The sequence below is a fragment of the Mycobacterium intracellulare ATCC 13950 genome (assembly GCF_000277125.1).
Classification (GTDB): Bacteria; Actinomycetota; Actinomycetes; order Mycobacteriales; family Mycobacteriaceae; genus Mycobacterium; species Mycobacterium intracellulare.
Genome location: NC_016946.1, coordinates 4,622,793 through 4,680,241, shown reverse-complemented (window position 1 = coordinate 4,680,241; position 57,449 = coordinate 4,622,793). Strand labels below are relative to the sequence as shown.

General features: G+C 69.3%; 47 protein-coding genes, 3 tRNA genes and 1 pseudogene (2 of these 51 cut by a window edge). 23 read left to right on the top strand and 28 right to left on the bottom strand.

Translation table 11 applies throughout. The features are described from left to right. Positions 1-113, top strand: the 3' portion of a protein-coding gene (locus tag OCU_RS46610; RefSeq protein ID WP_009951858.1) for a glycosyltransferase family 4 protein. The gene continues 1,042 nt to the left of window position 1, outside the view; only the last 113 of its 1,155 coding nucleotides appear in the window; its start codon lies beyond the left edge, outside the window; its stop codon occupies positions 111-113. Positions 114-121: 8 nt separating this feature from the next. Here OCU_RS46610 and OCU_RS46605 read toward each other — a convergent pair whose 3' ends face one another. After that, entirely contained in the window at positions 122-946 is an 825-nt protein-coding gene (locus tag OCU_RS46605; RefSeq protein ID WP_009951857.1) for an SDR family oxidoreductase, read from the bottom strand. A gap of 55 nt (positions 947-1,001) precedes the next feature. On the opposite strand from OCU_RS46605, the gene OCU_RS46600 reads away from it, so the two are divergent. Then, on the top strand, positions 1,002-1,694 hold the full coding sequence (locus tag OCU_RS46600; protein ID WP_009951856.1) for a demethylmenaquinone methyltransferase: 693 nt from the start codon (positions 1,002-1,004) through the stop codon (positions 1,692-1,694). A gap of 7 nt (positions 1,695-1,701) precedes the next feature. Here the strand turns inward: OCU_RS46600 and OCU_RS46595 are convergent, their stop codons facing one another. Next, a complete protein-coding gene (locus tag OCU_RS46595; RefSeq protein WP_008261015.1) occupies positions 1,702-2,115 on the bottom strand; it encodes a DUF732 domain-containing protein in 414 nt (137 codons plus the stop codon). 110 nt (positions 2,116-2,225) lie between these two features. Further along, a complete protein-coding gene (gene menJ, locus OCU_RS46590) occupies positions 2,226-3,464 on the bottom strand; it encodes a menaquinone reductase (RefSeq protein ID WP_036389760.1) in 1,239 nt (412 codons plus the stop codon). 22 nt (positions 3,465-3,486) lie between these two features. Here menJ and grcC1 point away from each other — a divergent pair, with 22 nt between their 5' ends. The 3 genes from grcC1 (at position 3,487) to OCU_RS46575 (ending at position 5,806) form a co-directional block, all read left to right on the top strand. Beyond that, positions 3,487-4,503 carry a nonaprenyl/(2E,6E)-farnesyl/geranylgeranyl diphosphat synthase gene (gene grcC1, locus OCU_RS46585; RefSeq protein ID WP_008261013.1) on the top strand — a complete coding sequence of 339 codons (1,017 nt, stop codon included), beginning with the start codon at positions 3,487-3,489 and terminating at the stop codon, positions 4,501-4,503. A 96-nt stretch (positions 4,504-4,599) separates the two neighbouring features. Then, positions 4,600-5,463, top strand: coding sequence for a zinc metalloprotease HtpX (htpX, locus tag OCU_RS46580; protein ID WP_008261012.1), 864 nt, complete (start codon positions 4,600-4,602; stop codon positions 5,461-5,463). Between the two features lie 82 nt (positions 5,464-5,545). Beyond that, positions 5,546-5,806 carry a helix-turn-helix transcriptional regulator gene (locus OCU_RS46575; protein ID WP_008261010.1) on the top strand — a complete coding sequence of 87 codons (261 nt, stop codon included), beginning with the start codon at positions 5,546-5,548 and terminating at the stop codon, positions 5,804-5,806. A gap of 33 nt (positions 5,807-5,839) precedes the next feature. On the opposite strand, the gene OCU_RS46570 is transcribed toward OCU_RS46575, so the two are convergent. The 4 genes from OCU_RS46570 to OCU_RS46555 form a co-directional block, all read right to left on the bottom strand. Then, positions 5,840-7,378, bottom strand: coding sequence for a SulP family inorganic anion transporter (locus OCU_RS46570; protein WP_009951853.1), 1,539 nt, complete (start codon positions 7,376-7,378; stop codon positions 5,840-5,842). 244 nt (positions 7,379-7,622) lie between these two features. Next, the gene (locus tag OCU_RS46565; RefSeq protein WP_008261006.1) at positions 7,623-8,648 is read right to left on the bottom strand and encodes an NAD(P)H-dependent glycerol-3-phosphate dehydrogenase; all 1,026 of its coding nucleotides are present in this window, start codon (positions 8,646-8,648) and stop codon (positions 7,623-7,625) included. A gap of 61 nt (positions 8,649-8,709) precedes the next feature. Further along, positions 8,710-10,221: a flavin-containing monooxygenase gene (locus OCU_RS46560; protein ID WP_014381179.1), complete on the bottom strand. Its 1,512-nt coding sequence runs from the start codon at positions 10,219-10,221 to the stop codon at positions 8,710-8,712. A gap of 113 nt (positions 10,222-10,334) precedes the next feature. Beyond that, positions 10,335-10,826 carry a YajQ family cyclic di-GMP-binding protein gene (locus OCU_RS46555; protein WP_008261003.1) on the bottom strand — a complete coding sequence of 164 codons (492 nt, stop codon included), beginning with the start codon at positions 10,824-10,826 and terminating at the stop codon, positions 10,335-10,337. A 69-nt stretch (positions 10,827-10,895) separates the two neighbouring features. On the opposite strand from OCU_RS46555, the gene OCU_RS46550 reads away from it, so the two are divergent. Together OCU_RS46550 and OCU_RS46545 are read left to right on the top strand one after the other, a co-directional pair. After that, a tRNA-Tyr gene (locus OCU_RS46550) sits at positions 10,896-10,979 on the top strand. A gap of 252 nt (positions 10,980-11,231) precedes the next feature. Further along, a complete protein-coding gene (locus OCU_RS46545) occupies positions 11,232-11,441 on the top strand; it encodes a hypothetical protein (protein ID WP_009951849.1) in 210 nt (69 codons plus the stop codon). A gap of 97 nt (positions 11,442-11,538) precedes the next feature. On the opposite strand, the gene OCU_RS46540 is transcribed toward OCU_RS46545, so the two are convergent. Beyond that, on the bottom strand, positions 11,539-13,524 hold the full coding sequence (locus tag OCU_RS46540) for a molybdopterin-containing oxidoreductase family protein (RefSeq protein ID WP_014381178.1): 1,986 nt from the start codon (positions 13,522-13,524) through the stop codon (positions 11,539-11,541). A gap of 127 nt (positions 13,525-13,651) precedes the next feature. Here OCU_RS46540 and OCU_RS46535 point away from each other — a divergent pair, with 127 nt between their 5' ends. Then, entirely contained in the window at positions 13,652-14,959 is a 1,308-nt protein-coding gene (locus tag OCU_RS46535; RefSeq protein ID WP_014381177.1) for an NRAMP family divalent metal transporter, read from the top strand. A 13-nt stretch (positions 14,960-14,972) separates the two neighbouring features. On the opposite strand, the gene OCU_RS46530 is transcribed toward OCU_RS46535, so the two are convergent. Beyond that, on the bottom strand, positions 14,973-16,292 hold the full coding sequence (locus OCU_RS46530; RefSeq protein WP_014381176.1) for a hypothetical protein: 1,320 nt from the start codon (positions 16,290-16,292) through the stop codon (positions 14,973-14,975). Positions 16,293-16,477: 185 nt separating this feature from the next. On the opposite strand from OCU_RS46530, the pseudogene OCU_RS50715 reads away from it, so the two are divergent. After that, positions 16,478-17,701: pseudogene (locus tag OCU_RS50715) on the top strand (IS30 family transposase); the annotation flags it as partial. Positions 17,702-17,836: 135 nt separating this feature from the next. On the opposite strand, the gene OCU_RS46520 reads toward OCU_RS50715, so the two are convergent. Further along, a complete protein-coding gene (locus OCU_RS46520; protein ID WP_036459813.1) occupies positions 17,837-19,066 on the bottom strand; it encodes a cytochrome P450 in 1,230 nt (409 codons plus the stop codon). A 153-nt stretch (positions 19,067-19,219) separates the two neighbouring features. Next, complete coding sequence (locus OCU_RS46515; RefSeq protein WP_014381174.1) at positions 19,220-20,119, bottom strand: NYN domain-containing protein; 900 nt, start codon at positions 20,117-20,119, stop codon at positions 19,220-19,222. 66 nt (positions 20,120-20,185) lie between these two features. Here OCU_RS46515 and OCU_RS46510 point away from each other — a divergent pair, with 66 nt between their 5' ends. Then, a complete protein-coding gene (locus OCU_RS46510; protein ID WP_014381173.1) occupies positions 20,186-21,058 on the top strand; it encodes an alpha/beta fold hydrolase in 873 nt (290 codons plus the stop codon). A 7-nt stretch (positions 21,059-21,065) separates the two neighbouring features. On the opposite strand, the gene OCU_RS46505 is transcribed toward OCU_RS46510, so the two are convergent. The 3 genes from OCU_RS46505 to OCU_RS46495 form a co-directional block, all read right to left on the bottom strand. Further along, positions 21,066-22,232 carry an FAD-binding domain gene (locus OCU_RS46505; RefSeq protein WP_014381172.1) on the bottom strand — a complete coding sequence of 389 codons (1,167 nt, stop codon included), beginning with the start codon at positions 22,230-22,232 and terminating at the stop codon, positions 21,066-21,068. Next, on the bottom strand, positions 22,229-23,479 hold the full coding sequence (locus OCU_RS46500; protein WP_014381171.1) for a cytochrome P450: 1,251 nt from the start codon (positions 23,477-23,479) through the stop codon (positions 22,229-22,231). The genes OCU_RS46505 and OCU_RS46500 overlap by 4 nt, the downstream gene beginning before the upstream one ends. Positions 23,480-23,563: 84 nt before the next feature. Beyond that, complete coding sequence (locus OCU_RS46495) at positions 23,564-25,786, bottom strand: FUSC family protein (protein WP_008260987.1); 2,223 nt, start codon at positions 25,784-25,786, stop codon at positions 23,564-23,566. A gap of 81 nt (positions 25,787-25,867) precedes the next feature. Here OCU_RS46495 and galT point away from each other — a divergent pair, with 81 nt between their 5' ends. From galT to OCU_RS46480, 3 genes are all read left to right on the top strand, one after another. Continuing rightward, complete coding sequence (gene galT / locus OCU_RS46490; RefSeq protein WP_014381169.1) at positions 25,868-26,983, top strand: galactose-1-phosphate uridylyltransferase; 1,116 nt, start codon at positions 25,868-25,870, stop codon at positions 26,981-26,983. Beyond that, on the top strand, positions 26,980-28,071 hold the full coding sequence (locus OCU_RS46485) for a galactokinase (RefSeq protein WP_014381168.1): 1,092 nt from the start codon (positions 26,980-26,982) through the stop codon (positions 28,069-28,071). The genes galT and OCU_RS46485 overlap by 4 nt, the downstream gene beginning before the upstream one ends. A gap of 200 nt (positions 28,072-28,271) precedes the next feature. Further along, a complete protein-coding gene (locus OCU_RS46480) occupies positions 28,272-28,955 on the top strand; it encodes a PAS and ANTAR domain-containing protein (RefSeq protein ID WP_014381167.1) in 684 nt (227 codons plus the stop codon). A gap of 4 nt (positions 28,956-28,959) precedes the next feature. On the opposite strand, the gene OCU_RS46475 is transcribed toward OCU_RS46480, so the two are convergent. Together OCU_RS46475 and lpqN are read right to left on the bottom strand one after the other, a co-directional pair. Further along, a complete protein-coding gene (locus OCU_RS46475; protein WP_014381166.1) occupies positions 28,960-29,445 on the bottom strand; it encodes a hypothetical protein in 486 nt (161 codons plus the stop codon). A gap of 37 nt (positions 29,446-29,482) precedes the next feature. Continuing rightward, the gene (gene lpqN, locus OCU_RS46470; protein WP_041787106.1) at positions 29,483-30,163 is read right to left on the bottom strand and encodes an envelope biogenesis lipoprotein LpqN; all 681 of its coding nucleotides are present in this window, start codon (positions 30,161-30,163) and stop codon (positions 29,483-29,485) included. 199 nt (positions 30,164-30,362) lie between these two features. Here lpqN and OCU_RS46465 point away from each other — a divergent pair, with 199 nt between their 5' ends. Then, the gene (locus OCU_RS46465) at positions 30,363-33,008 is read left to right on the top strand and encodes a GH92 family glycosyl hydrolase (RefSeq protein ID WP_014381164.1); all 2,646 of its coding nucleotides are present in this window, start codon (positions 30,363-30,365) and stop codon (positions 33,006-33,008) included. A 10-nt stretch (positions 33,009-33,018) separates the two neighbouring features. Here OCU_RS46465 and OCU_RS46460 read toward each other — a convergent pair whose 3' ends face one another. After that, the gene (locus OCU_RS46460; protein WP_014381163.1) at positions 33,019-35,397 is read right to left on the bottom strand and encodes a lysylphosphatidylglycerol synthase transmembrane domain-containing protein; all 2,379 of its coding nucleotides are present in this window, start codon (positions 35,395-35,397) and stop codon (positions 33,019-33,021) included. Positions 35,398-35,542: 145 nt separating this feature from the next. Between OCU_RS46460 and OCU_RS46455 the strand changes: the two genes are divergently transcribed. After that, on the top strand, positions 35,543-36,490 hold the full coding sequence (locus OCU_RS46455; protein WP_014381162.1) for a class I SAM-dependent methyltransferase: 948 nt from the start codon (positions 35,543-35,545) through the stop codon (positions 36,488-36,490). A gap of 539 nt (positions 36,491-37,029) precedes the next feature. Here OCU_RS46455 and OCU_RS46450 read toward each other — a convergent pair. The 6 genes from OCU_RS46450 to OCU_RS46425 form a co-directional block, all read right to left on the bottom strand. Further along, complete coding sequence (locus tag OCU_RS46450) at positions 37,030-38,286, bottom strand: HNH endonuclease signature motif containing protein (RefSeq protein WP_036459812.1); 1,257 nt, start codon at positions 38,284-38,286, stop codon at positions 37,030-37,032. 130 nt (positions 38,287-38,416) lie between these two features. Next, entirely contained in the window at positions 38,417-39,172 is a 756-nt protein-coding gene (locus OCU_RS46445) for a TVP38/TMEM64 family protein (protein ID WP_036459711.1), read from the bottom strand. Next, positions 39,169-40,890, bottom strand: a complete 1,722-nt coding sequence (gene recD, locus OCU_RS46440) for an exodeoxyribonuclease V subunit alpha (protein WP_014381159.1) — start codon at positions 40,888-40,890, stop codon at positions 39,169-39,171. Before recD ends, OCU_RS46445 begins: the two co-directional genes overlap by 4 nt. Beyond that, positions 40,887-44,189, bottom strand: a complete 3,303-nt coding sequence (recB, locus tag OCU_RS46435) for an exodeoxyribonuclease V subunit beta (RefSeq protein ID WP_014381158.1) — start codon at positions 44,187-44,189, stop codon at positions 40,887-40,889. Before recB ends, recD begins: the two co-directional genes overlap by 4 nt. Further along, positions 44,189-47,491 carry an exodeoxyribonuclease V subunit gamma gene (gene recC / locus OCU_RS46430; RefSeq protein WP_014381157.1) on the bottom strand — a complete coding sequence of 1,101 codons (3,303 nt, stop codon included), beginning with the start codon at positions 47,489-47,491 and terminating at the stop codon, positions 44,189-44,191. Before recC ends, recB begins: the two co-directional genes overlap by 1 nt. Before the next feature lie 40 nt (positions 47,492-47,531). Then, positions 47,532-48,398 carry a cyclopropane mycolic acid synthase family methyltransferase gene (locus OCU_RS46425; protein WP_008260968.1) on the bottom strand — a complete coding sequence of 289 codons (867 nt, stop codon included), beginning with the start codon at positions 48,396-48,398 and terminating at the stop codon, positions 47,532-47,534. Between the two features lie 157 nt (positions 48,399-48,555). On the opposite strand from OCU_RS46425, the gene OCU_RS46420 reads away from it, so the two are divergent. The 4 genes from OCU_RS46420 to OCU_RS46405 are packed head-to-tail and all read left to right on the top strand — an operon-like array spanning position 48,556 to position 51,363. Then, entirely contained in the window at positions 48,556-49,071 is a 516-nt protein-coding gene (locus OCU_RS46420; protein ID WP_009957403.1) for a nitroreductase family protein, read from the top strand. 48 nt (positions 49,072-49,119) lie between these two features. After that, complete coding sequence (locus tag OCU_RS46415) at positions 49,120-49,869, top strand: class I SAM-dependent methyltransferase (protein ID WP_014381155.1); 750 nt, start codon at positions 49,120-49,122, stop codon at positions 49,867-49,869. Between the two features lie 33 nt (positions 49,870-49,902). Next, positions 49,903-50,358 (top strand): cyanase, encoded by a 456-nt coding sequence (cynS, locus tag OCU_RS46410; RefSeq protein ID WP_442587018.1) that lies wholly within the window; start codon positions 49,903-49,905, stop codon positions 50,356-50,358. Then, the gene (locus OCU_RS46405) at positions 50,359-51,363 is read left to right on the top strand and encodes a patatin-like phospholipase family protein (protein ID WP_014381154.1); all 1,005 of its coding nucleotides are present in this window, start codon (positions 50,359-50,361) and stop codon (positions 51,361-51,363) included. A 111-nt stretch (positions 51,364-51,474) separates the two neighbouring features. On the opposite strand, the gene OCU_RS46400 is transcribed toward OCU_RS46405, so the two are convergent. From OCU_RS46400 to OCU_RS46380, 5 genes are all read right to left on the bottom strand, one after another. Beyond that, a complete protein-coding gene (locus OCU_RS46400; RefSeq protein ID WP_014381153.1) occupies positions 51,475-51,954 on the bottom strand; it encodes a hypothetical protein in 480 nt (159 codons plus the stop codon). Continuing rightward, positions 51,951-54,341, bottom strand: a complete 2,391-nt coding sequence (locus OCU_RS46395) for a molybdopterin oxidoreductase family protein (protein ID WP_014381152.1) — start codon at positions 54,339-54,341, stop codon at positions 51,951-51,953. The genes OCU_RS46400 and OCU_RS46395 overlap by 4 nt, the downstream gene beginning before the upstream one ends. Before the next feature lie 61 nt (positions 54,342-54,402). Next, positions 54,403-55,098 (bottom strand): crotonase/enoyl-CoA hydratase family protein, encoded by a 696-nt coding sequence (locus OCU_RS46390; RefSeq protein ID WP_014381151.1) that lies wholly within the window; start codon positions 55,096-55,098, stop codon positions 54,403-54,405. 21 nt (positions 55,099-55,119) lie between these two features. Continuing rightward, positions 55,120-55,953, bottom strand: coding sequence for a hypothetical protein (locus tag OCU_RS46385; protein ID WP_036459709.1), 834 nt, complete (start codon positions 55,951-55,953; stop codon positions 55,120-55,122). Between the two features lie 57 nt (positions 55,954-56,010). After that, positions 56,011-56,724, bottom strand: a complete 714-nt coding sequence (locus OCU_RS46380) for an MBL fold metallo-hydrolase (protein ID WP_008260952.1) — start codon at positions 56,722-56,724, stop codon at positions 56,011-56,013. Between the two features lie 134 nt (positions 56,725-56,858). Between OCU_RS46380 and OCU_RS46375 the strand changes: the two genes are divergently transcribed. From OCU_RS46375 to rpmG, 4 genes are all read left to right on the top strand, one after another. Further along, positions 56,859-57,065: a type II toxin-antitoxin system VapB family antitoxin gene (locus OCU_RS46375; RefSeq protein ID WP_009957392.1), complete on the top strand. Its 207-nt coding sequence runs from the start codon at positions 56,859-56,861 to the stop codon at positions 57,063-57,065. Between the two features lie 119 nt (positions 57,066-57,184). Beyond that, positions 57,185-57,257: transfer RNA gene (locus OCU_RS46370), tRNA-Thr, on the top strand. Positions 57,258-57,309: 52 nt separating this feature from the next. Continuing rightward, positions 57,310-57,383 (top strand) — tRNA-Met (locus tag OCU_RS46365). Between the two features lie 45 nt (positions 57,384-57,428). Further along, positions 57,429-57,449 carry the 5' portion of a 50S ribosomal protein L33 gene (gene rpmG / locus OCU_RS46360; protein ID WP_003898538.1) on the top strand. It continues 147 nt past the right edge of the window, so only the first 21 of its 168 coding nucleotides appear in the window; the start codon lies at positions 57,429-57,431; its stop codon lies beyond the right edge, outside the window.

Genomic DNA, 57,449 nt, shown 5'->3' with positions numbered 1-57,449 from the left:
TCGGCCGCAGCTGGTCGGTGATCTGCGACGAGCTGCTCGGCCACTACGAGGCGGTGCTGTCGCCGTTCGAGCGGCGCCGGCTGTCCGCCAGGCGGTACGCGCAGGGGGAGTGACGGCGCGATCAGCCCTGCGCCAGCTCGGCGACGGGCTGCCATTCCTCCCAGGTGCGGAGCCGGTTCTCGTAGTCGGCCTTGGCGGTCTCCAGCGGGGACGAGCCGAAGAAGACTCGCAGCGGCGGCTTTTCGGCGTCGACCACCTTCAGTAGCGCGGCCGCCGAGGCGGACGGGTCGCCCGGGCTGGCCCACCGCCGGCTGCGTTCGGCCTCGACGGCCGCGCGGAGGTCGTCGTAGGCCGGCAGCGGCTCGGCGTGCCTGGCCGAGGCGCCGGCCCAGTCGGTGTCGAAGCCGCCTGGCTCGATCAGCGTGACGTGCACACCGAACGGGGCGACCTCCTGGGCCAGCGCCTGGGAAAAGCCTTCCAGCGCCCATTTCGACGCGTGGTAGATGCCGACCAACGGGAACGCGGTGATGCCCCCGATCGAGGAAACCTGGATGATGTGGCCGCTGCGCTGCTCGCGCAGGTACGGCAGCGCGGCCTGGGTGATCCACAGTGCGCCAAAGACATTGGTCTCGATCTGGTCGCGGGCGTCTCGCTCGGAGAGTTCCTCGACGAACCCGAACTGCCCGTAGCCGGCGTTGTTCACCACGATGTCGAGACGGCCGAAGTGGTCGTGCGCCCGCTTGACGGCCGCGAAGTCCGCGGCGCGGTCGGTCACGTCCAATTGGATCGGCAACAGCGCGTCGCCGTGCTTGCGCACCAGATCGTCCAGCGACGCCGTATCGCGCGCGGTGGCGGCGACCCTGTCGCCCCGCTCGAGCGCCGCGCTCGCCCACGCCCGTCCGAAACCGCGCGATGTACCGGTGATGAACCACACTTTGTCAGTCACGCAGAGTTGCAACGCTGCTGTCGCCGCGGAATTCCCTGGGGGTACCGTCCGTGTGGTGAGCCGCGCCGAGTTGGACAAGGATCCCCGCGACGTCGCGTCGATGTTCGACGGCGTCGCCCGGCGCTATGACCTGACCAACACCGTGCTCTCGATGGGCCAGGACCGCCACTGGCGCAAGGCCACCCGGGCGGCGCTGGAGATCGGGCCGGGCCAGCGGGTGCTGGACCTCGCCGCGGGCACCGCGGTATCGACCGTCGAGCTGAAGAAATCCGGGGCGTGGTGTGTGGCCGCCGATTTCTCGGTGGGCATGCTGGCGGCGGGGGCGGCGCGCCACGTGCCGAAGGTCGCCGGCGACGCAACCAGGCTGCCGTTCGCCGACGACGTATTCGATGCCGTCACAATCAGTTTCGGGCTACGCAACGTCGTCGACACCCAGGCCGCGCTGCGCGAGATGGCGCGCGTCACCCGCCCGGGCGGCCGATTGGTGGTGTGCGAGTTCTCCACCCCCACCAACGGCCTGTTCGCCACCGTCTACAAGGAGTACCTGATGCGCGCGCTGCCGCGGGTGGCGCGCGCGGTGTCCAGCAACCCCGAGGCCTACGTGTACCTGGCGGAGTCGATCCGGGCGTGGCGCGATCAGGAGGGGTTGGCGCAGCAGCTCACCCAGGCCGGCTGGGTGGGAGTGCGGTGGCGCAACCTGACGGGTGGCATCGTCGCCCTACACGCCGGGCACCTGCCCCCGCGCTGAGACGGAGTTAGTGGTTGCCGGCCGCTTGGACGACGTCGATGTGCTCCGGGCAGTAGTGGTCGACCGCCGCGCCCAGGAACTGCAGCGACTGGCCCTCGGTGGTGCCGCGCGGCAGGTTGCGCTGGATGAACGTCGCGGACTGGTGGGCGTCGTGGTCGACGCCGTGGTCGATCCGGTCGCAGGTGATCTTGCCCAGCCAGGCCAGTTGGTCCTGCGGCTGGTAGATGCCGAACCCGTTGACCGTGTTCTTGAACGGCGCGTCGTAGTCGCTGGGGGGCGACGGCGTCCGCGGGGTCGGGTACGGCGCCGTCGGCGGCGGGTCCGCCTGGGCGGGCGCGGAGAGCGGCGCCGGCGCGGCCAGCGCGAAAGCAGCAACAGCAGCGGCAGCGGCACCGATAGTAGCCAGCATCGTTCCCTTCATTAGCTGGACTATACACGCCCGGTTCCGGCCGCGCCGACAAACGGCGGGCGCCGATCGTGCGTCCCGGCAGGGCGGCCGCGCCCTCCGACCAGCGGCGATGCGGCCGCGGCTCAGCTGAACGGGGTGCGGCGGTCGATCAGCCGGGACAGCCGGCCACCGCCCCGCCAGGCCCGCGCCACCCAGTCCGCGTCCTCGTCGGTGACCAGGTTGGCCATCACCCGCACGGCGATGGTCATCAGCGTCGTCGAGCGCATCGCGATCGGCCCGGTCGCGGGCAGGAATCGCTGAAAGGTCAGTAGCAGCGCCAGCCGGCGCGCCACCGAGAAGCCGCGACCGTAGTGCGCCCGCAGCAGCGACGGCCACGCCTGCGACAGGTCGCGGCCGTCCAGCAACTCGGCGGCCAGCCGGCCCGTCTCCAGCCCGTAGTCGATGCCTTCGCCGTTGAGCGGGTTCACGCACGCCGCGGCGTCGCCGATCAGCATCCAGTTGGGCCCGGCGACCCCGGACACCGCGCCGCCCATCGGCAGCAGCGCCGACGACACCGCCCGGGGCGGGCCGACAAAGCCCCACTCGTCGCGGCGCAGGTCGGTGTAGTGGTCGATCAGCGGCCGCAGCGCCAGATCGGCGGGTCGTTTCGACGTCGACAGCGCCCCGACGCCGATGTTCACCTCGCCGTTGCCGAGCGGAAAAATCCAGCCGTAGCCGGGCAGCACTGTGTCCTTGGAGCCGTCGGGTCCGCGCAGCTCGAGATGCGAGGTCAGCCAGGGGTCGTCGGCGCGCGGCGTGCTGAGGTACCCGCGGGCCGCCACGCCGTACACCGTCTCCTGGTGCCAGCGCCGGCCCAGCTTGCGCCCCAGCGACGAACGGGCGCCGTCGGCCACGATCAACTGCCGGCACCCGACTTCGGTGCCGTCGGCCAAGGTCAACGATGTCACCCGTCCCGATGAGTCATGTTGCACGCCAACGACTTTGGTGCCCAGCAGCATCCGCGCCCCGGAATCCTCGGCGACTTTGCGGATCCGGTCGTCCAGCTCGACGCGGGCCACCGCGCTGCCGGTCGACGGGAAGGACGGGCCGGGCCAGTCCACCTCCACCTCGCCGCCGAACCCGCTCATCCGCAGCCCGCGGTGCCGGATGCGGGTGTCCAGCCAGTCCCCGAGCCCCAGGCGTTCGCACTCGGCGACCGCGCGCGGGGTCAGCCCGTCACCGCAGGCCTTGTCGCGGGGGAAGCTCGCCGAATCGATGACCAGGACCTCGCGGCCCGCGCGTGCGGCCCACGCCGCCGCCGCCGAACCGGCGGGTCCGGCGCCCACGACCACCACGTGGGCTCGGGTCGCTCCCGTGTTCATGCACACCAGTATGTTTGGTCCCGTGAATACTCCGGCGACGGTGGTGGCGGGCGTTGATCTCGGCGACGCGGCCTTCGCGGCGACGGTGCGCGACGGTGTCGGGCGGATCGAGCAGCTCATGGACACCGAACTGCGCAGCGCCGACGAGATCATGACCGAGTCGCTGACCCACCTGTTCAAGGCCGGCGGCAAGCGGTTCCGGCCGCTGTTCACCGTGCTGTCGGCACAGCTGGGGCCCAATCCCGACGCCGCGGACGTGACGATCGCCGGCGCCGTGATCGAGCTGGTGCACCTGGCCACGCTGTATCACGACGACGTGATGGACGAGGCCGAGGTACGCCGCGGCACGCCCACCGCCAACGTGCGCTGGGGCAACAACGTCGCGATCCTGGCTGGGGACTATCTGTTCGCCACCGCCTCGCGGCTGGTGTCCCGGCTGGGGCCCGAGGCGGTGCGGCTGATCGCCGAGACGTTCGCCCAGCTGGTGACCGGGCAGATGCGCGAGACCCGCGGCCTGACGGGGGCGGCCGAGGGGGCGGACCCGATCGAGCACTACCTGAAGGTGGTCTACGAGAAGACCGCGTGCCTGATCGCCGCGGCGGGCCGCTTCGGCGCGATGTTCTCGGGCGCCGACGCCGACCAGGTGGAGCGGCTGAGCCGCCTCGGCGGCATCGTGGGCACCGCCTTCCAGATCTCCGACGACATCATCGACATCGACAGCGACTCCCGCGAGTCCGGCAAGCTGCCCGGCACCGACGTGCGCGAGGGCGTGCACACCTTGCCGATGGTCTACGCGCTGCGCGAACCCGGTCCCGACGCGGCGCGGCTGCGCGAGCTGCTGGTCGGGCCCATCGACGACGACGAGACGGTGGCCGAGGCGCTGGCGCTGCTGCGGGCGTCGGAGGGCATGGCCAAGGCCAAGCGGTCGCTGCAGGATTATGCGGCGCAGGCACACCAGGAGCTGGCGCTGCTGCCCGACGTGCCCGGCCGGCACGCGCTGCAGACGCTGGTCGACTACACCATCAGCCGGCACGGCTAGCGCGTCACGGAACTCCTTCGGCCGTCTCGGGCGTTCAATAGTCGACAATGATCGAGTGTTCCGGAGTGTGCTCCGGAATGTCCTAGGAGGACACCGATGACCTGGCATCCGCATGCCAACAGGTTCAAGACGTTTGCCCTCTTGGTCGGCATGTCCGCGTTGATCGTGTTTGTGGGCTCGCTGTTCGGCAAGACCGCGATGTTTCTCGCGGTGCTGTTCGCCATCGGCATGAACGTCTACACCTACTACAACAGCGACAAGCTGGCGCTGCGGGCGATGCATGCGCAGCCGGTCTCCGAGCTCCAGGCGCCGGCGATGTACCGGATCGTCCGGGAGCTGGCCACCGCCGCGCACCAGCCGATGCCCCGGCTGTACATCAGCGACACCAACGCGCCCAACGCGTTCGCGACCGGCCGCAATCCGCGCAACGCCGCGGTGTGTTGCACCACCGGCATTTTGGGCATCCTCACCGAACGCGAGCTGCGCGCCGTGCTGGGACACGAGCTGTCGCATGTCTACAACCGCGACATCCTGATCTCCTGCATCGCCGGTGCGATGGCGTCGGTGATCACCGCGTTGGCCAACATGGCGATGTTCGCCGGCATGTTCGGCGGCAACAGCCGCGACGGCGAGAATCCCTTTGCGCTGCTGCTGGTTTCGTTGCTCGGCCCGATCGCGGCGACGGTCGTGCGCCTCGCGGTGTCCCGGTCGCGGGAATACCAGGCGGACGAATCGGGCGCGGTGTTGACCGGGGACCCGCTGGCCCTGGCGTCGGCCCTGCGCAAGATCTCCGGTGGGGTCCAGGCGGCCCCGCTCCCGCCCGAGCCCCAGCTGGCCAGCCAGGCACACCTGATGATCGCCAGCCCATTTCGAGCCGGCGAGCGGATCGGGTCGCTCTTCTCGACGCACCCGCCGATCGAGGACCGCATCCGCCGCCTCGAGCAGATGGCCGGGCGGTAGGAAACGGCGGTAAAACGCCGCGTGCACACCGGCCGAACCGCACGTAACATCGGAGTTAGCTGTAGTCCTAGGCTTTCCATTGATGGAAGCGGTGATGGCGATGTCGCACTCTGACTCGATCGATATTCACGAAGCCGGGCTGGCGCTGAATCTGCCCGATTTGGTCTTCGAGACCCGTGCCGGTGCCGGGATGAACCAGGAACAACTGGCGCACGCACTGGGCACCACCCGCGAGGCCGTGGCCGCGTGGGAGAGCGGGGACGAGGTGCCGCGCGTCGACGTGCTGCAGCGCCTGGCGCAGGTGTGCGGCAAGCGGCTGCACATCAGGATCGACGTCGACTGAGCGCGCGGCGCGCTATAAGCGCGGGGCGCGCAATTACGCTGCGGCCCCGGGCGCCTGGGCCTCGACCAGCGGTTCGTCCGCGGCGCGGTGACCCGTCTCCATCACACCCCGGATTTCGACGGTCCCGCCTGTCGCCTCGTGCTGCCGCTGCCAGTCGGTAATCGTTTGGTGCGCAGCGTGATCGAGGTAATGGACCGAGATCGCCACCGTCACCGTCGCGCCCCGCGGAACCGACGTCAGCATCCGCGTCAGCCTCGGGAGCGCCAGGAAGGTGCAGGCCGCGCCCTCGATCGTCACCCGCCATTCGTCGCCAACCGGCTCCGCCTCGATCTTGGCCCGGATCACCCGCCATCCGGTCAGCGCGATGGCCAGTGCGAGGCCGATCAGCACGCCGTGCAGCAGATTGAGGAAGATGACGCTGACGGCGGTCACCACGTACACGGCGAGATCGCCGTGCTTCATTGCGGTTTCGATGTGCGCCGGCTTGAGCAGCTGGACGCCGATGACGATCAGCAGACCGGCCAGCGCGGCGGTGGGGATCTGCTCGACCAGTCCGGCGAACGGAATGGTGAACAGCAGGATCCAGACGCCGTGCATGATCGCCGACGCCCGGGATTTGGCGCCCGCGTTGACATTTGTGGAGCTGCGGACGATGACCCCGGTGATCGGCAGCCCGCCGACGGTCCCCGAGATGATGTTGGCGGCGCCCTGTCCCACCAGCTCCCGGTTGAAGTCGGTGCGTGGCCCGTTGTGCATCCGGTCGACCGACACCGCCGACAGCAGGCTCTCGACGCTGGCAATGAGCGCGACGGTGATCACCCCGACGGTGAACGCGCCCCAGTTGCCGTGGGGAAGGTCGGGCAGCCTCAGCGCGTCCAGCGGTGACCCCTCGAGGTCGATCCGGCGCACGTGAAACGGGAAGACGACCGAGAGCGCGGTGACCGCCACGATCGCGACCAGGGGACCCGGTACCCGGCGAGCCTTGGCGGGCACCCACCGCCAGGCGACCATGATGACGATCACCAGGACGCCCAGGATGACCCCCGGCCGGTGCGCACCGACGACCTGCCCGGGCAGGCCGATCAGGTTGTGCCAGGCGGTGCTCTTGGATTTTCCGCCCAGCAACACGTGCGCCTGCTGCAGGGCGATCGTGATGCCGATGCCGGCCAGCATGGCGTGCACGACGACCGGTGAAATCGCCAGGGCGGCGCGCGCCACGCGGCTCAGCCCCAACAGCACCTGCAGGGTCCCGGCGGCGACGGTGATCAAACACGTGATGCCCCAACCGAACTCGGAAACCAGCCCGGCGACGATGACGGTCAGCCCGGCCGCGGGCCCGCTGACTTGCAGCGGGGAGCCACCCACGCTGCCGACGACGATGCCCCCGACGATCGCGGCGATCAGGCCGGCGAGCACCGGGGCGCCCGAGGCGATCGCGATTCCCAGCGACAGGGGGAGCGCGACCAAAAAGACCACCAGCGAGGAGGGCAGGTCGTGCCGGATGATGCCGCGCAGCCGGTCGGCGCGTGACGCGGTGGGGAGCCGATCGCCCGCCCGTTCAATGTCTTGCATCGGTCACGTCCCTCGGTGGGAGTTTGCGGGGGATGTTCCGATATCCGCCCTTCTTGCGGCCAGTTACATCTTCGTAACGGGTTGGCGTGCAGCGGATTACATCCGGACGACGAGCAGGATCGCAACCGGAAAATCACTGACTACCTGGTCTGACGGTATTTTGCTGGCAAACGGGGGTCAAGCGGACGTGAGCGGCCCATAGAGAACGCAAAGATTTGAATTTGGCCAGCCCGCGACGCCCAGGTCAGAAGCCCGCGCCGTGCACCTCGTGGCCGGGCACCTCGGCGATCAGGCCGCGGTAGGCCTCCTCGACGGACGAGCCGTGGTTGATCACGGCGTCGACCTCACGGGCGATGGGCATGGTGAGGCCGAATTCGTTGGCAAACTCCATGATCACGCTGGCGGCCTTGACCCCCTCGGCGACCTGGTTCATCGAGGCGATGATCTCGTCGATCGGTTTGCCCGCCCCCAGTTGTTCACCGACGTGACGGTTGCGGCTGCGCTGGCTGGTACACGTGACGATCAGGTCGCCCAGCCCGGCCAGCCCCGGGAAGGTGTCGGGGTCCCCACCCACCGCGACGCCCAGCTTCGTCATTTCCCGCAGCGCGCGGGCGATGACCAGCGCGCGGGTGTTTTCGCCGATGCCCAGCGAGTACCCCATGCCGACGGCGATGGCGAACACGTTCTTCAAAGCCCCGGCCATTTCGGCCCCGATGACGTCGTCGGTGGTGTACACGCGGAAGCGCCGGGTGCGGAACAGCCCGGACAGCCGCGTCGCCAGATGCTGGTCGGGCATGGCCAGCACCGCGGCGGCGGCGTAACCCTCGGCGACCTCGCGTGCGATGTTCGGACCGGCCAGGATGCCCGCGGGGTGCCCGGGCAGCACCTCCTCGACGATTTGGGACATGCGCATGTTGGTGCCCTGCTCGAGGCCCTTGACCAGGGACACCACCGGCACCCACGGCCGCAGCTCCCGGGCCAGCTCGGTGAGCACCCCGCGGAAGCCGTGCGAGGGCACGCCCATGACCACGACGTCGGCGGAGTTCGCCGCCTCCGCGAAGTCGGTGGTGGCGCGCAGGGTGTCGCTCAGCTCGACGTCGTTGCCGAGGTAGCGACTGTTGCGGTGGTTGTCGTTGATGTCGCGGGCGGTCTCCTCGGAGCGCACCCATTGCAGCGTCGGCCCGCGGCGCGCGCAGATTGAGGCCACGGTGGTGCCCCAGCTGCCGCCACCGAGGACAACGACTTTGGGTTCGCGCTTCTCAGATGCCATGGCGATCAGCGTATTGCCGACATCTGAGATTTGGGAGTAGTTCACGAACTCCCGTGCGTGGCTATCCGGCCAGCGCGGTGCGGTCGGCGGTCCGGCCGAACACCATTGCCTCCTCGATGCGGTCGAAGCGGTAGTCGATGGCGTCGGCGAGATAGTTCTGCCGCACGTTCCACGGCCGCTTGGTGCCCGACTTGGGCAGCGCGTGCACCGAGCGCAACACGTAGCCGGCGTTGATGTCCCACGACGGCTTCTCGGTCATCGGCTCGTTGCCGCGGTGTGGGGCGGCGCGCGTGTAGCCGTGAGAGGCCATGTGCTCCATGAGTTTTGCCGTCGCCCGGGCGGTGATGTCGGCCCGCAGCGTCCACGACGCGTTGGTGTAGCCCACACACCAGAACAGGTTCGGCACGTCTTCGAGCATGTGCGCCTTGTAGACGAACCGGTCGCTGGTCTTGATCTCGTTGCCGTCCAGGCTGATCGTGGCCCCGCCCAGCGCCTGCAGCTGCAGGCCGGTGGCGGTGACGATGACGTCGGCGTCGAGGTGCCCGCCGGACTTGAGTGCGATGCCGGTCGCGTCGAAATGGTCGATGTGGTCGGTGACCACGTCGGCGCGCCCGGCGCTGATGGCCTCGTACAGGTCGGCGTCGGGGATCAGGCACATCCGCTGGTCCCAGGGGTTGTACCGCGGCTTGAAGTGGGTGTCGACGTCGTATCCGGCCGGCAGGCTGTTGATCGCCTTGCGCCGCAGCAGCCACCGCACGAACCCCGGCGCCTTGCGGGACAACGCGAAGAACACCGCCTCGGTCAGGGCGCTGTACATGCGGACGACCAGATGAGCGGGCTTGCGGGGCAGCAGTTTTCGCGCGACGGCGGCGACCGTGCCGTACTTGGACGCCGAGATGAGATAGGTGGGCGAGCGCTGCAGCATGGTCACTTTCGCGGCGCGGTCCGACAGCGACGGCAGCAGCGTCACCGCGGTCGCGCCGCTGCCGATCACCACGACCTTCTTGCCGGCGTAATCCAGGTCCTCGGGCCAGTGCTGGGGGTGCACCACCGTGCCCTGGAACTCCTCGATGCCCGGGAAGTCGGGGGTGTAGCCCTCGTCGTAGTTGTAGTAGCCGCTGCCGAAGAACAGGAAGCGGCCGCGGTAGAGCCTGCGCTCCCCGTCCTGTTCGACGGTGACCGTCCAGGTGTCGGTCGCGGAGTCCCAGTCCGCCGAGCGCACGTAGCTGTCGAACCGGATGTGGCGGTCGATGCCGTACTTGCGCGCGGTGGCCGCCAGGTACTCGCGGATGTGCACGCCGTCGGCCACGCCCTCTTCGCGGGTCCACGGCTCGAACGGGAAGGACAGCGTGAAGATGCTGCTGTCGGAGCGCACCCCGGGGTAGCGGAACAGGTCCCACGTCCCGCCGATCTGCGCGCGCCGCTCCAGGACGGTGTAGGTCAGCTGGGGATTGCGTTCGGTGATCCGGTAGGCGGCGTCAATGCCGGAGATGCCGGCGCCGACGATGATGACGTCGAAGTAGTCGGCCTCGGTCGCGCCGTGGCCGGCGGCCTCCTGGGGCGTCACGGTCATCGTGAACCTCGCTCAAATTGTGGGACTCGTCACTAGCCTAGAGACCCACCGGTTGGTCGGGCTAGGAAGTCGCGAAACCGCGCGGGCCGCACCGTCACGCTCGCGACCGGCGATCACCGGTAGTTGACGAACTGCAGCGCCACGTCCAGGTCGGCCTGCTTCAGCAGAGCTTGGACGGCCTGCAGGTCGTCGCGCTTTTTGCTGGTGACCCGGATCTCGTCGCCCTGGATCTGGGTCTTGACGGACTTGGGGCCGTCGTCGCGGATCAGCTTGGTGATCTTCTTGGCGTTCTCGCTGCTGATGCCCTGCTTGAGCGAGCCGCTGACCTTGTAGGTCTTGCCGGAGGCCTGGGGCTCGCCGGCGTCGAAGGCCTTCATGGAGATGTCCCGGCGGATCAGCTTCTCCTTGAAGACGTCGACGGCCGCCTTGACGCGTTCCTCGGTGGACGACGTCAGCTCGATAGCCTCGTCGCCCTTCCAGGCGATCGTGGTGTCGGTGCCGCGGAAGTCGAACCGCGTGGCCAGCTCCTTTGCGGCCTGGTTGAGCGCGTTGTCGACCTCCTGGCGATCCACTTTGCTGACGATGTCGAACGATGAGTCCGCCATGCATTCCGTCCCTTCATCCGGTGATAGGCGTTTGTGCTTTGTCTACTCGCTCGTTGTAACCTGTCTGGCGGCAGGTTGCCCGAGCGGCCAATGGGAGCGGACTGTAAATCCGTCGCGAAAGCTTCACAGGTTCGAATCCTGTACCTGCCACCACAGTTTTTGGTAGGCCCGCGCGCCGTCGCACACCGCGAATTTCGGTTTGCCGGGGCGCAGTCGTGTGGCGCTCCGCGCGGTCGTTCCGCCCGGCGCGATTCCCGGTTGCCCGGCCGGCCGACCAGGGGCCGGCGGCGACGTTGTGCGACACGTGCGCAATTTCTACAAATTGGTTGTAAAAATTTGCGCCACGTCGGTGTGGCGGGCCCCGGGGCGGGTATCGCTGTGAGAGCGCGATTTGTAGGGGGCGACATGTCTATCAGTCCCGCCACACTCTCAATACTCCGCGAGTGCCGCACGGCACTGGCGACGGCGCGCGAATCGGCACTCGCCGCGCAGGCCGGCCTGGCCGGCGTCCGCAAGGCCCGCGCCGCCGAGCTGGCCGAGAAGATTGCCGATGCCATCGCGTTCGCCGACCGGCTCTGCTTCGTCGTCCAATGCGACCTGCGCGCCGGGCAGTGACCTTCGAGCGTCAACGCCAAGCCAGGCGCCCTCCCGGTTCGACTCCTCCAACCCATCGACCGGGAGGGTGTCTTCTGCCCAACCAGGACAGCGTGTTTCAGGCCGGATGCAGGCTGACGGGTACCCCCGAGTAGCGCACCATGCCGGTCACCACGTCGATGTCGTCCTTGTTGGTCAGGCGGTTGACGTTGGCCGCGTGGTGGCCGTGCGGGATCGACGCCGCCCCGCGCCGAATGGAGTCGTCGACCTTGGCGATGCCGGTCAGTTCGCCGTTCGCGCTGCGCACCGTCACCTTCTGCCCGTCGGCGACACCCGCGGCGGCGCCGTCCTCGGGGTGGATGAGAACCTCGGGGGCTTCGCCGAGAAAATCCAGCTGCCCGTTGAGCTTTCGGCGCTGCCGGCGCGGCACCAGCACCAGCGGCGCGGGCGGTTTCAGGCCCGCGAGTTGGTCCACCAGCAGCGGCGGCGCCAGCCGCCAGCCGCCCATCCGCGCGACGTGCTCGTCGACCCAGGCCGCGGGCAGCTCGCGCGGGGCCTCGGCCCAACCCACCGCCGCCACCTCGTCGAATCCCGTTCGGGCGCCGGCCAACAGGACGGCGAGCACGTCGTCGTCGGTGCTGGTGTCGGGATCGCCGAGATTGCCGAGCTCGTAGCCGAGCCGGCGGCCGAGTTCGGCGAACACCCACCACATCGAGCGGCGTTCGCCGACCGGCTCGACGACGGCCGGGCTGTATTGCACGGACACATGCGAACTCAGGATGTCGTGGATGGTGATGTCGGGGCGTTCCAGCGGGTCCTTGGTGGGCAGGACGTGGGTGGCCAGCTCGGTGGTCTCGTTGTTGATGATCTCGGTGGTCGCGAACACCTCGAGGCTCTGTAGGGCCGGAATCAGCTTGCCGGTCTCGGGGAACGAGGTGACCAGGCTGCCGCCGACGTTGATCAGGGCGCGGATGTTGCCCGCGGCGATCTCGTCGGGCAGCGCCGCGCAGGGCCACTCGTTGATGAACGCCTGCGCCTCGGGGCGGCTGCGCGGTCCCGGACCGAAGGATCCCTCGATCGGCGTGACGGGCAAAAACTCGCCGAAAGTCTCGAGCTGGTAGGCGAATCCGGGGTGAAACCACGTCCCGCCGGGCCGGTTCATCGCGCCGGTGAGGATCATCAGCACCCAGGCGAGCCACTGCGTGACGTTGGCGCGCTCGGCGGTCATCGTGACGCCGGTGCCGGTTTCGACCGCGACGCACTTGGCGGCCCGCACGCCCGCGCACAACCGGGTCAGGTCGGCCTCGGCGACATCGGCCAGCTTCGCGGTGTGCTCGAGCGTGAACGGCTCGACCGCGCGCGCCAGCTCGTCGATGCCCTGCACGGGGACGTCGGATTTCATTCCGTCGCGCAGGATCTCGCGCACCAGGTAGGCGAGGACGGCGTGGTCGGTGCTGGGCCGCGGCGCCAGATGGGCGGTGGCCAGCCGGGCGGTCTCGGTGCGACGGGGATCGATCACCCATACCTGCCCGCGCCGCGCGATCTCGCGCACCGTGCCGGTCGGATTGGGCATCGAGATCGCATGCCCATGCGAGACAACGGGATTGACGCCGACGAGCATCAGGAAGTCGGCGTTGTCCAGGTCGGTCCGGCCCGATAGCCCCATGAATCCGCCGACCAGATCCGAGACCAAAGGCTTGGCGGTGCCGTCGATGGTCAGGGGGCTGAACTTGGCCGGTGTGCCGATCGCGGCGTGCAGCGCCTCGGCCATGCGGAAGCCGGCGCTTTCCATCGTGGAGAAGTAGAACGCGACCGATTGCGGCCCGTGCCGGTCGATGATGTCCTTCAGCCGCGTGCCCAGGTCGTCGAGGCAGGCGTCCCACGTGGTGTCGCGCAGCCGGCCGTCCGCCCGCATCCTCGGGCGTTCGAGCCGGTCGGGGTGGTGGTGCAGCTGCGGCAGGGCGCGGCCCTTCGGGCAGGTGTAACCGCGGGAGAAGGGATGCTCCTGATCGCCGCGAACGCGGAGCACCTCGTCACCCTCGACGTCGACGAGGATGCCGCAGACGGAGGTGCAGACGCGGCAGAAGCTACGCACCGTTTGCATACTTGGGCAACGTACTCTCGCGATTCGAGAACGCCTATCGCATTTTCGAGAATGACGGCACATTTTCGGCCAATGGCGCTCTCCGGCAAACGCCCGTGGTTAGGCGGCCCCTAGTTAGGATCCACCGGTGACCGATACGACCACCCCGCCGGTGGCGGACGAATCCGAGGACCGGCCGCACATACCGCTGCGCACCCGTGGCCGCTGGCTGCGATGGGGGCTGCTGTCGGTGTGGGGCCCCGGCCTGGTGGTGATGCTGGCCGACACCGATGCCGGGTCGCTGATCACCGCGTCGCAGTCCGGCGCCCAGTGGGGCTACCGGATGGTGCTGCCGCAGCTGATCCTGATGCCGGTGCTCTACGTCGTGCAGGAAATGACCGTGCGGCTGGGCATCGTCACCGGGCGCGGCCACGGCTCGCTGATCCGGGAGCGGTTCGGCCGCGGCTGGGCGTGGCTGTCGGCGTTCACCCTGTTCGCCTCGGCGATCGGGGCGTTGCTCACGGAGTTCGCCGGGGTGGCAGGGGTGGGTGAACTCTTCGGCGTCTCGCGCTGGGTGAGCATTCCGGTCGCGACCGTCGCGCTGCTGGCGCTGGCCCTGACCGGTAGCTACCGGCGCGTCGAGCGCATCGGCCTGGTCGTCGGCGCCGCCGAACTGGCCTTCCTGGTGGCGATGGTCATGGCCCGGCCCGACCCCAGAGCCCTGGTGGGCGGGTTGTCGTCGATGCCGCTCGGCAACTCGTCATACCTGCTACTGGTCGCGGCCAACGTCGGCGCGGTCATCATGCCGTGGATGATCTTCTACCAGCAGGGAGCGGTGGTCGATAAGCGCCTGTCGGAGAACACGATTCGCCAGGCCCGTTACGACACCGCCTTCGGCGCGGTGCTGACCCAGCTGATCATGATCGCGGTGGTGGTCACCATGGCGTCCACCATTGGGACGAGCGGCGCGCAGGGCGGCGGCGCGGAACTGGAGACCGTCGGCCAGATCGCCCAGTCGCTCACGCCCTACCTCGGCCGGGTCGGCGGGACGGTGCTGTTCGGGCTCGGCATGCTGGGCGCGGCGCTGGTGGCCGCGATCGTCGCCTCGCTCGCGGGCGCGTGGGGGCTCGCGGAGGTGTTCGGCTGGAAGCACACGCTCAACGAGCGGCCCAACCGCGCCACCGCCAGGTTCTACATCACGTATTCGCTGGCGCACATCGTGGGCGCGGTGCTGGTGCTGGCCAGCGTCGACCTGGTCAATCTGGCCGTGGACGTCGAAGTCATGAACGCGTTGCTGCTGCCCATCGTCCTGGGCCTGCTGCTGGCGCTGGAGGCCAGGGCCCTGCCCGAGCAGTGGCGCATGCGCGGGCTGCACAAATACGTCACCCGCGCGCTGTGCTTCGTGACCATCGGGTTCGGCCTGTACATGGTTCCGCAGGCCCTCGGCTGGACCTGACCGCGGGCGACCGTCAGAACCAGGGCCCGGGGTAGTGGCCGTCCTGGTCTTGCACCATGACGATCTCCTTGCACTCGCCGTTGGACGACGGCGCGGTCTCGCCGCGGCACACCAGCGTCCATCCGGATATCCGCTCGAAGGGGCGTGTCGACCAGCCGGACGCGACGGGATCCGTTGCAGGAAGGGCGATGACCGAGAACGTGCCGCCGCTGCCGGTGAGGTAGAGGTGGTCTTCGAAGAACGCCAGCTTCGAAATCGACATCTTCTTGGCGTCGTCGCGGCTTTTGAGCAAGTCCCACTGTTGGCTGCGCAGGTTCCACACCCCGAACCCGAACGAGGAGTTCTCCGAATTGTGCCCGTCGACAAACAGTTTCCCGTCGGACAGGGCCGCGCTCAGCCCGCCGCCGGAGACCCGGTCCGAATCGCCGATCTTGATGAGGGATTTGGCGTTGAGGTCATAGAACATCGTGGAGACGGCCGGTGGGTTGCGCGACTCCCGGTGGGTGATCTTCACCAGTTTGTCTGGGCCGTCGGCCAATTCGGCGTCCACGGATTGCGCGTCGTCGTCCTGGTAGATCGCCTCCCCGTTCGGGCGGCGCAGCTCGGCCCCCGAGGCCTTGCCGGGATCGGCGTTGCGGGGGAACGCAATGACGTCCTGCCAAACCCGGGCGGGCTGGGGATCGTCCCACATGATCGACAGGTCGGCGCCGGACAGGACCACGGTTCGGGGCGGCGACGCGGGGGCGTGCCCGTCGGTGAAGGCGTTCACCCACGCCACGCCCGAGGCGGTCGGGGCCAGTCCCCATTCCTTCGGCGCCGCCAACCTCAGGCCGGGGGTCGGCGGCTGCAGTTCTTTGGTGGCGACCTGGTGGCCCGAGGACCAGTCGTAGGAATACGCGGTGGTCCTTGATATTTCGGGCGCCGGGGCCTGGGCGGGCTTGACGGTGGTGACCACGTAGACGACCTTCAGGTCGGCGGCGGTCCCGGTCAGCCCGCACATGGCACCGGTGAGGTTCTCGCCGGCGGCGATCGTGGGGATGGCCGGCGCGACGTACTGTCCCGTCTTCGGGTCGAAGATCTTCGGCCGGATGTCGTCGAGTGCGGATTTGCCGGCCGAAAAGGTCTGCGGGCAGCCGAAGTACGCCGTGCCGCCGTAGCTCTTCCAGTCCTTTTCCAGCGGGCCCGTGATCGGGGCGGGTCCCGCACGGGTGGTCGTTTTCGACGCCGACGTCGGCGCGGTGGGGGTCAGCGGGGGCGCCGACACGGTTTCCGAGCAGGACGACAGCGCCAGGCAGGCGACCGCGGCGGCGGCCGGTCCCCAGGTTGCGCGCATCGAAAACCCCCGTGAAGTTCGTGTAACCCCCGCAGCGTAAGGCCGCCCCGCCGCCACCGCGACTCGGCGGATTGCCAACGGCGTCGCGTTGGGTGTGAAGCCTTGGCTTTGACTGTGAAGCCACGGCGGCCGCGCTCGGCTTGGGCTCAAGGGGTGATTGCAACACTTCGTAGTTAGGGGTGTTGATGACGGGTCAGCCTCAGTTGTTGTCGGTGCAGCGCCGGTATTGGGAGTTGATCGCGTCCGGGGTGTCCTCGGAGGACGCCGGGGTTGCGGTCGGCGTGTCGGCGACGTGCGGCGGCAAGTGGTTTCGCAGGTTTGGTGGTGTGAATCCGCGATGGTTAGCCCCTCAGGGGCAGAAACGGCCGCGGTTGTCGGCTGATGAGCGTGAACAGATCATGATCGGCGCCGCTCAGGGCGAATCGATTCGCTCGATGGCAGCCCGGTTGGGCCGGGCCCCGTCGACAGTCATGCGCGAGATCGCCAACAACGGCGTCATGCGGGGGTATGTGGGCCGTTATCGTTCTCGTTACCGCTTCGGAGCCCGCCGAGCGGGCGTGGATGCGAAATCGGGCTATTCGGCGCGGATTGCTCAGCTTCGCAGCGAGCAGCGAGCGCGCCGGCCCAAGATCGGCAAGCTGGGTCGCTGCCCTGCGTTGCGTGATCAGGTGCAAGCGTGGTTGGTCAAGAAGTACAGCCCGGAGCAGATTGCCGGGATGTTGGCCACGACGTATTCCGACCGCCCGGAGATGCAGGTGTCCCACGAAACCATCTACAAGGCGCTCTACGTGCAAGGACGCGGGGAGCTACGCCGCGAGCTGACTAAGTGTTTGCGGACCGGGCGGGCATTGCGCAAGCCACGGGCCAGAGTCGGCGCCCGTAGCGGCTGCGGCCGAATTCCGGGCATGGTCAACATCAGTGAGCGGCCCGCTGAGGCCGCTGACCGCGCGGTGCCCGGGCACTGGGAGGGTGACTTAATCCTGGGCAAAAATCAACACTCTCAGATCGGCACCCTGGTCGAACGTTCCACCGGGTTCGTGCAACTGCTGCACCTGCCCGCCCGTCGCGACCCTGAGACGGTGGCTGATGCGATGATCGCCACCATCAAAACCCTGCCCCAGGCATTGCGGCGCTCGCTGACCTGGGACCAAGGCCACGAAATGTTGCGCCATGCCCGCATCAGTATCGACGCCGGCATCGACATCTACTTTTGCGATCCACACTCACCCTGGCAGCGCGGCAGCAACGAAAACACCAATGGCCTATTGCGCCAATACTTTCCGAAAGGCACCGACTTATCCGTGCACTCGGCCGACTACCTCGCCGAAGTCGCCGCTGAACTCAACGAACGCCCACGCAAACGCTTCGGCTGGGACAGCCCCGCCCAAGTCCTCAACCGGCTACTGTCAACCCGCCACAAACCACTGTTGCAACCAAACCTTGAAACCACCCGGCGTGTCGTCGCCCTCAGCGCACAGTCAAAGCCATGGATTCACACCCGAATCCGCGAGCTCACACCCGAATCCCTGAGCGGCGCCGGATGCCTAGCGGTCGAACTCCAGCGGCAGGCTCAGCGGGCCGCCCAGCGTTCCCATCGGCTTCCACGGAGCCGGGCCGGCGATGCGCGGATTGCGCAGGCGGGCGGTCAAGACGGTCAGCGCCTCGGCGATCTCGCGCCTGGCCAGGTTGGCGCCCAGGCAGTAATGCGCGCCGCCGCCGAACGTCAGGATCGGCGGGGCGCCCTCGCGGGTGATGTCGACGCGGTCCGGGTCGTCGTAGACGGTGGGGTCGCGGTTCGCCGCCCCGGTGTTGAGCAGGACCATCGTGCCGGCGGGAAACACGTAGCCGTCGACCTCGGCGTCCTCGGCCACCAGCCGCAGCGTCCCGCACACGATCGGCGAGTGCCGCATGGTCTCCTCGACCGCGCGCATCGCCAACTCGGGTCGCCGGCGCAGCAGCTCCCACTGTTCCGGGTGCTCGCACAGCAGGTGCACCGACGCGGCGACCTGGTTGCGGGTGGTGTCCGTCCCCGCCAGCAGCAGCCCCCCGGCCAGCATGCGCAGTTCGGCCGCGTCGAGGCGGTCGCCCTCGTCCTCGGCGCGGATCAGGTCGGACAGCAGGTCGTCGGTCAGGCTGCGGCGGCGCCCGGCGACCATCTCGTCGACATAGGCGTCGAGTTGGCGCCACGCGCGCATCACGACGGGCTCCACTTCGGTCAGGTCGGCGGTGAAGCTGAACGCCTTGAACACGTCGTCCGCCCACAGCGAGAACCGTTGCCAGTCCTCGCGGGGCGCCCCGAGCAGCGCGCAGATGATCGGCACGGGATACGGGCGCGCGATGTCGGTGACGACGTCGCAGCGCCCGGCGCCGGCGACCCGATCGACCAGTTCGTTGAGCACGCCGACCATGGTGTCGTGCAGGCGCAGGGTGGCCTTCGGCGTGAACGCCTTGGAGGTCAGGCTGCGCAGCCGGTGGTGCGCGTCGCCCTCGAGGCACAGCAGGCTGTTGACCACCTTGTCCCACAGCGGGCCCGAAGTGATGCCCTGGACAAGGAGATTCAGGCCGGGCGGGATCTGGAACCGCGTGTCCCGCAGGACGGACCGGACCATGTGGTACCCGAGCACCTCGGGGCCGTGCGGCCCCAGCGCGACGGGCGCGTGCCGTTGCGCCTCCCGCAGGCGCGGGTAGACCTCCGCGGGTGTTTCGTCGTCACGGTAGGACAGGGTGGGCAGGTCGGCGTCGAAAACGCTTGGGGGAGCGGCACCGACGGTCATGACGGTCTCCTCATTCATCCCCCACCAGCTGCGGACGACTCCCAGACAATGTATGGCCACCCCGGGGCGCTGTCAACGATATCGATCCGCGCACCGGCGAAACGCCATACACCAGCGAGAAAATGCATTGCCGCGACGCGGGGGCGACGCCGCTCAATCCTGCGCGCGCAGCCGCACCATCCGCGTCGTCGACGTCTCGTCCAGCTCGACGACGTCGGAGCGCGACCGCAGGAAATCGCTGAATGACCGGAAACCCAAAGATCTTTCGCTGAACGACGGATCCATGCGCCGCATCTGTGCCTTCACCGCGGAGTTGTGCAGCCAGTCGACGTCGTCTTTCTCCAGGCCGATCTGTAGCGCGCGCGTCAGCAGCGCGGTGGCGGCGGCCTGCGCGTCGGGCGGCTCGGGCTCCTCGGCCTGCGCCGCCTTGGTGCGCCCGCCGCGCTGCTTCTGCGGGGCGGTGTCGGCCGGCCCGGGCTCGCGGTCGAGCGCGGGAACCCCCGGCAGCGCGTCGTACACGACGAACTCCTCGCACGCGGCCGCCAGCGCCCGGCTCGACGCCCCGGCCACCCCGATGCCCACCACGTACCGGCCCAGCCTCTTACAGCGCTGGGCCAGCGGGATGTAGTCGGAATCGCCGGCCACGATCACCACGTGGGTCAGGTCGGGCAGCCGGAACATGTCCTCGACCGCGTCGACGGCCAGCCGGATGTCGGCGCCGTTCTTGCCGTAGGCCGCCGCGGGGAACAACTGCACCAGGTCGACCGCCCGGGCCACCAGCTGGCCGCGGTATCCGGCGTTGATATCCGCCGACCAGTCCGCATAGGCGCGGGTGAGCACCAGGGTCCCGAACGACGACGCGTAGTCGAGGATGGCGCCGACGTCGACCGTCGCCTGGCCCAACCGTTCGGAATGCTGCTCGAGCCCCTTGGCCTTGTCCTTCTGAAACGAGTTTCGCCCGTGTATCTGGTCGTACCGCGAGATCACGATGTTGTCGAAGTCGAGGTAGACGGCCACGCGGGCCGCAACCGGTTCGGTCATGCCCTTGATCATTGCTCAACGGACGGGCATTTGCCCTGCCCGCGTCGTCAGCAGGGCCAAAGCGGGTACACAGCCCGAATGAGTGACATGAAGTTTCTCGAGTTACACGGGGATCGCATCGCCTATCGCGACGAGGGTGATGGCGAAGCGTTGCTGCTGATCCACGGTATGGCGGGGAGTTCGGAGACCTGGCGATCCGTGATACCGCAGCTGTCGAAGAAGTTCCGGATCGTCGCGCCCGACCTGTTGGGCCACGGCCAGTCCGCGAAGCCCCGCACCGACTACTCGCTGGGCGCGTTTGCGGTCTGGCTTCGTGATTTCCTCGACGAACTCGGTGTCAGCCAGGCCACCGTGGTCGGTCATTCGCTCGGCGGCGGTGTCGCCATGCAGTTCGTCTATCAGCACCCCGACTACGCCAAGCGGTTGATCCTGATCAGCAGCGGCGGCCTGGGTCCCGACGTGGGATGGGTGCTGCGGCTGCTCTCGGCCCCCGGGGCGGAGCTGGTGTTGCCGATCATCGCGCCCACGCCCGTCCTGTCCGTCGGCAACAAGCTCAGGTCCTGGTTGAAAAGCGCGGGCATCCAGTCGCCGCGCGGGGCCGAGCTGTGGAGCGCCTACTCGTCGTTGTCCGACGGTGAGACGCGCCAGTCGTTCCTGCGGACGCTGAGGTCGGTGGTCGACTACCGGGGCCAGGCGGTCAGCGCGCTCAACAGACTCTCGCTGCGTGAGGACTTGCCGGTCATGGCGATCTGGGGGGAACGCGACGGCATCATCCCCGTCGATCACGCGTACGCCGCGCACAAGGCTCGCACCGACGCCAGGCTCGAAATCCTGCCCGACGTCGGTCATTTCGCGCAGGTGGAGGCGCCGAACCAGGTGGTGGAGCTGATCGATGACTTCATCGCCACTGGCGAGCGCCGCGACACACAAAGTCCGCAGCCGAGCTTGTGATCGGTGGCTAGATGCCGTAGTCGGGCAGCTCGAAGTCGTCGCGCACGTCGCGCGCGAGAAGCCGTGTCATCGGGGCGAAATTCATGGTGCGCAGCGCCAGGTCGCGGAAGCACAGCCCGAATCGGGTCCGGGTGGCGAAGAACCCGATGAACCGCGCCGCGCCGGCCTGCTTGCCCTCGATGAAGGGACGCAGCCGCATCTCGTAGGCGTCGAACGCGCGGCGATGGTCGCCCCCGGCGCGCCCGAGTTCGCCGGCCAGCACGTAGGCCTCGGCGATCGCCAGGCCGGTGCCCTCACCGCCGAGCAGCGAAATGCAGCCGGCCGCATCCCCGATGAGCAGCACGCGCCCCCGCGACCAGCGGTTCATGTGGATCTGGCTGACGACGTCGAAGTAGAGGTCGTCAACGTCGTCGAGCGCGGCCAGCATGTCGTGGGCTTCCCAGCCGCAGTCGGCAAAGGTGTTGCGCAGCTGGTCTTTCGGCGGTGTGTCGGTGCCGTCGTGGTCGGCGCGGAAGATGAACAGGAACGTGGTGCGGTCGCCGCGCAGCGCGAAACGCGCCAATTGGCGGCCGGGTTCGGCATAGGTGACGTAGGCCAGCTCGTCGCGCGGCCGGTAACGGTCGACCACGCAGGCCGCCACCTTGCAGCCCAGATAGCGCTCGAATTCTCGTTCGGGCCCGAAGACCAGGCGGCGCACGTTGGAGTGCAGCCCGTCGGCGCCGATCAGCAGGTCGAAATCGCGCGCGCCGCCGCGCTCGAACCCGAGTCGGACCCCGTCGTCGCGCTCGTCGACGAACGAGATGCTGTCGCCGAAGACCGTTTCGACCTCGTCCTCGATGGTGGCGTAGATCGCCGCGGCCAGATCGCCGCGCGGCAGGCTGGTGAAGTCGGCGCCGAGCAGGCGGCGAAAGACGTCGACGTCCACGTCCGCCTTGATCTCGCCGCGAGGGCCGACCGAGCGGAGCCGTTCCATCTCGTATCCGGCGGCGCGGATCGGCCCTTCGATGCCCATCCGCTTGGCCACCTGGTAGCCCACGCCCCAGAAGTCGATCATGTAGCCGCCGGTGCGCAGGTGCGGCGCCTGCTCGATCAGCGTCGGCGTGTGGCCGGTCCGATGCAGCCAGTGGGCGAGCGCCGCCCCGGCCACGCCGGCACCGCTGATGGCGATCCTCATGAGGCGACCGGGTGGCCGCCTCGGTAATCGACGGGCCAGTGCTTGATGCCGTTGATGAACGACGACCGCAGGCGCTCCGGATTTCCCAGCGGGGCCAGGTCGGGCAGCCGGTCGGCCAGCGCGTTGAACATCACATCGATCGTCATGCGGGCCAGGTTGGCGCCGATGCAGTAGTGCGCCCCGGTGCCGCCGAAACCGAGGTGCGGGTTGGGGCTGCGCAGGATGTCGAAGGTGAACGGGTCGTCGAAGACCTCTTCGTCGAAGTTGGCCGAGCGATAGAACAGCACCACCCGCTGACCTTCTCTGATGGCCACACCGCCGAGTTCGGTGTCCTCGCGCGCGGTGCGCTGAAACGCGGTGATCGGTGTGGCCCAACGGATTATCTCGTCGGCCGCGGTCTTGGGTCGCCGCGCCTTGAACAGCTCCCACTGGACCGGATAGTCGGTGAAGGCCATCATTCCCTGCGTGATCGAGTTGCGCGTGGTCTCGTTTCCCGCGACGGCCAGCGTGACCACGAACATGCCGAACTCGGCCTCCGACAGGCGCTGGCCGTCGGCATCGGCCTGAATCAGGGTGGTGACGATATCGTCGCCAGGTTCTTCGGCCTTGCGCGCCGCCAATTGCATGGCGTACCACATCAATTCGCCGGCCGAGGTCAGCGCGTCGTTGCCGGCGAATTCCGGATCGTCGCTGCCGATCATGTTGTTGGTCCAGTCGAACAGCTTGTCGTAGTCCTCATGCGGAACCCCGAGCAGCGCGGAGATGGCCTGCAGCGGCAACTCGCAGGCCACCTGGCGGACGAAGTCGCCCGACCCCGCCGCCGCGGCCTCGGTGACGATGCACCGGGCCCGCTCGGACAGTTCGGCGCGCAGCCGCTCGACCGCGCGCGGTGTAAAGGCCCGCGACACGATCCTGCGCAACCGGCTGTGCTCGGGGTCGTCCATCATGATCATCGACGCCCGGCCCGCCTCAATCTGCCCGGCCGCCAAGTCTTCCCGGTAACGCGGCACGATCGACTTGGCGGCCGACGAGAACACGTCGCTGCGCAGCGAGACGTCGCGGATGTCGCGATGCTTGGTCACCGCCCAGTAGCCGCCGTCGCCGAACCCGCCCTTATCCGGCGCCTGCTCGTTCCACCAGACCGGTTCGGTGGCGCGCAGTTCGGCGAACTCCCGCACCGGCAGCCGGTGCGCGTAGATGTCGGGATCGGTGAAATCAAAGCCCGGCGGGAGGTTCGGTGTGGCCATGGGATTTCTCCTCGGCTGTGGCTACGGACCGCGGCGGTCAGCACGATGGTAGCCGCGGCCGCGCGCGATCGGTAGCAAAGCGCCTCAGCGTGACGCGGGCTCGGCCGTCCGCACGCGTTCGCGTCCACCGAGGTTGGTGGCGGCGGTGATGACGGCCCGCTCGATCTGGCGAAGGGCGTGCACCGCGGTGAGGTACCGCCGGGTCTCGGGCCGCGGCTCGGCGCCGTGGCCGTCGCCGTCCTGTTGTCGCGCCAGGGTTTCCGCGGCGTCGAGGTCGTCGGCCGCCGAGACCAGGGTCGGTGCGTGACCCCCCTCGATGGCCTCCTGCAACGCCTCGATGTTGCGTCGCGTCTGGGCGGCGGCCGCCGAAAACGCCTGCGCCAGTTTCGGGGCCGGCGGCGGTGACCCGACGGGGTCCCGATACTGCTCGCTGCTGCGTGCCAGGCTGCGGCCGTATTGGTCGCACGCGGTGAAGATGCCCAGGGCGCGGCGGATGCTGCGCCGCCCCGCGAGTCCGGCGACGCCCGCCAACAGCGGCTTGGCGGTGACCCGGAACTGCTGCAGATCCCGATCGACCTGACGCGCCTGCTCGGACGGGCTGGCGCCGCCCTCTCCGCACATGGTGGCGGCGCACACCTCGATCAGCGCCGACAGGCTCGTCAGGAAGGTGCGGGTGTCGGCGCGGATCGCGGTTCTGGTGTTCGTCGGCAACACGACGACGGCCACCGTCGCCCCGATGACGGCGCCGATCGCGGTCTCTTCGATCCGCAGCATGAGCACGCCGAAGGAGAACTGGCCGAGCAGGCCGTACAGCAGCGCCAGCATCGTGGTGATCCAGAAGGTCATCAGGCTGTAGGTGACCGTCATGAAATAGAAGGCGCAGAACAGACACACGAAAATGCCGGCGAGAGCGCCAATTTCGTGGCCGGTCAGCAGCGTGGCCACCAGCACGCCGGCGGGCACGCCGAGCAGGGTGCCGAGCAGGCGTTGCCAGCCCTTGGTCAGGGTTTCGCCCCACGAGTTGGTGCCGGCGAAGATCACGAACGCGGCGATCACCGCCCAATACCACCGGTCCGGCGAGACCAGCTCCCCGGTGACGATGGCCAGCGAGGCGGCGATACAGACCTGGATGGCTTGCCGGGTGGTCGGCAGCAGCCCGCCGGGGCGTGCCTCGTCGGCGGCCCCCTCCGGCGCGGCGCGCTCGTCGGCCGCCGGCCGCTCGCCGCCGGTTTCGTCAAGGGGGGCGCCGGCGGCCATCCGATCGACGATCGCCCGCACGTCGGACGTCGCCCCCGCGGCGTTGATGATCGCCAGGGCGAGGCGGCGGACCGCGGTGGCGCCCGGGTCGTCCTCGGCCGCGGCTCCAGCCTCGGGCAGCTCGTCCAGCAGCCGTTGCGCGCGGGCGGCCGCCCGCCGCAGCCCCTCGGGTTCGGGCAGGCGGATCGCGCGGGCCAGCTGCGAGAGCGCGTCGACGAGCGGGACCCGCGTGCCGATCGGGATGGATTCCGGGGCCTCACCCGCCACGGCGGCGGCCCGCCGACCGGCGGTGGCGACCCATTCGATGGCCAACTCGGCGTCCAGCAGCCAGGGGGCCAGCTGTTCGGCGGTGACGCCGGGCCACAGCGCGCCGGGATCGGCTTTGTCCTCGATCTGGCTCTGCACCAGCAGGGCGGTCTCGTTGAGCCGCGTGGTGCGCGCCCGCATGCGGCGGCGCCGCCGTTCGTCGAGGCGGCCCGTCCGCACCGCTTCGGCGGTGGTGTCGATGACGATCGCCATCCGCGCCCGCAGCGCCCGGATGGTGGCGCGCAGCACCCGCTCGGGGCGGTCGGGCAGCACGTAGGCGGTCATCACGTACGTGCACACCGTGCCCACCGCGACCGCCCCGATCATCCAGGGCAGCTCCGAGACGCGGGCCCGCAGGTACAGCGTGAAGAAGTACGACATGAACGCGACCATCCCCAGCGCCCTGCCGCGCGCCCCGAAGCGGCGGATGTAGGCCGCGGTGAACACGATCAGCACGAAGACGGCATCGCTGGCCACCACGTGCGGGGCCAGCAGCGCGGCGGCGGTGATGGCCAGCGCGGCGGGAACGGGCAAGAGCGCCATGGTGATTCGTTGCTGGCGCGGGTCGGGCTCGTTGACTGACCGCGACGCGACCATGGTGATGACGACGCCCAGCAGCGCGACGGTCAGGGGTTGTCCCGTCGCCCTGGTGAGGACGAAAAGGACCAGCAGCGAAAGGCCCAGCGCGGCCGTTGTCCGAGTCGCCATCCGCAGCCGAAGCAAGCCCGGATCGGAGCCGATCACCCAGTTGCGGGCGCGTTCGTACAGGACAGTTATTCCGGTGACCGCCTCTCTATCGCGTACCCCCATGGTTACCCGAACCGGGTGCCGGCGACCAAGCTAGTCTTCGACATCGTGACTGAGCCGACGCGAGCGAAGCTGGCTGACGGCCGTGACCTGCTGTTCTTCTCGCTGCCCGGGCATCGTCCGGCGCCGGTCGAGGACCGCCGGCCCCTGCCGCCGCGTACGGCCGAACAGTCGCAGTTGCGGTTCGACCGGACGACCGGGCAGTGGGTGATCGTCGCGGCGCTGCGCCAGGACCGCACCTACAAGCCGCCGCCCGACGCGTGCCCCCTGTGCCCGGGCCCGACCGGGCTGACCAGCGAGGTGCCCGCGCCCGACTACGACGTCGTCGTGTTCGAGAACCGCTTTCCCAGCCTGTCGGGCGCCGCGACGCCGCTTCCCGATCCCGGCGACGCCGACGGCTTCGTGTCGACCCCGGCGCCCGGGCGCTGCGAGGTGATCTGCTTTTCGGCCGATCACACCGGCTCCTTCGCGGCGTTGACGCCGGCGCACGCGCGGCTGGTGGTCGATGCGTGGCGCCACCGCACGGCCGACCTGATGGCCGCGCCGGGCGTCGAGCAGGTGTTCTGCTTCGAGAACCGCGGTGAGGAGATCGGGGTCACCCTCACCCATCCGCACGGCCAGATCTACGGCTATCCCTACCTGACGCCGCGGACGGTCGCCATGCTGGAGCAGGCGCGGGCGCATCGAAACACGCACGGCGGCAACCTGTTCGGTGATCTGCTGGCCCGCGAGGTCACCGATGGGGGCCGCATCGTCGCGCGCAACGAGGTGTTCACCGCGTTCGTGCCCTTCGCCGCGCGCTGGCCGGTCGAGGTGCACATCTACCCGAACCGGTTCGTGCCCAACGTGATCGGCCTCGACGAGGACGAGCTGGACGGGTTCGTGGCCATCTACCTTGACGTGCTGCGGCGCTTCGACCGCATGTATTCCACGCCGCTGCCCTACATTTCGGCGCTGCACCAGTATTCCGGGGCCGGGGTCCAGGCGGACGGGTACTTCCACGTCGAACTGATGTCCATCCGCCGCAGCGCGACCAAGCTCAAGTACCTGGCGGCCTCCGAATCGGCGATGGACGCCTTCATCGGTGACGTCACCCCCGAAAGCGTGGCGCAGCGGTTACGGGAACTGCAGTGACGGTGCGCTACGGCGCGCCGGGACGGATCAACCTGATCGGCGAGCACACCGACTACAACCTGGGTTTCTCGCTGCCGATCGCCTTGCCGCAGCGCACGGTGGCGACGTTCAAGCCCGGCCCCGGCGACGCGATCACCGTGACCAGTGAGCGCGCGGACGCCCCGGTGCGCATTGCGCTCGGCACCGCCCCGGGGGAGGTGACCGGTTGGGCGGCCTACGTGGCCGGGGTGATCTGGGTGCTGCGCCAGGCGGATTACCCGGTGCCCGGCGGCACGATGTCGATCACCAGCGACGTGGAAATGGGCTCGGGCCTGTCCTCCTCGGCGGCCTTGGAATGCGCGGCGCTGGGGGCGATCGCCTCGGCCGCGGGCGTGCGCATCGACCGCAAGCACCAGGCCCGGCTCGCCCAGCGCGCCGAAAACGAGTACGTGGGCGCCCCAACGGGTTTGCTCGACCAGCTCGCCTCGCTGTTCGGCCGGCCGGCGACGGCGGTGCTGATCGACTTCGCCGACCTCGCCGTCTCGCCGGTGGCTTTCGACCCCGACGCCGCCGGCGTCGCCCTGCTGCTGATCGACTCCCGGGAGCGCCACAGCCATGCCGGCGGTGACTACGCGGCGCGGCGCCAGTCGTGCGAGCGCGCCGCCGCCGACCTCGGGGCGTCGTCGCTGCGCGAGGTCGGCGATCGCGGGCCCGCCGACCTGGGCGCCGTGCGGGACCCGGTCGATGCCCGTCGCGCCCGCCACGTGCTGAGCGAGAACCAGCGGGTCATCGATTGCGTTGCGGCACTGGGCGATGGGAACTACGCCGAGGCCGGGCGGATCTTCACCGCCTCGCACGCCTCCATGCGTGAGGACTTCGACATCACCACCGAACGCATCGACCTGATCGCGGCGGCAGCGGTGCGCGCGGGCGCGCTGGGGGCCCGGATGACCGGCGGCGGATTCGGTGGCTGCGTGATCGCGCTGGTGCCGATCGCGCGCGCGGGGGCGGTCGCTGAGGCGGTGCGGCGCGCCGTGGTCGACGCCGGCTTCGAACAACCCGTCGTCACCCGGACCCGGGCGGCCGCCGGCGCGGGTTCGTGCCAGTGAGCGCGCCGAAAACTTACTCGCCCGGCAATTTCTTGATTTCCGCAGTGACCACCGGTCAGAAACTGTAATCTCACGGCCATGGGGGTATCTCACTCCTGCATGTGCAGTTCCGGATTTCCCGCCCGGGGGTCGGCGATCCATTCGAGATCGCCCATGCACGCTGTTACCGGTCCGCTTGCCGTCGACGCGAAAAACCCACCGTGGCTTGGGAATTAGACCGCCAGGCCGCGGCGATCGAGCGCGGTTTGGCCGGCGCCGTTCCGCAGCGGGCCGGCTGGTTCCGCTTCTACTTCGAGGGCCACCGCTGGGTATGGTCCGACCAGGTCCAGCGCATGCACGGTTACGAGCCCGGCACCGTGACCCCCACGACCGAGCTGGTGCTGTCGCACAAACACCCGGCGGACCGGCCCCAGGTGATCGACGGGATCAACGACATGATCAGGCGCCGTCAGGCGTTCAGCGTGCGGCATCGCATTGTGGACACCCGCGGGCTCATCCACCACGTCATCGTGGTGGGCGACCGGTTCTGCGACGACAACGACGAGGTCGTCGGGACCCACGGCTTCTACATCGAAGTCACGCCGCCGCCCGCGCGCAACCGGGAGGATTCCATCAGCGCCAAGGTCGCCGAGATCGTCGGGCGCCGCGGCGTCATCGACCGCACCAAGGGGATGCTGATGCTGATCTACGGTATCGACGAGGACGCCGCCTTCACCATGCTCAAAACGCTGTCCCAATCGAAAAATACGAAGCTCGGGGTGCTGGCCCAACGCATCGCCGACGACTTCACGGCGCTGGGCAAGGAAGTCATCACCGCGCGTTCGCGCTTCGACCGGTGCCTGCGTGCCGCGCACCTGCGGGCGCCCGACCACCCCGCCGGCTGAGCGGCTAGCCGACCGGACTCAGCCGGACGGCCCCCAGGTGGAGCCGGTCGACCGCCTCGGCGAACTCGTCGCGGGTCGGAATGCGGCGATCGCGGAACTTCAGCCCGATCATGCGCTGCGCCCGCGCCACGCCATACGACTCGGCGGCGCGCAGCAAGAGATCGGAGACCGCGGCCCGGTCGCGGATGAGCTCGCCGCGCATCGCCGTCGTCGTGCCGTCGTACACCACATCGACGGGGCCGCCGTCGCGGAAGTTCTGCTTCCACGGCGCGCCGGTCAGCGCGTAGAGCTGACCGTCAATCAGGTGCGCGCTCAACGGAATTGAGTACGGACGCCCGGTCTTGCGCCCGGTGAAACTCAACACCATGAATTGCTTGCGCGCGGCGCCGGCAAGGGGGCTGCGCAGCAAAAGCCCCATCACCGGGTTGACGAGACGCAATAACGCCGACGGCGGATGCCCGGCATCGACCGCATATGACTGCTCTGCCATGCGTTTACCGTAGATCCCTGCGGCGCCGCACTACTTCTCAGCCGGTGATGGTGGTCTTTTCGTCGATGACCATGGCGGCGTCGATCAACGAGGCTTGATCGCTCTGAAGTCCATCGGCTTTGAGCAGGAGCACATAGACCGCCCCCTGCGCGGGGATCACCACCGTTTTCTGCGCCCTGACGCGGGTGTTGCCGTCCTTTTGGTAGGTACCGCCCAGCTGCCAGGCCTGGAAACCGCCGAGCGTGGACGCGGAACCAGCACCACCCTGGCCTTGGTATCCGGGCAGATTCTGCACCTCGCCCGGGGCGTATTGAAGGACCTTCGCCGGGTCGACGTTGCCGGTGAGCTTGGAGAACAGCGTCGCGATGGTGGGCGGATCGGAGGGATTGGCGGGCTGGCTTTGCACGATGCCGCCGTAGGAGGTGCCGGAGTCCTGGGTGAGTTGCCAGCCTGGGGGCACCGGCAGGTCGACGTTCGGACCGGGATCGCCGTGGTGGACGGGCGTCTGCGAGATGTTGTTGTCCTTGACGTAGTCGGCGATCGTGTAGTGGGCTTTCGCCGCCGGCGCCGCGCTGGTCTGCGACGAGGTCCCCGAGGAAGTGGACGTCGACGCCGACGTGGACGTAGTCGTTTTGTCAGCAGACTTGCGGTCGTGGCCGCAACCGACAAGCGCAAAACTCAGCGCCAAGGAGATGATTGCTAGAGGCAAGTGTTTCATTTATCCAGGCTTTCCCGAGAATTGGGCCGATACCAGCGCCAGCCACGCTGGATGACAGTAGCCGAAATGTGCCGCAAGTTTGCCGCTATCTTTTAGACATTTTGCTGCCTGTGCCGCGCCGGCCGCTCGTCAGTCAATTCATAGGGGAAACGCCACCGCAATGCGCCGCTGCGCGGTCGTATCGGAGTAAGAGACTTCTATGCGGTCACGAAGGGCGCTGATTGCGGTCATCGCGGCGTCGGCCGTCTTCATGACCTTCATCGCCGCCGCCCCGCCGAAGGGGTATGACGGCCCGCCCGTCTTCGTGGCCAATCCGGTCGACCACGTCGCGACGCTCATCGGCACCGGCACGGGCGGCGAGACGGTCGGCGAGATCAACAACTTTCCCGGCGCCACCGTGCCGTTCGGGATGGTGCAGTACTCGCCGGACACCGTCGGCAACTACGCCGGATACAACTACGACAACCCGCGCTCGACCGGGTTCAGCATGACCCACGCGTCGGTGGGATGCGCTGCGTTCGGCGACATCTCGATGCTTCCGGCCACCGGCGGCGTCGGCCCGCAACCCTGGAACGCCTGGGAGACGATCGCCCACGACGACACCGAGCAGGGCGTGCCCGGCTACTACGCCGTGCGGTTTCCCGACACCGGCGTGAGGGCCGAACTGACCGCCACCGCGCACACGGGCGTCGGGCGATTCAGCTACCCGCGCAACGGCCGCCCCGCCCTGTTGCAGGTCCGCTCGGGCTCGTCGTTGGCGGGAAACTCCCGCGCGACCATCCAGATCGGGGAGGACAACACCACCATCACCGGCTGGGCCACCAGCGGGGGGTTCTGCGACAAGCCGAACGCCTACACGGTGTATTTCGCCATGAAATTCAGCCGGCCCTTCACCTCCTTCGGATCCTGGGACGGCGCCACGGTCTACGCCGGTGCCCGCAGCGCGAACGCGCCGTACAGCGGCGGCTACGTCGAATTCCCGGCCGGCACGACGCTCGAGGTGCGCACCGCCATCTCCTACGTCGGCATCGAGGGCGCGCGGGCCAACCTGGCGGCCGAGGACGCCGCCGGCTTCGACGACGTGCGCGCCGCCGCCTCGCGGGAATGGAACGCCGCGCTTTCCCGCATCTCGGTGGCCGGCCGGAATGTCGACGATCTGACCACCTTCTACACCTCCCTGTACCGATCCCTGTTGCACCCCAACATGTTCAACGACGCCGACGGGCGCTACGTCGGGTTCGACGGCGCTATCCACACCGTGGCCGCGGGCCACACCCAGTACGCCAATTTCTCCGACTGGGACACCTACCGGTGCCTGGCGGCGTTGCAGGCGATGCTCTTTCCGGACCGGGCCAGCGACATGGCGCAATCGCTGGTCAACGACGCCCAGCAGAGTGGTTCGCTGCCGCGCTGGGCGTTCGCCAACGCCGCGACCGGCGAGATGACCGGGGACAGCGTGGTGCCGTTCATCGTCAGCCTGAACACGTTCGGGGCCAAGGACTTCGACGTCCGTGCCGCGTTGCGCTACATGGTGGACGGGGCGACCAAGGGCGGGGCGGGGCTGGCCGGTTACGTGGAGCGGCCGGGCATCGAGACCTACCTGCGGTTCGGTTATGCGCCGTTCACCCTGGTATTCGGCCGTAACGGCTGGATCGCCGACGCCTCGATCACGTTGGAGTGGTCGGTCGACGACTTCGCCATCTCCCGATTCGCCGACTCGCTCGGGGACGCCGCGACCGCCGCCGAATTCCAGAATCGGTCGCAGTACTGGCAGAACCTGTTCAATCCCACCACCCGATCCGTGGTGCCCCGCAGCTGGAGCGGGTTCTTCCGCCCCGGCCCCGCGGTCGTGGTGTCCCCGGAGAACTTCGGCCAGGTCGGGTACGACGAGGGCAACGCCGAGCAGTACGTCTGGTCGGTGCCGCACAACGTCGCGGGCCTGGTGACCGCCCTGGGCGGCCGCGCGGCCGTGGCCGACCGGCTCGATCGGTTCACCGAGAAGCTCAACGTCGGCCCCAACCAGCCCTACCTGTGGGCGGGCAACGAGCCGAGTTTCGGTGTGCCATGGCTGTACAACTACATCGGGCAACCGTGGAAGACCCAGCGCACGGTCGACCGGGTGCGTGGACTGTTCGCGCCGACCGCCGACGGGGAGCCGGGCAACGACGACCTGGGCGCGCTGGCCGCCTGGTACGTGTGGGCGGCGCTGGGCGTGTACCCGGCCACCCCGGGCACGCCGATCCTCACCGTGGGCGCGCCGCTGTTCGACCGAATCGAAATCGCGCTGCCCGCAGGCAAATTCCTCCGGATCTCCGCGCCGGGCGCGTCGGGGCCGCACCACCTCAAATACATCAGCGGCCTGAAGGTCGACGGCCGGCCCACCGAGCACACGTCACTGCCGGAGACGATCATCACCACCGGCGGCACGCTGACGTTCTCGCTCGCCGCCTATCCCGACAAGCGTTGGGGCACATCCGAAGCGGACGCGCCGCCGTCGTTCGGGGCGGGCAGCTCGGCGTTGACCGTCAACGTCGCTCAACCCGTCGTGACGATCGCGCCGGGGCGCACGGGCACGGTCACCCTCGACGCGCAACGGATGATCGACGGCCGCGACGTCCCCGACGGCTACACGGTTTCCGGCACGTCCACCGACGCCGGGATCACCGTGGCGCCCACGCCCGGCCGCTTCGGCAACGGCGGATCGGCCGCGGTTTCCGTCCCGATCACGGTGGCGCAGTCGGTTCCCGAGGACTACCACCTGGTGTACTTGACCACCACGGCCAGCGAAAGCGCGCGCAGGTCAACGGTTCTGGTGGTCACGCAGGCCGAATCCGGCAACTCCTGACCGGGATTCCTCAGATCATCTCGTTGGTGGTCAACCAGCGCATCACCGGCCACCCGACGAACACCGGCAGCCAGCAGGTCAGCATCCGGTACAGCAGCACCGACGGCACACCGATCGCCGCCGGCACCCCGAAGGCGGCCAGGCCACCGATCAGCGCCGCCTCGACGGCACCGACGCCGCCGGGGGTCGGGGCGGCCGAGGCCAGCGTCCCACCGACCATCGTGACGACCGTGACGGCGACGAATGTCGTTCCCCCGCCGAAGGCTTCGATGCTGGCCCACAGCGCGAGCGCCGCGCCGAGGGTGGTGCCCGCGCAGCCCAGCAGGATCAGCGCCAGTCGCCGCGGCTCGCGGGCGAGCTTCACCAGGTCGCCGACCACCTCGTTCAGCTTCGGGCGCACCTCGGTGGACAGCCACCGCCGCAGCGTGGGCACGAACAAGAACGTCCCGATGATGCCCAGCGCCACACCCGCGATCAGGTACAGCAGGGTCGCGCTCGGCACGAAATGGGAGAGATTCATCGAGGCGCCGGCGGCGGCGCTGAACACGACCAGCAGCGCGATATGGGCGATCACCTGCACCGACTGCTGCAGCGCCACCGCCGCGGTCGCCCGCATGGCCGACAGGCCGCTCTTCTGCAGAAACCGCGTCGACAGCGCCAGCCCGCCGACCCCGGCGGGCGTGGTGGTCGCGGCAAAAGTGTTGGCCACCTGGGCGATTGACAGCGTCCAGAAGTTCACCATGCCGTCGGCGCAGGCCCACAGCGCCGCGGCCGCACCGACGTAGGTGAGTGCCGACACCAGCAGGCCCACCAGCGCCCACGACCAGTTCGCCGTCTTCAGCTCCGAGAAGAACGTCGGTGCCGTGCTGATGAAGGGATACGCGACATAGACCAGCGCGCCGAATAGCACCAGCTGGATCATCTGGCTGCGGGTGAAGCGGGTGATGGTTTGCGGCTTGATCTGATCGGCGCCGGTTTGGCGCTTCACCTCCGCGCGTGCGGCGGAGATGACCGTGCCGGCGTCCGGCACCGACCGCCGAATGAACCGCGGCACAGCGACTTTGGTGAGCCGGCGGGACGCCGACAAAATGGTGTCCGCGCCGAACACCTCGATCGCGGCGCGCACCGCGGACTTCGGGTCATACAGCGCCGACGCCGTCACCAGCAGCTGCGCGATATCCGACTGCAGCTGGGCATCGGTCGCGCCGTACTCGGCGCTGCCGAAGCTGCCGAACAACACCGCGCCGTCGTCGACGGTGATGTGCTGGCTGCGCAGATCGCCGTGGGCGATCTGGCGGTCGTTGAGGATCCGCAGCGCATCCCACAGCCGGACGACGGGCGTCGTCGCCGCGCAGCGGTCGATGGGCGTGCCCCGAGCGGGCTTGTGCGAGTGCAGCATCCATCCCCGGTCCAACGGGGCGAGGGCGACCGTCGCGGTGTTGGCCAGGCCGGCGTCACCGATGGCGATCGCCATCAACGCGCGATGCTCCACCGCGCGGCGCATCGACGTCACCAGGGGAGCGGTTTCGGTGTCGCGCAGCTTCAGCTTCCCCCACAGCTGGCGTAGCGCACCGCCGCTGCGCTGGTGCGGGCCGTACAGCTCGACCAGCGCGGTCCGGCCGGAATCGTCGTCGCCGTCGGCCGAAAGAATGAGCGGGCCACGCCCGGCCGGCCGGACCACAGTGAGCCGCGAGACGACGAAGCCGGCTTTGGCCATCGCGCGCACCGCGGCGTCCAGCGGCACCTCGAGCGCGGGGGTGCCGACCACCAGCACCACCAGCGCGCCGACCACCCACCCGACCGCCAGTCCCACCAGCGATCGCGCCGGAACGACGGCGCTGATCACCAGGTGGATCGGGACGAAGGCCCACAGCAGCGTCCACCACCAGTGCCGCCAGCGCGCCGGCAGCCAGGGCCCCGACACCGTCAGCACCGCCGCCAGCATCCCGATCCACCGCGGGTCGTCTAGCAGCTGTGCCGGCAGCGTGCTCAGCCGGTCGTGGACGTCGAAGTGCCACCGGGGCGCCGCCAGGCCGGTGCCGCTAATCGACAAGAGCACGATCGCGCTCAGCCCCGCGGTCGCGTAAGCGCCCAGCAGTTTCCACTGCCCGGCGACGATCAGGCCGATGAGGATCATGAACGGTAGGGCCACGATCGCCAGCCCGTACGCCAGGTACACCACGTCGGATTGGGTGGGGGACAGGACGCCGACGATCTGCGAGACGGATTTCTCCAGCGCGATCCACTGCGGGCGGGTGACCAACGAACCCGTGATCACGAGCGCCAAAAAGAGCGAGGCCAGGACGAGTCGCAGGATGTCGTTGGTCCGTCGGGTCAGTGGCTGCAGCAGGCTGCCGGAAACGGGGATGTCGCGCCCGTCAACTCGCATGTATCAACGATCCTTCGGATTCGCCCCTGCCGATGGGCTCGCCGACAAGTTAACTTTAATACCCGGCTCGGGGACAGCTGCCACTCATCCGCCGCGCGTAGGGTCGGGTACGTAGCCCTGCTAGCGAAGTGGGAAGGACGTGCGCGTGGCCAGGACCGACAACGACAGCTGGGAGATCACCGAGAGCGTAGGGGCGACCGCCCTGGGCGTGGCCGCCGCCCGCGCCGCGGAGACCCGCGGCGAGAACCCGTTGATCAGCGATCCGTTCGCCCAGGTCTTCCTCGACGCCGCCGGTGACGGCGTATGGAACTGGCATTCGGCGGGGCGACTACCTGACGCTGTCGTCGAAGCCGAACCGACGCTGCCGCTGCAGATGCAATCGATGGTCGGCTACATGGCCTCGCGCACCGCGTTTTTCGACCGGTTCTTCCTCGACGCGACGGCCGCCGGCATCCGGCAGGCGGTGATCTTGGCCGCCGGTCTGGACGCGCGGTCGTGGCGGTTGGCCTGGCCGGCGGGGACGACGGTCTACGAGCTCGACCAGCCCCGGGTGCTGGACTTCAAGGCGTCGACGCTCGCCGAGCACGGCGCGCAGCCCGCCTGTCACCGCGTCCCCGTCGCGGTGGACCTGCGCCAGGATTGGCCGGAAGCGTTGCGGCAGGCGGGTTTTGACGTCAGCGCGCCCAGCGTGTGGTCGGCCGAGGGGTTGATGCCCTATCTGCCGGCCGCGGCGCAGGAGCTGCTGTTCGAACGCATTCAGGGACTCACCGTCCCCGGCAGCCGGGTGGCCGTGGAGGCGCTGGGCCCCAAGTTCCTCGACCCCCAGCTTCGCGCGAGGCGCCGGGAGCGGATGGATCGCATCGCGGCGCTGATGGCCGAGGTCGATCCCGACCGGCAGGTGCCGAGGACCGACGAGCTGTGGTACTTCGAGGAGCGCGAGGACGTCGGCGAGTGGTTCGGCCGTCATGGCTGGGACGTGACGGTGACACCGTCCGACGAGTTGATGGCCGGCTATGGCCGAGCGGCGGCCAAGGAGGTGCGGGACTACGTGCCCGGGAACTTGTTCGTCGCGGCGCAGCGGGCGGCCGGCTAGCGGCGGTCGCGAGGTCGGCGAAGCCGGACGCAGCGGGCCGCGGCCATCAAGTTAGCACGGTTAAACCGTTGTGCTACTTCAGCTTATCCGTTGGCCGGTCGATTATCGCTTTCTCTCGACATCCGTTACAGATATGCCATCGGCCCGGTCACGCGGTTGTACAGGTTCTCGCTCGTCGTCCATCAGGGTTCCCCCTTCGGCTGGCGGATCAGTCGGTACACGCTGCCGTGGACGGTATGCCGGTGGCGGGCCCGAACGGCCCTGCGGCGGTACGCATCCATGTCGACGTTGTTGCCGCACGATGGTGACGCCCAATCGTTATCGCTTCGACCTGTACTTCGAAGCCGACGAGTCGCCGGGTGCCGTCTTTATCAACGCCATAGATCAACCGGTCACGTCGACCAGTCGGTGCGTGATTGGCCGTCGGGCCCGATGGCCACGACGCGGTGGATAGCCGCGTAGTTTGAACGAACTGGGTTATGCCCCAAGGTGTTTGAGCTTTGACACAGTGCCAATAGCGAGTGAGCCCTGTGCCAGGGTTAGTTGTTTGTCGGTGGTGGTTGGGGTTGGAAGGGGTCATACCACCACCAGTCGGCCCGCTCACCGGTAGGTCCCGGACACGGTGGCACCGCGGGCGGGGGCCGGGTGGGTGGGTGCGCGAGTGAGCCCGGGCTCAGGATTTGGCCGGCCTCGCCGGTGACCACGAGAGCGTCTGCGGGTCCGGTGATGGTGATCAGGCCACGGTGGTGCAACCGGTGGTGATAGGGGCAGACCAGCACCAGGTTGGCCAACTCGGTGGGGCCGCCGTCTTCCCAGTGCCGGATGTGGTGGGCGTGCAAACCACGGGTGGCACCACAGCCGGGCACCGCGCACGCGCGGTCGCGGTGCTCGAGCGCGCGGCGAAGCCGCCGATTGATCACCCGCGTGGTCCGGCCGGCACCGATGACCTCGCCGTGGCGTTCGAACCACACCTCACAGGTGGCATCACAGGTCAGGTAGCGGCGTTCGGCATCGGGCAGCAGCGGACCCAGATGCAGCGCGGCGACGCGCTGCTCGATGTCGAGGTGTGCCACGACGGTGGTGTGCTGGCCATGCGGGCGGCGGGTGGCCTCGGCGTCCCAGCCCGCCTCGACCAGGCGCATAAACGCGTCGGCGGTGGTAGGCAACGGCGGCACCTGAGCACCGGCGTGCTCGCCATTGTCGTGGTCGCGCTTCCACTCGGCGATCAGCGCCTCACGATGAGACGCCAACGCCGCGTCGAACTTCGCCGCGTCGTGGTGTGGAAGTTTGATCCGGTAACAGCTGCCCGCCTCGTCGGTGGTCGTGGTGATCGAACGCTCGGGCCCAGGATCGGGGCGAGGTTCGGGTTGCGGTCGCGGTTCCAGCTTGACCGCGGTACGCAACTGGTTCACCGTGGCGACCGCGGCCAGCTGCGCGTAATGCTCATCAGATCCCTCGCCTGCGTGTGCGGCGATCACCCCGACCTGATCGGCCGACAGGCGACCCTCTCGCAGGCCGGCGGCGCAGCGGGGAAACTCCGTCAGCCGGCCAGCAATCGCGGCCAGCGTGTGCGCGTTGGCCGACGAGCAGCCCAGCTTCCAGGCCACCAACGCCGGCACCGACCGCGCCCCGGTCACACCGCACAATTGGTCGCGGTCGATCTCGGCGACGATCTCCACGATGCGCCCATCAATCGCATTGCGCTGACCCGCCAACTCCGCCAACTCCCCGAACAACACCTCAAGGCGGTCACTCGCAGTGACCACCACGGCCTCAGCGGACGCGGTCGACGACATGACCACATCATCACAGCCACCACCGACAAAACCGGGCCGCCCGACCCCCGCCTCCGAATTTTGTGCGCAATGCCCCGACACCTGGACCGTGGACAGCCATGCACTAATCCCTACCAGCGACCAAGACTCGCTAGCGGGCTTCGGAACCCGGCTCTGGCGAACCGGTGTCCGCGTCACGGCCGGCGTGAGTGCGCCATCTCCGGTACCCGCGGTGGGCGGCGAACGCGCCGACGATGGCGCTCACACACCACACCGCGATCGCCGCGTAGGCCAGCGGCGACGACCGGTTGCCGATCGAGGCGCCCAGTGCGGTGTAGACGAAGGCCCGCGGAACCGAACCGATGAACGCGCCAACGGCCATCTGCCACAACGGAACTCCGAACGCCCCGAACGCGTACGAGGCCAGCGCGTCCGAGATGCCGGGAACGAAGCGCTGCCCGACCACCGCCCACAGCCCCCGGCGCCCGATCAGGGCGTCGAAGCGGTCGGCGCGCTGCGCGCCCAGCAGCGCCCGGGCGCTGTCGCGGCCCGCCCGCCGGCCGACGAAACTCGCCACGATCGCGGTGCCCACCGTCGCGCCCAGCGTCACGAACACGCCCAGTAGCGGACCGAACAACAATCCGCTGCCCGCGGCCAGAATCGAGCCCGGCACGAACAGCGCCCCGGCCACCGCCGAGACCACGACGTAGGTCAGCGGGGCCGCCGGCCCGGTGGCCGACACCACCCGCCGGATCTCCTCGATGTCGATGACGTGCGCGACGGCCACCAGATAGAACACCACGGCCAGAAAGGCCGCGAACACGGCGAGCCGCACGACCGGGCCCCGCCGCGAGACGGGTTGGGACGCCGGGGCGGGACCGTCGCCCTCGCCCCCGCCGTCCGTCACGTCGCGGCGGCGTCGGCCCGCAGCCGTTGCCGCAATCCGGTGGCCCGCATCGCCCGGCGCTCGATCGCCGCGCGCACCGAGGCCTCGGGCCCCACCACCCGCACCCTGGTCTGCGCCCGGGTCACGGCCGTGTAGAACAGTTCCCGCGTCAGCAGTCGCGAATCCTCCGGCGGTATCAGCACGGTCACCTCGTCGGCCTGGCTGCCCTGACTCTTGTGGATGGTCATGGCGTGCATCGTCTCCACCTCGCCGAGACGGCTGGTCGCGAAGTCTAGCGGCCCGCTGGCACCGGCGATGACCGCCCGCAGGCCCTCCGCGCCGGCCACCGCCACACCGGTGTCGCCGTTGTAGAGCCGCAGGCCGTAGTCGTTGGCGGTCACCAGCAGCGGGCGCCCGGCGTACCACTGCGACCATGCCGGCTGCCCCGTCGCCTCGGCAATCCACTTCTGCACCAACGTGTTCCAGTGTGTCGCCCCATACGGGCCCTCGCGGTGCGCGCACAGCAGCCGGTGTTCGTCCAGCGTGGCCAGCGCCTCGTCGGCCGCGCCCAGGAGCGCGGCCGACCGCAGCCGCAGCGCGTGCGCGACGAGCACCTCGCGCAGCCGATCGGCCGGGCGCTGTGCATCCACCCACTCGACGTGCTCGCCCCCGGCCGCCAGCAGCTCCACCACCCGGTCCGCGTCGCCGACCCGAATCGCCTCGGCCAGCGCGCCGATCGACGTGCCGTATCGGTGCGGCGTGCGCAGGGCGGCCACCCGCACGTCGCCGCGGGCGGACAGCCCGTCCACCAGGTCGGCCAGCACGGCGCCCGCCTCCACCGAGGCCAACTGGTCCGGGTCGCCGACCAGAATCAACCGGGAGTCCGGGCGGACCGCTTCGGCCAGCCGGGCCATCATCGTCAACGACACCATCGACGTCTCGTCCACCACGATGACGTCGTGCGGCAGCCGGTTGGCGCGATTGTGCTTGAACCGCACCGACGTATCCGGCCGGGGACCCAGCAGCCGGTGCAGCGTGGTCCCGGACAGGCCGGCCAGCCGCGCCCGGTCGGCCGCGCCGAGCCGTCGGGCCCCCGCGGCCACCGCCTCGGCCAGCCGCGCCGCCGCCTTGCCGGTCGGTGCGGCCAGCGCGATCCGCGGCGGCGGCATCCCGGCCCGCTCGGCATGCTCGAGGAGCAGGGCGAGCAGCCGCGCGATCGTGGTGGTCTTGCCGGTGCCGGGGCCACCGGTCAGCACGGTCACCGCGTGCGACACCGCGATTTCGGCGGCGGCCCGCTGCTCCTCGTACCCGGGCTCGAAAAGCCGTTCGTAACTGGACGATTCGATGCCGACCGGCGGCGCCGACAAGGCCAGCAGGTCGGTGCACACCTGCTCCTCCTCGAGCCAGTACCGGTCGAAGTACAGCAGATCGCCGAAAAACCGCAGCACCGGAGGCGGCCCGAGCAACGCGCTGGCCCGCACCGCCGCCAGCCAGTCGTCGGCGCCGGGCCACGGCAGGTCGGCGTCGCCGAGCAGCCCGGGCGCCGCGCGGAGATCGACGCAGACCGAACCGCCCCGCAGCGCGCGTACCACCAGCGCGACCGCTAGGGCCACCCGTTCGTCGGACTCGCCGGTGAGCGCGGTAAGCCGTTGCGCCACATGCACGTCCGCCGCCTCGAAGACGCCGGCATCGGTGAACGTGCGCAGCAATCCGGTCGCGAACATCACCTCCGCCGTCATGCCGGCACCGTCCGGGCGTCGAGCAGGTCCGACAGGGCCGAGATCAACGACGGCGGTGGCCGCCAACTGAAGACGCCGCACGGGTGCCCGTCGCGCACCGGGGTGTCCGCGCCGCACATGCCGCGCACGAACAGGTAGAGCACACCGCCGAGGTGCCGGTCCGGGTCGTAATCGCGTATCCGCCACCGCAGGAACCGGTGCAGCACCGCGCAGTACAGCAACGCCTGCAGCGGATAGTCCGAGTGCAGCATCGCCTCCGCCATCCGCGGCCGGTCGTAGTCGGCGGCGGTCAGCGGCCGCTCGGGATCCCCGAGCAGGTTGGTCTTGTAGTCCACCACCACGAAGCGGTGCCCCGCGCCGTCGGGAATCCGGAGCACGGCGTCGATCGAGCCGGTGAGGTACCCGCGCAACGACTGGTCACCGAGCGCCCGGTCCGTCAGCCGGTCGGCATACGACACCAGCGGATCGTCGGGCGGCAGGTGCTCGCGCAGCAGCGGCGCCAGGTCCGCCAGGCGGGCCTCCGGCCCCACCGACGGCCGATCGCCGCCGGCCAGCGGAAGCTCGAAGTCCAGTTCCCGCAACCGATCCGAGAGCCCGATGCGGCGCAGCGTCAACCCGTCCGCCAGCGGTCCCAGCGGGGTGTCGTGCATCGGCACCATCGCCGCGGCCAGCTCCTCGGGGGTCGCGGCGACCGGCCACCACGCCGAATGCTCCCGGATGTGCTCTTCGAGCTCGGCGGCCAGATCCGCGGCGAACGGGTCGGCCGTCTCCAGCACGGCGTGGACCAGGGAGCCGAACGTCGCGCCCGCCGGAAGGTCCGCCATCGGCGAGGGCACGTCCGGCCCGGCGGCCGGGGAGGACAACGGGATATCGCCGACCTCGTCGTCGAGCCCGGCGACGTCGGGCTCGCTGCCGACCCCGCTGGCCTGGGCCACCCGGATCAGTCCCGAATAGGAGGTGCGCCGCCACGTGGTGTCGATGGCGCGGTGGAAGTGGCGGCTGTCCAGGTGCCGGGGCACCGGCGCCGGCGGCAGCGACGGGGCGGGCGCCACCACCGAGTCCTCGATGACGGGCCCGCCCGCGGCCTCCCATTCGCGCAACCGGGCCAGTGCGTCATCGTCGGAGACCTTCGCGGGTTCGCATCGGTCCGGAACGACCGGGTCGCCGGGCCGGCGCCCGCGTAGCAGCCGCGACAGGCCGCCGTTGGGCTCGAAGTACGCCGGTGACCACCAGGCCACCACCTGTGCCTGCGCCCGGGTCAACGCGACGTAGGTCAGCCTGCTGTCGTCGCTGGCATCCTCTTTACGGCCCAGCCGCTCAACGGTTTTGAAGTCGGGGCTGTCCTTGCCGCCGACGTGCAGGCAACGCGTGCCGTCCTCGTCGTGGAACAGCACCACGTCGCTGTCCTGGGTGTTGCGGTTGAACGCGAACGGCAGGTACACGATCGGATATTGCAGGCCCTTGCTGACGAAGACGGTCATGATCTGCACGGCGGCGGCATCGCTGTCGAGCCGGCGGTTGCGTTCGGGGGCGCCGCCGCGCTCGTCGCGTTGCCGGCGCAGCCAGTCGCGCAGCGCCGGCAGTCCGTAATGCTCGCGGTGGGCGACCTCCTGCAGCAGCTGGGTGACGTGCGCCAGGTCGGTCATGTGCCGCTCACCGCCCCGCCAGCCGAGCACGCGATCGCGCATCCCCAGCAGCTGGGCGGCCTCGAAGATGGCCGCGACGCCGCGTTCCCGGGCGTGACCGGCCCACTCCCGCAGCGTTTTCGCGATCCGGTCCGTCAGGGCGTCCCCGCCGGCCGCCAGCGTTTGGGCCGTCTCGCCGAAGAACATCGTCGCCGCGGCGGCGCGGACCATGCCGGGCCGATGCGGTTGGTCGAAGGCCTCCAGCAGGCACAACCAGTCCTCGGCGGCCTCGGAGGTGAACACGTCGGTGTTGCCGGTGTAGACCGCGGGAACGCCGGCGTCGCACAGGGCCTTGAAGCAGGCGTGCGCGTCCCGGTGCCGTTCCACGATGACCGCGATGTCGCGGGCCTGCAGGGGCTCGCCGTCGAACGTGGCGCCGGCGGCGAGCAGGGCGCGGATGTCGGCGGCGAGGTCGGCGCCGATGTGCTCGCGCAGCTCGTCGATGGGCAGGTTTTGAACGCCGCGGCGCCCCAGGGTTTTTCGCGACACGACGCGCAACCGGAACGGGTCGTTGCGGGGCGCGCCGGCGAGCCGGTGGCCGCGGTGATGCGCGCCGACATCGTTCACCACGATCGCGGGGTCACCGAGCTGGGCGCCGCGCAGCACCACCTGCAGCCGCGCCACGAGCGCGGAATCGCTGCGCCAGTTAATGTCCAGCGTCTTGCGCTCGCCGGCCGTCTGGGCCGCCCGCAGGTAGGTCACGATGTCGCCCCCGCGAAACGCATAGATCGCCTGTTTGGGGTCGCCGATCAGGATCACCGTGGAGCGCCCGCTGAACGCGCGGTCGATGACCTGCCATTGCACCGGGTCGGTGTCCTGGAATTCGTCGACCATGACGATCGGCCAACGCTGGTGCATCCGCAGCCGGGCGGGGGAGCCGTCGGTGGCCAGCGCGTCGGCCAGTCGGGTCAGCAGGTCGTCATAGCCGAGGACGCCCAGCCGGCGCTTGCGCGTATCAAGCTCGGCCAGAACGTCATTGGCGAACCGGAGGCAGACGGCGGCCCGCGAATCGGGGTCCGGGTCGCGCGGCCGCAGCTGGGTCGACGGGTTGTTGACCACCTCGCGGGCCAGCCGCAGCGCCTCGGAGTAGTGCAGCGCCGGGTCGTCGCGCTCCTGCCCGAAGTGCGCCAGGTAGAGGTCGTCGACGATCTCGGTCACCAGGTCGTCGAGGCTATCGAGCAGGGTCACGCTGGCGGCGGTGTCGCCGGCCACGCCGAGCGAGCGCAGCACCAGCTGGCAGAACTGGTGGGTGGTGGCGATGGTCGCCGCGTCGAAGCCGGCCAGCGCGTCGCGGAGACGCTGTCGGCGCGCCGCGCGCTGATCGTCGGTGCCGTCCAGCAGGTACGCCACCAGCTGGTTGTCGCCGACCGTCGACGGGTCGGCGAAAGCCCTTACCGCGTCGACGATTTGGCAGCGGACACGTTCCCGCAGTTCCTGGCTGGCGGCGCGGCCGAACGTGATGAGCAGCATCTGATCGAGGCTCGCCGCGCCGTCGGCGAGATACCGCGTCACCAGGCCCGCCAACGCGAACGTCTTGCCGGTGCCCGCGCTGGCCTCCAGCACGGTGGTGGAGCGCTCGGCCGGCAGCGGGCCCAACAGGTCGAAGCGCTGCATCAGATGAGCTTCCGCTCGGCGCGCAGCATCGGCAGCCACAGCCGGGCCGCATACGCGCCGAGCCGGTTGTCCTCGCCGTCGCACTCCTCGCCCGGCCGCACCGGTTGCATCAGATCGTCCAACGGCGCGCCGCGCCCCCACGCCCGCACGTGCGCCGGCGCCTGGTCCTCACCCGGGAAGCGGTCGCTGGTCTTCCACCGGCGCCGCGCCTCGGCCGCCGGGTCGTCGCCGCCGTGCCGGGCCGCCGCCCACGCGTAGGACGTCTTGATGGGCAACGGAATCGGTTCCCGCCGTCCCGCGTCGTAGATCGTCACCAGCTCGCGCAGCACCTCGACGGGATCGCCGTCCGGTGGCCCCAGCCCCTCGACCCGGATGCTTCTGCCGCGGCGCATCCGGCCGATGCACACCGCCGACCAGTCGCGGACGGGGTCGTGAGCGGCCAACGCCAGCAACGGAATCCACGATTCGAGCAGGTGCTTGCCGTCCAGCCTCGAATAGGTCACCGAGACCAGGGCGTCGTCATAGACCGGCGACACCGTGCCGGTGAGTCGGCGACCGGCGCCCAGATCGACGTCGACGTCATAGGCGGCGGCCGATCGGTGGTCTTGCCGATGCCGCAGCGCCTCGAGCGCCAGCGCGGCGGCCTGGTCGCGGATCTCGGTGACCTTGCGCCAGCCCAGCTGGCCGGGGGGCAGTGTGCCGCGGCGCCACTCGGCTTGCCGCGCGTCATCGGGGCTCATCCCGCGCAGGATGTCACCCAGCATCCGGTCGCCGACGGTCCACTCCTCGAGGCCGTTGATGTCGACCGGCATGGCATCCTGCACGCCGTCGACGTCGTAGGGCAGCGTGAATTCCAGGGCGCGGAAGAAGCCCTTCACCGGGTCTTTGAAGAAGCCGACGAGGTCGGCGAGGTTGACGTCGTCGGCCGGCGGGGGCGGCAGCAGCGCCGCAACGAATTTGGGTTGTTCGGTGTGTTCGCCGCTGGCCGCGCGCGCCGCGCGCAGCACCGTGGGGTCGAAACTGAACGGCACCTTCGGCACCAGTTCGCCGGGGATGACGTTGCGAATGTCGAACGGCTGCAACGGATGCTCGATCACGATGCGGTGGCGCACCTTCGTCGGCGTCGTCACGTCGAGGGCGTCCAGCAATTCGGCCAGCGGCACGGCGGGTGGGCGCGGCTGCCCCGAATATTCATTGGCGCCGGTGTAGGTGATCACCAGTTTCTCGGTGGCGGCGCCGATCGCGTCGAGCAGCAATTGCCGGTCCTCCGAACGGATGTCGCGTTCCCCGGTCATCGGGCGGCGGGCCAGCGCGTCGTCCCCGTCGACGACACCGAGACGCGGGAACAGCCCGTCGTCCAGGCCGACCAGGCACACCACCCGGTGGGGGACCGAGCGCATCGGGACCATGGTGCACACCGTCAGCGTGCCGGTGCGGAAGTTGGCCCGCGTCGGGCGCCCGGCGAGGTGCCGGGTCAGCAGTGCGCGGATGTCGGGCAGTCGCAGCACCGTGCCGCCCCGTGACCCGGCCTGCGCCAGGACCGCGGCGAACTCCCGTTGCACCTGACCGGTCTGCCACTCCTCGGACTCGTGCACCCGCGTCAACGAGGCGATGGCGCCGGCGAGGGTGGCCAGCCACTCGGTCAATGTCCTTGTGCCGGTGAGGGAGTCGACCACGTGGTGCAGCCGGGCGACGAATTCGGCGAACTGGCCGGCCAACGGGACCCGGTTGCTGCTCACGTCGTCGAGCGGCAGCGTCGCGTCGATCCATGCGTTCGAATCGTCGGACATCGCGACGCCGGCCAATATCCGGTCGATGCCGAAACGCCAGGTGTTGTGCACGAAGTCGACGTGGTAGGGCCGCCGGTGCTCCTGGTCCAATCCCCACCGGATGTTGGCCTGCCGCACCCAGCGGGTGATGGCCTCCAGATCGTCGTCGGTGAACCCGAACCGGGCGCGCACCGGGGCGGCCTGTGCCAGGTTGAGCACCTCGGTGGCCGTCACCCTGCCGCCGGCGAGCCCCAGCAATTGGGAGGCCACAGCCAGCAGCGAATTGGTCTGGACCAGTGAGCGATCCGCCAGGCGCACCCGTAGCTGGTGGGCGGGATGCGCGCCGTGCACCACGTCGCCGAGTCCGAAGTCGGCCACGATCAGCGGCGCATAGGTTTCGATGTCCGGGCACATCACCAGGATGTCGCGCGGTTCGAGCGTCGGGTCGTCGGCCAGCAGGCCGAGCAGCACCTCGCGCAGCACATCGACCTGGCGGGCCGGGCCGTGGCAGTTGTGGATCTGGACCGACCGGTCGTCGTCGGCCCGCGCGCGCCCCCGCGGCCGCACGGCGTTGGCGGCGATGTCGGACTGCACCCAGCCGAGCAGCGTGTCCGGGCGCGCCTCGCCGGGCAGGTATTCGTCGGTCTGCGCGTCCGCCGGCAGGCCGCGCTGCAGCTCGCGCAGGTCCCGCCCCAGGGTGGCGAGCAGCGGGTGGCCCACGGCGCGGTGGCTGGTGTCCTCGCGGCGGGGGATCGCCCCGCGCGTGCCGGCCAGCGCGCGCCACAGCCGGTCGCTGGGGTGCGGCAGCCACAGGTGCAGCTCGTGGTGGATGGCCAGGGCGGCCAGCAGCTCGGAGTCGGTGCGCGACAACCGGGTGTGCCCGAACAGCGACAGCCGCGCGGGCAGGTCACTGGGCGCCTCGGACAGCCGCGCGAGGGTCTTGGCGTGGCGAATGTGCGGGGGATCGGCCGCGACCCGCGACACCAGCGCCCGCCACAGCTCCGGCTGCCAACGCAGGTCCTCGTCGAGATCGCCCGGGTCGCCGCCCAGCCAGTCGATCAGCAGTTGCGGGCGCTGCCGTGCGTAGGAGGCGAACAGCCCGGCCAACCGGCGCGCCACCTCATACCGCCGCCCCCGGCGCAGCTCGGCCTCCGCGCCAGTGTGGAAGTGACCGACATGGGTCGCCAGCGGGCGGCACCACGGTTCGTCCAGCGAGTGGTCGATCGCCTCCAGGAGGGGCCACGCCATGGCCTCCGGCGACCACGGATCGTCGTCGGCGGTGCCGGCGATCTCGGCAATCAGCGAGCCGGGGCTGCGGAACGAAACCCCGGCGCACACCCCGCCGGAAACCCCGCCGCCGCGGGCCCGACCGAGCACGTGCGACAGCCGCTGGCTCAGCCAGCGCTCCACCCCGCGCGCCGGGACCACGACGAGCTCGGGGGCGAACGGGTCGGCCGGGGGATCGGCCAGCAGAGCGCCGAGCCCGTCGGCCAACAGATCGGTGCGCTCGGCGCGGTGCAGATGAAGCGGCATTGCGCTGTCACGATAAACCCCGGCGCCCGGGGCGGGGTGCCTACTTCGCCAGGGTGAACTGGTTGACGTCGATGTAGCCGGCCCGGAACGCGTCGGCGCAGCCGGTCAGGTAGCGCATGTAGCGCTGATACACCTCTTCGGACTGGATCGCGACGGCCTCGCTGTGGTGGGCCTCCAAGGCCTCGGCCCAGTGGTCGAGGGTCCGGGCGTAGTGCAGCTGCAGCGACTGCCGGCGTTTGAGGTTGAAACCCATCTTGGACGCGTGGAACTCGACGATCTCGATGGCCGGCAACTGCCCGCCCGGGAAGATCTCCGTGGCGATGAATTCGTTGAAGCTGGTCTGCTCCTCGGTCATCGGCAGGCCCCGCTCGACGATCTGCTGCGGGGTCAGCATGGTGATCGTGTGCAGCAGCATCACCCCGTCGTCGGGCAGGAGGCGGTGCGCCATCGCGAAGAAATCGTCATAGCGGTCGTACCCGAAGTGCTCGAAGGCGCCGATGGAGACGATCCGGTCCACCGGCTCATCGAACTCCTCCCAGCCGTGCAGCAGGACCCGGCGGCTGCGTTCGGTGTCCATCGAGTCGAAGAGCTTCTGCACGTGGGCGGCCTGGTGTGCCGACAGGGTCAAGCCGATGACGTTGACGTCGTACTTCTCGATCGCGCGGCGCGCCGTGGCGCCCCAGCCGCAGCCCACGTCCAGCAGCGTCATCCCCGGCCGCAGGCCCAGCTTGCCCAGCGAGAGGTCGATCTTGCGCAGCTGGGCCTCTTCCAGCGTGATATCTCGGCCGCGGTCCCAGTACGCGCAGCTGTAGGTCATGGTGGGGTCGAGGAACAACCGGAAGAAGTCGTCCGAGAGGTCGTAGTGGGCTTGGACCTCTTCGAAGTGCGGCGTCAGGTGCTCTGCCACGGCGGCCACCCGCCTTTCTGACTTGGGGCATTCAGTTGTTCACGAGCCGCCCGCCCGGGTGGTTCACCACGTCACCACGACTTTCCCGATTTCGTCGTACGCAAACTTGGGCGGGCTTCGTCGATACTTGGGGAACAGCCGCGAGGGAGGGAACCAGATGGATGCTTGGGACGCGATCCGCGCGCGGCGCAATGTGCGCGAGTATCAGCCGCGGGCGATCTCCGACGAGGACCTCGACCGGATCGCCGAAGCCGGCTGGCGTGCGCCGTCGGCCAAAAACCGTCAGCCCTGGGACTTCGTCATCGTCACCGACCGCGCCCAGCTGCAGGAGTTGTCCACGGTCTGGCGGGGCGCCGGCCATATCGCCGCGGCGCCGGCCGCGATCGCGATCGTGGCGCCGGTGCCGCCCGACGAGCGCCGGGTGGTCACCGACAACTACGACATCGGCCAGGCCACCATGGCGATGATGATCGCGGCCACCGACCTGGGAATCGGGACCGGCCACTCGTCGGTCGGGGATCAGGAGAAGGCGCGCGCCATCCTGGGTGTTCCCGACGATCACCTGGTGGCTTTCCTGCTCGGGGTGGGCTATCCCGCCGATCGCCCGCTGCGCCCGATCCGCACACCGAATCGCCGGCCGTTTTCCGAGGTGGTGCATCACGGCCGGTGGTGAGACGCGTGAAAAACCTTCGGCGACTTGCTGAGTCGTAAGCTGAGGGGCATGCATGACCACCAGGGCGATTACGGAGTCGACGGTTCGTTTCACAAGTTCTCGGCGCGAACCCAGGCGCTGGGCGTCGGCGCTCAAGTTGTCGCCCTGGCCGTCTTGGCCGCGATCAGCTGGGCGCGCGGCAAGCGGCTCCGGGCGGGGCTGGCGGCGGTGTCGAGCGCCGGCATCGCCGGCAACGCGCTCCTGTACATGTACGCGACGCGGTCCGGGAAATTCGTTGTGTGGGACCGGGTTCTGCGCGATCTGCGGCTCGCCGGCGACGAGACGGTGCTCGACCTCGGGTGCGGGCGCGGCGCGGTGCTGCTGGCCGCGGCCAAGCGGTTGCCGCGGGGCCGCGCGATCGGTGTCGACCTGTGGCAGGCCGACCAGACGGACAACTCGCGGCAGGCCACGCTGGCCAATGCGGTCGCCGAAGGCGTCGCCGACCGCGTCGAGGTGCGCACCGCCGACGTGACCGCGCTGCCGCTGGCCGACGAGAGCGTCGACGTGGTCGTGAGCAACCTGGCCATCCACAACATCGACGGCCACGCCGGCCGGCGGCGGGCGCTCGACGAAGCCGTGCGGGTGCTGCGGCCGGGCGGCCGGCTCGCGATCGCGGACCTCTGGGAGACGCGTCAGCACGCCGAGCGGCTGCGCGAACTGGGCTGGCGCAATGTGCGGCGGCGCAACCTCGGCTGGCGGATGTGGTACGGCGGCCCGTGGTTCTCCACGCGGCTGGTCACCGCGACCAAACCGGGCTGAGGCGCGATCGGGCCGACGTGCATGCTGGGACCCATGACGAGAACCGAACTCACCGAACAGATCGTCGTCGCGCGCCTGGCGAAGGGGCTGACGTGGCAACAACTGGCCGACGCCATCGACAGGCCGGTGGTGTGGACGACGGCGGCGTTGCTCGGGCAGCACCCGATTCCGGTCGAGCAAGCAAAGACCCTGGCCGAGCTGCTCGGCCTCGACGAGTCGGTGGTGCCCGTGCTGGCGGCGGCGCCCATGCGGGGCGGCCTGCCCACCGCCGTACCGACCGACCCGACCGTCTACCGCTTCTACGAGGCCCTGCAGGTCTACGGCGGAGCGCTCAAGGAGCTGATCGCCGAACAGTTCGGCGACGGGATCATGAGCGCGATCAACTTCAGCGTCGACATCCAGAAGAAGCCGCACCCGTCCGGTGACCGCGTCGTGGTCACGTTCGACGGGAAATTCCTTCCCTATCAATGGGTTTCGTCGGAGCGGTAGATGGAATCCACCGCACACCAGCCGAAGCCCGTCGATCTGGTGCTCTCCGGCGGGGGCGTCAAGTTCATCGGGCTGGTGGGCGCCATCGTCGCGCTGATGGATGCCGGATATTCGATCAAGCGGGTGTCGGGGGTCTCGGCCGGTTCGGTGGTCGCGGCGATCCTGGCGGCCGGATCCACCGATGGGCAGCTGACCGGCGCGCAGGTCAAGGAGCTCGCGTTCTCGGTCCCCCTGCGTAAGTGGCGCGACGCCGGACCCGTGCCCTACCTGGGTGCGGCCTGGGGGCTGGTCACCGATTCCAGCATGTACCGCGGCGACGTGGCCTACGACTGGATCCGCAGCGAGTTGAAGAACTTCGGGGTCACCCGCTTCGGCGATCTGCACCTCGACGACGACCGCCTGCTCGAGGGGCGGCGCGACAAGCTGGTGGTCACCGTCGCCGACCTGACAGCGGCGCAGCTGGTGCGGTTCCCGTGGGACTTTCGGCGGCTCTACGGCCTGGACCCCGACGAGCAGCCGGTGGCCGACGCGGTGCGCGCCTCGATGGCGATCCCGTTCTTCTATCGCCCGGTCAAGCTGACGGGCGTCGACGGCTCGACGTCCACCCTAATCGACGGCGGCGTGCTGTCGAATTTCCCGATCGACACCTTCGACCGCCCCGACGGCAGGGCCCCGCGTTGGCCCACGTTCGGGATCACGGTGCTGCCGAGGCTCACCGAGGGCATCGGCGCGGTGATGCCGGCCCTGAAACCGTTGCGCTTCTTCGAACAGACGGCGTTGCTGGAAAGCCTGGTCACCACCATGCTGGCCGGCCACGACCAGACCCATCTCAGCCGGCCGTGGGTGGCGGCCCGCGCCATCGCGGTCGAGTCGACCGATGTCGGCGTGCTCGACTTCGACATCCCCAAGGGCCGCCTCGAAGAGCTGTACGAGAGCGGCTATGCGGCGGCGCAGGCGTTCCTGTCGACGTGGGATTGGCCGGCTTATCTGGACCGGTTCCGGTAAGCCGTCGCCCCCGCCGGGTGAAGTGACGGCTCGTCGCGCACGTGCCAGACTGGCGGCGAGGAGGCGAGAGGAACGCGGTGGCCGCCGATGGCGGCCACCGCGTTCGCCGTTTCAGTTCATCAACACTTGCGGCGAAAGCTCTTTGAGCATCGCGTTGGCCCAGCGCATCTGGCGCAGCGTGTCGGGATGACAGCGCGAGGCCAGGCTCAGCAGTTCGGAATCCTTGGCGGCCTGCGCCCCCTGGGCCAGCAGCTCCCAGTCCAGCGACACCCCCGCGGACAGGCGGTGAATCCGGCGTAGGTCGGCGAGCAGCATCACCCCAGGCTCCGGCCGGTGCCGCAGCAGGCCGCTGAGGCGCGATTGCAGGAAACCGGTGATCGCGCCGGTGCGGGGATCGGTGGACAGGTGCAGGCCGTAGTGGCGGCCGTGCCGCGCCAACTCGGCGAGGTGATGGCGTGACCAGCCGGCCAGGTCCTGCGCCAGGTGGCTGACGTCCTGGTCGCTGTGGTGTCGCGCGGCGACCACGTTGAGTTCGTGGGCCAGCTTGCATTCGGAGCGGTGCAGTTCGCGCAGCGCCATTTTGAGCTTCACGCCTGACCCCCCAAGGCTTCGGCAACCGCCGCGCGCGGGGCGGCGGAGGCGCCGTTCCCGCCGGCTCGCCGCATCCGGCTTTTGCGCAGCCGGGCGGCGGCCGTCTTGAAGATCGGCTGCTTGGACACCGGGTCCCAATCGGTCAGCGTGAGTTCGTTGCCGGCCCGGTGATGCCCGTTGGTCCCGGCATCCCAATAGCCGTAGTGGAAGGGCACGAACAACACGCCGTCGCGGATACCGCAGACCCGCGCCGCGCACCTGATGCAGCCCCGCGGCGTGCTCACCTCGACCAGGTCGCCGTCGGCGATGCCCAGCCGGCGCGCGTCGCCGGCCGAGACCTCGACCCAGACCTCGGGGGCGGCCCGCTGAAGTTGCTGTGCCCGCGCGGTTTTCGTGCGGGTGTGGAAGTGGTAGACGGTGCGTCCGGTGATCAGCGCGAACGGGAAATCCGGGCTGGTCCGCTCATGGGGAGGAACGTATTGGGCCGCCTTGATGATCGCCCTGCCGTAGGGGTTCATCGAGCGGTACTCGTCGGGCTGCAGCGGGGCGCCGGTGATCATGTCTTTGCCGTAGGCCTCGCAGTAGTCGGGTTCCGCCCAGAACTTCGCGTCGGCGTAGAGACGCTCGGTGCCGTCGGGATGTTCTGTGTTGCAAGGCCATTGGATGCCGCTGCCGCCGCGCAGCTTCGCATAGCTCAGACCGGTGTAGTCGCACGGCCGCCCCGCGCTGCATTGCTTCCACGCCTCGAACGCCGACTCGGCATCGGTCCAGGGTGGGAAGGGTTGGCCGTCCTTGTCGCGGAAGTCCATCCGGCGCGCGTAGTCCAGGAAGATGTCGAGGTCCGGGCGCGCGGAACCTGGTGGATCCACGGCCTTTTCGGACAGGTGCACGGTGCGGTCGGCGTTGGTGAAGGTGCCGGTCTTCTCGGCCCACGCCGCGGCGGGCAACACGACGTCGGCCAGCGCGGCGGTTTCGGTCAGGAAGATGTCCTGGACGACGAGGAACAGCCGCTCCTGGGAGAAGATGTCGCGGATGCGGGCCAGCTCCGGCAGCGACACCAGGGGATTGGTGGCGGTGACCCACAACATCCGCAGCGTCCCCTCCTCGGCGAAGCGGAACATCTGCATGGCGTGCGTCGGCGGGGCGTAGTGCGGAATCTGCAGGGGCTCGAGGTTCCACAACGCGGCCAGCTCGGCGACGTGGGAGTCGTTGGACCAGTTGCGGAAACCGGCCAGGTCGCCGTCGGCGCCGCATTCGCGGGTGTTCTCGGCCGTCGGCTGCCCGTTCATCTGCAGCACCCCGCAGCCGGGCTTACCCAGCATGCCGCGCACCAGGTGAATGTTGTTGACCTGCACGGCCGCCGCGGTGGCCTGGTGCGACTGGTAGAAGCCCTGCAGCACGGTGGACAGCAGCCGCTTAGCGGTGCCGAGCAGCTGCGCGGCGCGCCGGATGTCCTCGGCCGGCACGCCGCAGATGTCGGCGACCCGCTCGGGTCCGAACTCTTCGACCCGGCCGCGCAGCTCGTCGAAACCGACCGTGTGCGAGTCGATGTAGTCCCGGTCGATCCAGCCGTTGCCGATGATCTCGTGCAGCAGCCCGTTCATCAACGCGACGTTGGTGCCCGGCACCGGCGCCAGGTGAACGGTGGCGTGCCGGGCGACCGGCGTCAGCCGGGGGTCGACGCAGACGATCGCCGGCGGCGAGGCCCCGGCCAGCCGGTCCAGCATCCGCGCCCACAGCACCGTCTGCGTCTCGGCGACGTTGTGCCCGAACAACGCGATGACATCGGCGTGGTCGACGTCGGTGTAGGACCCCGGCTGCCCGTCGCAGCCGAACGACTCCTTCAGCGCCTCGGCCGCCGTCGCGGTGCACAGCCGGGTGTTGCCGTCGACGTGGTTGGTGCCGATCGCGCCGTGCGCGATGGCGCCCTGCGTGTAGTAGGCCTCCAGGAACAACTGTCCGGACGTGTAGAAGCCGATCGAGCTGGGGCCGTAGCCGTCGAGCAGCTGCTTGCTGCGGTCGACGATCCGCTGCATGGCGGTGTCCCAGTCGCACGGCTTCAGCTCGCCGCGCTCCCTGATCATCGGGGTGGTGAGCCGGTCGGCGGAGGCGTTGGCCTGCCAGCCGAACAGGTCCTTGGGGTCGAGGCGCCCGTGGTTGACGCGGTCGACGGCGCGCCCGCGCACGCCCACGATGCGGCCGTCCTTGACGGCGATGTCCAGACCGTCGCCGTTGGAGTGCAGCACCGCCGCCGATTGCACCCAGCGGTCCACCGACTCGGCGGTGATGCCGTCGGCGAGGTAGGTGTCGACCCGGTCCGGCCATGGGGTGCCGGGCTCGTACGGGGTGCGCGCCCCCCAGGGATCCGCGATGCGATCTGTGGCCACAGGCGTGGACTTCCCCGGCAGCGGGCCCCGAAACCACTTCAGCCAGGGGCAAATCAGCGGGCTAGAGCCCGAATTCGGCCTCGATCCCGTCGATGCCGGCGCGGATGGCGGCCAGGGCGTCGGCCCTGGCGCGCAGCTTGGTGGCGGCATGCGCGCGCTGATTGAGGCCGGCGAATTCGGCGGCGGCTTCCTCGGCGCGGTCCAGCACCATCTCGGGCAGCACGATCTCGTCGATAAAGCCTGCGGCAAGGGCGGTTTCGCCGAAGAACGTCTTGGCCAGCCCCGCGGCCTGCTGGTACCCCGACGGCGTCAGTCGCAGCTTCATGATCTCCAGCGCGGCATACGGGATGACCATGCCGATCGCGACCTCGTTGGCCTGGATGTTGTAGGCGTGGGCCGCCACCCGGTGATCGCCCGACGACAACAGGAACGCCCCCATCGCGATCGCATGGCCGGTGCACGCCATCACCACCGGCTTCGGAAACGACAGGAGCCGGTAGGCCAGCTCGAACCCGCCGCGCAGCATGTCGATCGCGGGCTGCACCTCGCCGGAGGTGAGGATCTTCAGGTCGAAGCCGCCGCTGAACACCCGCTCGTTGCCGGTGATCACCAGCGCCCCGGCGTTGTCCCGCTCGGCCTGGTCGATCGCGTCGCCCAGAGCCCGCTGCATCGTCGGGCCCAGCGCGTTGACCTTGCCGTCGTCCATCCTGATGACGGCGAGGGAGTCCTTGGTGCTGTAGTGGACCGGGGCGGTCATGGGTGCTCCTGCTCCTTCCCGTCAGGCGGACTGGTTGTGGTGTTTGCCCAGATCGTCTTCGGCGTTACTCCAGCGCAGGCTCACATCGGTGGGTTCGTCGAGTTGGCGGGTGCGCCAACGGTCTTGGGTCTCCCGAACCGCGGCGTTGATCCGCTCGATCTCGCTGCGGAAAACCTCGGGCCGGGTCTCCTTGCTGGCGTAGTGGAAATAGGTCAGCAGGCCGCGCAGCAGCTCCAACTTTTCCTTTTCCCGCTTCGCCAGGTCGTGGGTGGTCATCAACTCGATGCGCTGCACGGGTGGCAGGGCGTCCCAGTCCAGGACGACGTCGGTGCGCAGGGGAGAACGCTCGCGCTGCCAGAATCGCCATCCGCGCGGCTGGTCGGGGCGGTCGTAATAGCTGACGGTCCCGGTGAAACGCGACTCGATGCCGCTGCCGATCTCGGCGCGGTCGAGGGCGGAGTCCCACACCAGGCGCCATTCCTGGCCGGGCGCCAGCACCGGCAGCTCCCGGGGCAGGCGCAGTTCGACGACATCGGCGTAGCCGTCGGTGGCGCTTTCGTATTCGGCCACGGTCGGCGGATTGTCGAACGAGAACTGAATGTCATAGGCCGCGGTCTGGCCGAAGTTGCGGACCACGAGTTCGATCACGTGCCAGTCGGCGGAATGCGGCTCCATGAACACCCCGACGTGCGGGCGGGTCTGCTCGGCGGCGGCGCGGCGGTTGCGGGTGATCTGGCTGTTGGTGAAGACCAGTGTGACGACGGCGAGGGCGATCGCCGCCCACGCTGCCCACGCTATCCAGGTGCTGGACCCGACGTGCGTGACCCCATGCCAGCTGTCCTGGATCCAACCCATGGAATCCACCCTCCGCTTATATCACAGGGCCGGACGCCGAAGGGGCCCATCGAGCGATCACCCACCCATCAGCATTCGCCATTGGTCAAGGTCCGCGGCCCGATACACATAGTTGGACCGCTTGACGTCCGACAGCGAGGCACTGGGCTGCGCCGAATACCAATGCCCCGGAAACACCGTCGGGTCGCCGGGCAGGGTCGCGAGCCGCTGCAGGCTGCGGTACATCTCGTCGGAGTCGCCGCCGGGGAAGTCGGTGCGCCCGCAGCCCTCCAGGAACAACGTGTCACCGGCGACGAGGCGGCCGTCGAGCAGAAAACACTGGCTGCCCGGGGTGTGACCGGGCGTGTGCAGCAACTCGATCTCGATGTCGCCGATGCTGACCTTGTCGTGGTTCTCGTGCGCGGTCAGGTCGCCGACCCCGATCCCGGTGACTCGCGAAACCCACAGCGCCTCATGGGTATTGACGTGCACCGGCACCGGCGCCCGTTCCAGCAGTTCGGCCAGGCCGGCCAGCGAGAAGCCCATCATCGATCCGCCGACGTGGTCGGGGTGGTGGTGCGTCACCAGCACCCCGGACAGGTGCATGCCGTCGGCCTCGAGGGTGTCGAGGAGATCACCGGCGGCATACGCCGGGTCGACGACCACGCAGTCCCCGGTTTGCCGGTCGCCGATCAGGTACGCGAAGTTGCGCATCTGCGTCGCGAACATGTCGCCGGCGGCGAAGTCGCGGCCGGCGAGCAGTTGACGGAAGTAGAGCCGGTCATCTGACACGTGACCAGACTAGGACCCGGATCGCGGCGGCCCGGCGGGTAGTCCGCCACCGCTTGGTTCGCGCCGCCCGGCGGCGGCGCGACACCCCTTCGGAGCACCGGGTTGGGCCCGTTGCCAGTGGGTATTGTTGGCGCATGAGGAAGAAGGTCGAAATCGAGGTCGACCTCGATTTGGTCGACGAGGCGATCCAGCGCTTCCGTGTCGCCGACGCGCGTGAGGCCGTCAATCTCGCGTTGCGCACCCTGCTTCGTGAGGGAGCTTCCGACGAAGAGGAAGACGAGTACGACGAATTCAGCGACCTCAACGCGTGGCGGCCTCGCCGTTCCCGCGAGACCGGGTGAGCCGGGCATTTCGGGTGACCACCGCGGGCCGCTGTCCATCGGTACTCGTGGTTTGGTGCCGCTGCGAGCCGGGTTGTACCCTCTTTTAGGCCCGCGCGACTGATCGCTTCGGGTGAACGGCCCCCTTAGCTCAGTCGGTAGAGCGTTTCCATGGTAAGGAAAAGGTCAACGGTTCGATTCCGTTAGGGGGCTCGGCGGACGCCGAGCAGGCGTGGCGGCCCCGACCCAAAACGGGGTGGCCAGAGGCGATGTAGCTCAGTCGGTTAGAGCGAACGACTCATAATCGTTAGGTCGCCGGTTCGAGTCCGGCCATCGCTACAACAGAACAGCACAGATCTTTTCAAGAATCGAGAGAGAACCGTCATGGCGTCCAGTACCGACGTA

What these genes read in the sequence shown, in the direction of transcription:
- recC (WP_014381157.1), bottom strand. Translation starts at nt 47,491, where the DNA reads ATGCCGCTTCATCTGCACCGCGCCGAGCGCACCGATCTGTTGGCCGAC.
- OCU_RS46465 (WP_014381164.1), top strand. Translation starts at nt 30,363, where the DNA reads ATGCGGTCACGAAGGGCGCTGATTGCGGTCATCGCGGCGTCGGCCGTC.
- cynS (WP_442587018.1), top strand. Translation starts at nt 49,903, where the DNA reads ATGACGAGAACCGAACTCACCGAACAGATCGTCGTCGCGCGCCTGGCG.
- OCU_RS46390 (WP_014381151.1), bottom strand. Translation starts at nt 55,098, where the DNA reads ATGACCGCCCCGGTCCACTACAGCACCAAGGACTCCCTCGCCGTCATC.
- OCU_RS46555 (WP_008261003.1), bottom strand. Translation starts at nt 10,826, where the DNA reads ATGGCGGACTCATCGTTCGACATCGTCAGCAAAGTGGATCGCCAGGAG.
- OCU_RS46575 (WP_008261010.1), top strand. Translation starts at nt 5,546, where the DNA reads ATGGAAGCGGTGATGGCGATGTCGCACTCTGACTCGATCGATATTCAC.
- OCU_RS46560 (WP_014381179.1), bottom strand. Translation starts at nt 10,221, where the DNA reads ATGACCGTGACGCCCCAGGAGGCCGCCGGCCACGGCGCGACCGAGGCC.
- OCU_RS46565 (WP_008261006.1), bottom strand. Translation starts at nt 8,648, where the DNA reads ATGGCATCTGAGAAGCGCGAACCCAAAGTCGTTGTCCTCGGTGGCGGC.
- OCU_RS46475 (WP_014381166.1), bottom strand. Translation starts at nt 29,445, where the DNA reads ATGGCAGAGCAGTCATATGCGGTCGATGCCGGGCATCCGCCGTCGGCG.
- OCU_RS46510 (WP_014381173.1), top strand. Translation starts at nt 20,186, where the DNA reads ATGAGTGACATGAAGTTTCTCGAGTTACACGGGGATCGCATCGCCTAT.
- recD (WP_014381159.1), bottom strand. Translation starts at nt 40,890, where the DNA reads ATGACGGCGGAGGTGATGTTCGCGACCGGATTGCTGCGCACGTTCACC.
- OCU_RS46515 (WP_014381174.1), bottom strand. Translation starts at nt 20,119, where the DNA reads ATGATCAAGGGCATGACCGAACCGGTTGCGGCCCGCGTGGCCGTCTAC.
- OCU_RS46540 (WP_014381178.1), bottom strand. Translation starts at nt 13,524, where the DNA reads ATGCAAACGGTGCGTAGCTTCTGCCGCGTCTGCACCTCCGTCTGCGGC.
- OCU_RS46420 (WP_009957403.1), top strand. Translation starts at nt 48,556, where the DNA reads ATGGATGCTTGGGACGCGATCCGCGCGCGGCGCAATGTGCGCGAGTAT.
- menJ (WP_036389760.1), bottom strand. Translation starts at nt 3,464, where the DNA reads ATGAACACGGGAGCGACCCGAGCCCACGTGGTGGTCGTGGGCGCCGGA.
- OCU_RS46415 (WP_014381155.1), top strand. Translation starts at nt 49,120, where the DNA reads ATGCATGACCACCAGGGCGATTACGGAGTCGACGGTTCGTTTCACAAG.
- htpX (WP_008261012.1), top strand. Translation starts at nt 4,600, where the DNA reads ATGACCTGGCATCCGCATGCCAACAGGTTCAAGACGTTTGCCCTCTTG.
- OCU_RS46505 (WP_014381172.1), bottom strand. Translation starts at nt 22,232, where the DNA reads ATGAGGATCGCCATCAGCGGTGCCGGCGTGGCCGGGGCGGCGCTCGCC.
- OCU_RS46500 (WP_014381171.1), bottom strand. Translation starts at nt 23,479, where the DNA reads ATGGCCACACCGAACCTCCCGCCGGGCTTTGATTTCACCGATCCCGAC.
- recB (WP_014381158.1), bottom strand. Translation starts at nt 44,189, where the DNA reads ATGCAGCGCTTCGACCTGTTGGGCCCGCTGCCGGCCGAGCGCTCCACC.
- OCU_RS46595 (WP_008261015.1), bottom strand. Translation starts at nt 2,115, where the DNA reads ATGAAGGGAACGATGCTGGCTACTATCGGTGCCGCTGCCGCTGCTGTT.
- OCU_RS46545 (WP_009951849.1), top strand. Translation starts at nt 11,232, where the DNA reads ATGTCTATCAGTCCCGCCACACTCTCAATACTCCGCGAGTGCCGCACG.
- OCU_RS46375 (WP_009957392.1), top strand. Translation starts at nt 56,859, where the DNA reads ATGAGGAAGAAGGTCGAAATCGAGGTCGACCTCGATTTGGTCGACGAG.
- OCU_RS46530 (WP_014381176.1), bottom strand. Translation starts at nt 16,292, where the DNA reads ATGCGCGCAACCTGGGGACCGGCCGCCGCCGCGGTCGCCTGCCTGGCG.
- OCU_RS46385 (WP_036459709.1), bottom strand. Translation starts at nt 55,953, where the DNA reads ATGGGTTGGATCCAGGACAGCTGGCATGGGGTCACGCACGTCGGGTCC.
- OCU_RS46405 (WP_014381154.1), top strand. Translation starts at nt 50,359, where the DNA reads ATGGAATCCACCGCACACCAGCCGAAGCCCGTCGATCTGGTGCTCTCC.
- OCU_RS46570 (WP_009951853.1), bottom strand. Translation starts at nt 7,378, where the DNA reads ATGCAAGACATTGAACGGGCGGGCGATCGGCTCCCCACCGCGTCACGC.
- OCU_RS46450 (WP_036459812.1), bottom strand. Translation starts at nt 38,286, where the DNA reads ATGTCGTCGACCGCGTCCGCTGAGGCCGTGGTGGTCACTGCGAGTGAC.
- OCU_RS46460 (WP_014381163.1), bottom strand. Translation starts at nt 35,397, where the DNA reads ATGCGAGTTGACGGGCGCGACATCCCCGTTTCCGGCAGCCTGCTGCAG.
- lpqN (WP_041787106.1), bottom strand. Translation starts at nt 30,163, where the DNA reads ATGAAACACTTGCCTCTAGCAATCATCTCCTTGGCGCTGAGTTTTGCG.
- OCU_RS46520 (WP_036459813.1), bottom strand. Translation starts at nt 19,066, where the DNA reads ATGACCGTCGGTGCCGCTCCCCCAAGCGTTTTCGACGCCGACCTGCCC.